This is a genomic window from Lysinibacillus sp. YS11, assembly GCF_002896375.1.
GTDB classification, from domain to species: domain Bacteria; phylum Bacillota; class Bacilli; order Bacillales_A; family Planococcaceae; genus Lysinibacillus; species Lysinibacillus capsici.
This window is the reverse complement of sequence record NZ_CP026007.1, coordinates 4,228,247-4,284,411: the sequence shown is the minus strand read 5'-3', so window position 1 is coordinate 4,284,411 and position 56,165 is coordinate 4,228,247. Positions and strand designations below refer to the sequence as shown.

64 protein-coding genes, 3 pseudogenes and 2 other annotated features (1 of these 69 cut by a window edge) are annotated in these 56,165 nt (G+C 36.9%); of the genes and pseudogenes, 46 read left to right on the top strand and 21 right to left on the bottom strand.

Features of this window, described 5'->3' with window-relative positions:
- Positions 1-59: 59 nt before the first annotated feature.
- Complete coding sequence (locus LBYS11_RS21475) at positions 60-944, top strand: helix-turn-helix transcriptional regulator (protein WP_054549674.1); 885 nt, start codon at positions 60-62, stop codon at positions 942-944.
- Positions 945-1,040: 96 nt separating this feature from the next.
- On the top strand, positions 1,041-1,199 hold the full coding sequence (locus tag LBYS11_RS21470; RefSeq protein WP_004231699.1) for a DUF1540 domain-containing protein: 159 nt from the start codon (positions 1,041-1,043) through the stop codon (positions 1,197-1,199).
- 48 nt (positions 1,200-1,247) lie between these two features.
- Here the strand turns inward: LBYS11_RS21470 and LBYS11_RS21465 are convergent, their stop codons facing one another.
- The gene (locus LBYS11_RS21465) at positions 1,248-1,490 is read right to left on the bottom strand and encodes a hypothetical protein (RefSeq protein ID WP_004231701.1); all 243 of its coding nucleotides are present in this window, start codon (positions 1,488-1,490) and stop codon (positions 1,248-1,250) included.
- Positions 1,491-1,564: 74 nt separating this feature from the next.
- Positions 1,565-2,902 carry an aminotransferase-like domain-containing protein gene (locus LBYS11_RS21460; RefSeq protein ID WP_103118948.1) on the bottom strand — a complete coding sequence of 446 codons (1,338 nt, stop codon included), beginning with the start codon at positions 2,900-2,902 and terminating at the stop codon, positions 1,565-1,567.
- Positions 2,903-3,020: 118 nt separating this feature from the next.
- On the opposite strand from LBYS11_RS21460, the gene LBYS11_RS21455 reads away from it, so the two are divergent.
- The 3 genes from LBYS11_RS21455 to LBYS11_RS21445 all read left to right on the top strand — a co-directional run bounded on the left by LBYS11_RS21455 (position 3,021) and on the right by LBYS11_RS21445 (position 5,289).
- Complete coding sequence (locus LBYS11_RS21455; protein WP_103118947.1) at positions 3,021-3,938, top strand: DMT family transporter; 918 nt, start codon at positions 3,021-3,023, stop codon at positions 3,936-3,938.
- 85 nt (positions 3,939-4,023) lie between these two features.
- The gene (locus LBYS11_RS21450) at positions 4,024-4,581 is read left to right on the top strand and encodes a histidine phosphatase family protein (protein ID WP_054549671.1); all 558 of its coding nucleotides are present in this window, start codon (positions 4,024-4,026) and stop codon (positions 4,579-4,581) included.
- Positions 4,582-4,641: 60 nt separating this feature from the next.
- Positions 4,642-5,289, top strand: a complete 648-nt coding sequence (locus LBYS11_RS21445; protein WP_103118946.1) for a uridine kinase family protein — start codon at positions 4,642-4,644, stop codon at positions 5,287-5,289.
- Between the two features lie 42 nt (positions 5,290-5,331).
- Here LBYS11_RS21445 and LBYS11_RS21440 read toward each other — a convergent pair whose 3' ends face one another.
- From LBYS11_RS21440 to LBYS11_RS24055, 4 genes are all read right to left on the bottom strand, one after another.
- The gene (locus LBYS11_RS21440) at positions 5,332-5,976 is read right to left on the bottom strand and encodes an SIMPL domain-containing protein (RefSeq protein WP_048394056.1); all 645 of its coding nucleotides are present in this window, start codon (positions 5,974-5,976) and stop codon (positions 5,332-5,334) included.
- 47 nt (positions 5,977-6,023) lie between these two features.
- Positions 6,024-6,650, bottom strand: a complete 627-nt coding sequence (locus LBYS11_RS21435) for a DUF2238 domain-containing protein (protein WP_103118945.1) — start codon at positions 6,648-6,650, stop codon at positions 6,024-6,026.
- A 105-nt stretch (positions 6,651-6,755) separates the two neighbouring features.
- Entirely contained in the window at positions 6,756-7,058 is a 303-nt protein-coding gene (locus LBYS11_RS21430; RefSeq protein WP_004231716.1) for a YunC family protein, read from the bottom strand.
- Positions 7,059-7,242: 184 nt separating this feature from the next.
- Positions 7,243-7,365, bottom strand: a complete 123-nt coding sequence (locus LBYS11_RS24055; protein WP_004231718.1) for a hypothetical protein — start codon at positions 7,363-7,365, stop codon at positions 7,243-7,245.
- 271 nt (positions 7,366-7,636) lie between these two features.
- Here LBYS11_RS24055 and LBYS11_RS21425 point away from each other — a divergent pair, with 271 nt between their 5' ends.
- Positions 7,637-8,371 carry a polysaccharide deacetylase family protein gene (locus tag LBYS11_RS21425; RefSeq protein WP_053075725.1) on the top strand — a complete coding sequence of 245 codons (735 nt, stop codon included), beginning with the start codon at positions 7,637-7,639 and terminating at the stop codon, positions 8,369-8,371.
- A 65-nt stretch (positions 8,372-8,436) separates the two neighbouring features.
- Here the strand turns inward: LBYS11_RS21425 and LBYS11_RS21420 are convergent, their stop codons facing one another.
- On the bottom strand, positions 8,437-8,697 hold the full coding sequence (locus LBYS11_RS21420; protein ID WP_004231722.1) for a hypothetical protein: 261 nt from the start codon (positions 8,695-8,697) through the stop codon (positions 8,437-8,439).
- A gap of 105 nt (positions 8,698-8,802) precedes the next feature.
- Between LBYS11_RS21420 and LBYS11_RS21415 the strand changes: the two genes are divergently transcribed.
- Together LBYS11_RS21415 and LBYS11_RS21410 are read left to right on the top strand one after the other, a co-directional pair.
- Complete coding sequence (locus tag LBYS11_RS21415; RefSeq protein WP_233732234.1) at positions 8,803-9,480, top strand: DUF2268 domain-containing putative Zn-dependent protease; 678 nt, start codon at positions 8,803-8,805, stop codon at positions 9,478-9,480.
- 134 nt (positions 9,481-9,614) lie between these two features.
- Positions 9,615-10,124 (top strand): DNA-deoxyinosine glycosylase, encoded by a 510-nt coding sequence (locus LBYS11_RS21410; RefSeq protein WP_103118944.1) that lies wholly within the window; start codon positions 9,615-9,617, stop codon positions 10,122-10,124.
- Between the two features lie 14 nt (positions 10,125-10,138).
- On the opposite strand, the gene LBYS11_RS21405 is transcribed toward LBYS11_RS21410, so the two are convergent.
- From LBYS11_RS21405 to LBYS11_RS21395, 3 genes are all read right to left on the bottom strand, one after another.
- Complete coding sequence (locus tag LBYS11_RS21405) at positions 10,139-10,939, bottom strand: cytochrome c oxidase assembly protein (protein WP_066037963.1); 801 nt, start codon at positions 10,937-10,939, stop codon at positions 10,139-10,141.
- Positions 10,940-10,952: 13 nt separating this feature from the next.
- A complete protein-coding gene (locus LBYS11_RS21400) occupies positions 10,953-11,435 on the bottom strand; it encodes a DUF2243 domain-containing protein (RefSeq protein ID WP_199768281.1) in 483 nt (160 codons plus the stop codon).
- Positions 11,436-11,506: 71 nt separating this feature from the next.
- Entirely contained in the window at positions 11,507-12,397 is an 891-nt protein-coding gene (locus LBYS11_RS21395; RefSeq protein WP_103118942.1) for an endo alpha-1,4 polygalactosaminidase, read from the bottom strand.
- A gap of 132 nt (positions 12,398-12,529) precedes the next feature.
- Here LBYS11_RS21395 and LBYS11_RS21390 point away from each other — a divergent pair, with 132 nt between their 5' ends.
- The 3 genes and pseudogenes from LBYS11_RS21390 to LBYS11_RS21380 all read left to right on the top strand — a co-directional run bounded on the left by LBYS11_RS21390 (position 12,530) and on the right by LBYS11_RS21380 (position 15,691).
- Positions 12,530-12,895, top strand: coding sequence for a hypothetical protein (locus tag LBYS11_RS21390; RefSeq protein WP_054549664.1), 366 nt, complete (start codon positions 12,530-12,532; stop codon positions 12,893-12,895).
- Between the two features lie 330 nt (positions 12,896-13,225).
- Positions 13,226-14,856, top strand: a pseudogene (gene abc-f, locus LBYS11_RS21385) (ribosomal protection-like ABC-F family protein).
- Between the two features lie 70 nt (positions 14,857-14,926).
- On the top strand, positions 14,927-15,691 hold the full coding sequence (locus LBYS11_RS21380; RefSeq protein ID WP_233732233.1) for a hypothetical protein: 765 nt from the start codon (positions 14,927-14,929) through the stop codon (positions 15,689-15,691).
- Between the two features lie 44 nt (positions 15,692-15,735).
- Here the strand turns inward: LBYS11_RS21380 and LBYS11_RS21375 are convergent, their stop codons facing one another.
- The gene (locus LBYS11_RS21375; protein WP_233732232.1) at positions 15,736-16,227 is read right to left on the bottom strand and encodes an SRPBCC family protein; all 492 of its coding nucleotides are present in this window, start codon (positions 16,225-16,227) and stop codon (positions 15,736-15,738) included.
- Between the two features lie 4 nt (positions 16,228-16,231).
- Positions 16,232-17,623 (bottom strand): MocR-like pyridoxine biosynthesis transcription factor PdxR, encoded by a 1,392-nt coding sequence (locus tag LBYS11_RS21370; RefSeq protein WP_103118940.1) that lies wholly within the window; start codon positions 17,621-17,623, stop codon positions 16,232-16,234.
- 113 nt (positions 17,624-17,736) lie between these two features.
- Here LBYS11_RS21370 and LBYS11_RS21365 point away from each other — a divergent pair, with 113 nt between their 5' ends.
- From LBYS11_RS21365 to LBYS11_RS21355, 3 genes are read left to right on the top strand one after another with little or no spacing between them, the layout of a single operon-like run.
- Positions 17,737-18,687: a proline dehydrogenase family protein gene (locus LBYS11_RS21365; RefSeq protein ID WP_103118939.1), complete on the top strand. Its 951-nt coding sequence runs from the start codon at positions 17,737-17,739 to the stop codon at positions 18,685-18,687.
- Positions 18,688-18,691: 4 nt separating this feature from the next.
- Positions 18,692-19,585: a DMT family transporter gene (locus tag LBYS11_RS21360; protein WP_233732225.1), complete on the top strand. Its 894-nt coding sequence runs from the start codon at positions 18,692-18,694 to the stop codon at positions 19,583-19,585.
- A gap of 54 nt (positions 19,586-19,639) precedes the next feature.
- Positions 19,640-20,005, top strand: a complete 366-nt coding sequence (locus tag LBYS11_RS21355) for a YybH family protein (RefSeq protein WP_066037968.1) — start codon at positions 19,640-19,642, stop codon at positions 20,003-20,005.
- On the opposite strand, the gene LBYS11_RS21350 is transcribed toward LBYS11_RS21355, so the two are convergent.
- Positions 20,002-20,796: a sulfite exporter TauE/SafE family protein gene (locus LBYS11_RS21350; protein WP_103118937.1), complete on the bottom strand. Its 795-nt coding sequence runs from the start codon at positions 20,794-20,796 to the stop codon at positions 20,002-20,004. The genes LBYS11_RS21355 and LBYS11_RS21350 overlap by 4 nt on opposite strands.
- 112 nt (positions 20,797-20,908) lie before the next feature.
- Here LBYS11_RS21350 and LBYS11_RS21345 point away from each other — a divergent pair, with 112 nt between their 5' ends.
- The 13 genes from LBYS11_RS21345 to LBYS11_RS21285 all read left to right on the top strand — a co-directional run bounded on the left by LBYS11_RS21345 (position 20,909) and on the right by LBYS11_RS21285 (position 31,997).
- Positions 20,909-21,478 (top strand): nucleotidyltransferase family protein, encoded by a 570-nt coding sequence (locus LBYS11_RS21345; protein WP_048394081.1) that lies wholly within the window; start codon positions 20,909-20,911, stop codon positions 21,476-21,478.
- Positions 21,479-21,498: 20 nt separating this feature from the next.
- Positions 21,499-21,963 carry a DinB family protein gene (locus LBYS11_RS21340; protein ID WP_103118936.1) on the top strand — a complete coding sequence of 155 codons (465 nt, stop codon included), beginning with the start codon at positions 21,499-21,501 and terminating at the stop codon, positions 21,961-21,963.
- Between the two features lie 10 nt (positions 21,964-21,973).
- Entirely contained in the window at positions 21,974-22,804 is an 831-nt protein-coding gene (locus LBYS11_RS21335; protein WP_103118935.1) for a helix-turn-helix domain-containing protein, read from the top strand.
- A 204-nt stretch (positions 22,805-23,008) separates the two neighbouring features.
- Positions 23,009-23,992, top strand: coding sequence for an ABC transporter substrate-binding protein (locus tag LBYS11_RS21330; protein ID WP_103118934.1), 984 nt, complete (start codon positions 23,009-23,011; stop codon positions 23,990-23,992).
- Between the two features lie 155 nt (positions 23,993-24,147).
- Positions 24,148-25,155 carry a FecCD family ABC transporter permease gene (locus tag LBYS11_RS21325; RefSeq protein WP_009370610.1) on the top strand — a complete coding sequence of 336 codons (1,008 nt, stop codon included), beginning with the start codon at positions 24,148-24,150 and terminating at the stop codon, positions 25,153-25,155.
- Between the two features lie 28 nt (positions 25,156-25,183).
- Positions 25,184-26,179, top strand: coding sequence for a FecCD family ABC transporter permease (locus LBYS11_RS21320; protein WP_016993066.1), 996 nt, complete (start codon positions 25,184-25,186; stop codon positions 26,177-26,179).
- Between the two features lie 29 nt (positions 26,180-26,208).
- Positions 26,209-26,988, top strand: a complete 780-nt coding sequence (locus LBYS11_RS21315; RefSeq protein WP_048394302.1) for an ABC transporter ATP-binding protein — start codon at positions 26,209-26,211, stop codon at positions 26,986-26,988.
- Complete coding sequence (locus LBYS11_RS21310) at positions 26,988-27,758, top strand: alpha/beta hydrolase (protein WP_048394090.1); 771 nt, start codon at positions 26,988-26,990, stop codon at positions 27,756-27,758. Before LBYS11_RS21315 ends, LBYS11_RS21310 begins: the two co-directional genes overlap by 1 nt.
- Before the next feature lie 119 nt (positions 27,759-27,877).
- Positions 27,878-29,449 carry a BCCT family transporter gene (locus LBYS11_RS21305; protein ID WP_048394092.1) on the top strand — a complete coding sequence of 524 codons (1,572 nt, stop codon included), beginning with the start codon at positions 27,878-27,880 and terminating at the stop codon, positions 29,447-29,449.
- Positions 29,450-29,531: 82 nt separating this feature from the next.
- The gene (locus tag LBYS11_RS21300; protein ID WP_103118932.1) at positions 29,532-30,020 is read left to right on the top strand and encodes a GNAT family N-acetyltransferase; all 489 of its coding nucleotides are present in this window, start codon (positions 29,532-29,534) and stop codon (positions 30,018-30,020) included.
- Positions 30,017-30,661: a hypothetical protein gene (locus LBYS11_RS21295; protein ID WP_066037976.1), complete on the top strand. Its 645-nt coding sequence runs from the start codon at positions 30,017-30,019 to the stop codon at positions 30,659-30,661. Before LBYS11_RS21300 ends, LBYS11_RS21295 begins: the two co-directional genes overlap by 4 nt.
- A gap of 72 nt (positions 30,662-30,733) precedes the next feature.
- Positions 30,734-31,213: a hypothetical protein gene (locus LBYS11_RS21290; protein WP_103118931.1), complete on the top strand. Its 480-nt coding sequence runs from the start codon at positions 30,734-30,736 to the stop codon at positions 31,211-31,213.
- Between the two features lie 271 nt (positions 31,214-31,484).
- The gene (locus LBYS11_RS21285; protein ID WP_048394098.1) at positions 31,485-31,997 is read left to right on the top strand and encodes a YfiT family bacillithiol transferase; all 513 of its coding nucleotides are present in this window, start codon (positions 31,485-31,487) and stop codon (positions 31,995-31,997) included.
- Positions 31,998-32,076: 79 nt separating this feature from the next.
- Here LBYS11_RS21285 and LBYS11_RS21280 read toward each other — a convergent pair whose 3' ends face one another.
- Both LBYS11_RS21280 and LBYS11_RS21275 read right to left on the bottom strand, forming a co-directional pair.
- On the bottom strand, positions 32,077-32,694 hold the full coding sequence (locus LBYS11_RS21280) for an exosporium glycoprotein BclB-related protein (protein ID WP_048394100.1): 618 nt from the start codon (positions 32,692-32,694) through the stop codon (positions 32,077-32,079).
- Between the two features lie 163 nt (positions 32,695-32,857).
- A complete protein-coding gene (locus LBYS11_RS21275; protein WP_103118930.1) occupies positions 32,858-34,045 on the bottom strand; it encodes a hypothetical protein in 1,188 nt (395 codons plus the stop codon).
- A 235-nt stretch (positions 34,046-34,280) separates the two neighbouring features.
- On the opposite strand from LBYS11_RS21275, the gene LBYS11_RS21270 reads away from it, so the two are divergent.
- The 4 genes from LBYS11_RS21270 (at position 34,281) to LBYS11_RS21255 (ending at position 36,609) form a co-directional block, all read left to right on the top strand.
- Positions 34,281-34,931 (top strand): BMQ_0737 family morphogenetic spore coat protein, encoded by a 651-nt coding sequence (locus LBYS11_RS21270; RefSeq protein WP_004231775.1) that lies wholly within the window; start codon positions 34,281-34,283, stop codon positions 34,929-34,931.
- Positions 34,932-35,015: 84 nt separating this feature from the next.
- Positions 35,016-35,588, top strand: coding sequence for a hypothetical protein (locus LBYS11_RS21265; protein ID WP_103118929.1), 573 nt, complete (start codon positions 35,016-35,018; stop codon positions 35,586-35,588).
- Positions 35,581-35,862, top strand: coding sequence for a hypothetical protein (locus LBYS11_RS21260; protein WP_048394106.1), 282 nt, complete (start codon positions 35,581-35,583; stop codon positions 35,860-35,862). Before LBYS11_RS21265 ends, LBYS11_RS21260 begins: the two co-directional genes overlap by 8 nt.
- Before the next feature lie 12 nt (positions 35,863-35,874).
- Positions 35,875-36,609 carry a hypothetical protein gene (locus LBYS11_RS21255; RefSeq protein WP_103118928.1) on the top strand — a complete coding sequence of 245 codons (735 nt, stop codon included), beginning with the start codon at positions 35,875-35,877 and terminating at the stop codon, positions 36,607-36,609.
- A gap of 211 nt (positions 36,610-36,820) precedes the next feature.
- On the opposite strand, the gene rpmG is transcribed toward LBYS11_RS21255, so the two are convergent.
- The gene (gene rpmG / locus LBYS11_RS21250; RefSeq protein ID WP_004231780.1) at positions 36,821-36,970 is read right to left on the bottom strand and encodes a 50S ribosomal protein L33; all 150 of its coding nucleotides are present in this window, start codon (positions 36,968-36,970) and stop codon (positions 36,821-36,823) included.
- A gap of 169 nt (positions 36,971-37,139) precedes the next feature.
- On the opposite strand from rpmG, the gene LBYS11_RS21245 reads away from it, so the two are divergent.
- Positions 37,140-38,333, top strand: coding sequence for a GTP-binding protein (locus LBYS11_RS21245; protein WP_054549650.1), 1,194 nt, complete (start codon positions 37,140-37,142; stop codon positions 38,331-38,333).
- 20 nt (positions 38,334-38,353) lie between these two features.
- Here LBYS11_RS21245 and LBYS11_RS21240 read toward each other — a convergent pair whose 3' ends face one another.
- Both LBYS11_RS21240 and LBYS11_RS21235 read right to left on the bottom strand, forming a co-directional pair.
- Positions 38,354-38,896: an isoprenylcysteine carboxyl methyltransferase family protein gene (locus LBYS11_RS21240; RefSeq protein ID WP_036079526.1), complete on the bottom strand. Its 543-nt coding sequence runs from the start codon at positions 38,894-38,896 to the stop codon at positions 38,354-38,356.
- A 1-nt stretch (position 38,897) separates the two neighbouring features.
- The gene (locus LBYS11_RS21235; protein ID WP_054549649.1) at positions 38,898-39,980 is read right to left on the bottom strand and encodes a type III polyketide synthase; all 1,083 of its coding nucleotides are present in this window, start codon (positions 39,978-39,980) and stop codon (positions 38,898-38,900) included.
- Positions 39,981-40,372: 392 nt separating this feature from the next.
- Here LBYS11_RS21235 and rsgA point away from each other — a divergent pair, with 392 nt between their 5' ends.
- The 4 genes and pseudogenes from rsgA (at position 40,373) to metG (ending at position 44,590) form a co-directional block, all read left to right on the top strand.
- The gene (gene rsgA / locus LBYS11_RS21230; protein ID WP_103118927.1) at positions 40,373-41,443 is read left to right on the top strand and encodes a ribosome small subunit-dependent GTPase A; all 1,071 of its coding nucleotides are present in this window, start codon (positions 40,373-40,375) and stop codon (positions 41,441-41,443) included.
- Positions 41,444-41,460: 17 nt separating this feature from the next.
- Complete coding sequence (fosM, locus tag LBYS11_RS21225; protein ID WP_054549647.1) at positions 41,461-41,886, top strand: FosM family fosfomycin resistance protein; 426 nt, start codon at positions 41,461-41,463, stop codon at positions 41,884-41,886.
- A gap of 15 nt (positions 41,887-41,901) precedes the next feature.
- A pseudogene (locus LBYS11_RS21220) lies at positions 41,902-42,548 on the top strand (HAD hydrolase-like protein).
- Between the two features lie 88 nt (positions 42,549-42,636).
- Positions 42,637-42,898: a binding site (T-box leader), on the top strand.
- A gap of 57 nt (positions 42,899-42,955) precedes the next feature.
- A complete protein-coding gene (gene metG, locus LBYS11_RS21215) occupies positions 42,956-44,590 on the top strand; it encodes a methionine--tRNA ligase (protein WP_054549645.1) in 1,635 nt (544 codons plus the stop codon).
- A gap of 50 nt (positions 44,591-44,640) precedes the next feature.
- Here the strand turns inward: metG and LBYS11_RS21210 are convergent, their stop codons facing one another.
- Together LBYS11_RS21210 and LBYS11_RS21205 are read right to left on the bottom strand one after the other, a co-directional pair.
- The gene (locus tag LBYS11_RS21210) at positions 44,641-46,212 is read right to left on the bottom strand and encodes a 2-isopropylmalate synthase (RefSeq protein ID WP_036079516.1); all 1,572 of its coding nucleotides are present in this window, start codon (positions 46,210-46,212) and stop codon (positions 44,641-44,643) included.
- A 91-nt stretch (positions 46,213-46,303) separates the two neighbouring features.
- Positions 46,304-46,542: a binding site (T-box leader), on the bottom strand.
- Between the two features lie 262 nt (positions 46,543-46,804).
- The gene (locus LBYS11_RS21205; protein ID WP_103118926.1) at positions 46,805-48,499 is read right to left on the bottom strand and encodes a methyl-accepting chemotaxis protein; all 1,695 of its coding nucleotides are present in this window, start codon (positions 48,497-48,499) and stop codon (positions 46,805-46,807) included.
- 311 nt (positions 48,500-48,810) lie between these two features.
- On the opposite strand from LBYS11_RS21205, the gene LBYS11_RS21200 reads away from it, so the two are divergent.
- The 4 genes from LBYS11_RS21200 (at position 48,811) to LBYS11_RS21185 (ending at position 52,369) form a co-directional block, all read left to right on the top strand.
- Complete coding sequence (locus tag LBYS11_RS21200; protein ID WP_103118925.1) at positions 48,811-49,305, top strand: DUF1648 domain-containing protein; 495 nt, start codon at positions 48,811-48,813, stop codon at positions 49,303-49,305.
- Positions 49,306-49,530: 225 nt separating this feature from the next.
- Entirely contained in the window at positions 49,531-50,121 is a 591-nt protein-coding gene (locus tag LBYS11_RS21195) for an RNA polymerase sigma factor (protein ID WP_103118924.1), read from the top strand.
- Positions 50,093-51,211: a DUF4179 domain-containing protein gene (locus LBYS11_RS21190; protein WP_103118923.1), complete on the top strand. Its 1,119-nt coding sequence runs from the start codon at positions 50,093-50,095 to the stop codon at positions 51,209-51,211. Before LBYS11_RS21195 ends, LBYS11_RS21190 begins: the two co-directional genes overlap by 29 nt.
- 177 nt (positions 51,212-51,388) lie before the next feature.
- Positions 51,389-52,369, top strand: a complete 981-nt coding sequence (locus LBYS11_RS21185) for a GNAT family N-acetyltransferase (RefSeq protein ID WP_103118922.1) — start codon at positions 51,389-51,391, stop codon at positions 52,367-52,369.
- Positions 52,370-52,418: 49 nt separating this feature from the next.
- Here LBYS11_RS21185 and LBYS11_RS21180 read toward each other — a convergent pair whose 3' ends face one another.
- Positions 52,419-52,856 carry an Rrf2 family transcriptional regulator gene (locus LBYS11_RS21180; protein ID WP_048394127.1) on the bottom strand — a complete coding sequence of 146 codons (438 nt, stop codon included), beginning with the start codon at positions 52,854-52,856 and terminating at the stop codon, positions 52,419-52,421.
- A 190-nt stretch (positions 52,857-53,046) separates the two neighbouring features.
- Between LBYS11_RS21180 and hmpA the strand changes: the two genes are divergently transcribed.
- The 6 genes and pseudogenes from hmpA to LBYS11_RS21150 all read left to right on the top strand — a co-directional run.
- On the top strand, positions 53,047-54,213 hold the full coding sequence (gene hmpA / locus LBYS11_RS21175) for an NO-inducible flavohemoprotein (protein WP_054549641.1): 1,167 nt from the start codon (positions 53,047-53,049) through the stop codon (positions 54,211-54,213).
- Between the two features lie 220 nt (positions 54,214-54,433).
- Positions 54,434-54,694, top strand: a complete 261-nt coding sequence (locus LBYS11_RS21170) for a metal-sensitive transcriptional regulator (protein ID WP_048394130.1) — start codon at positions 54,434-54,436, stop codon at positions 54,692-54,694.
- A gap of 41 nt (positions 54,695-54,735) precedes the next feature.
- Positions 54,736-55,077: a rhodanese-like domain-containing protein gene (locus LBYS11_RS21165; protein ID WP_103118921.1), complete on the top strand. Its 342-nt coding sequence runs from the start codon at positions 54,736-54,738 to the stop codon at positions 55,075-55,077.
- 12 nt (positions 55,078-55,089) lie between these two features.
- The gene (locus LBYS11_RS21160; RefSeq protein ID WP_048394133.1) at positions 55,090-55,386 is read left to right on the top strand and encodes a rhodanese-like domain-containing protein; all 297 of its coding nucleotides are present in this window, start codon (positions 55,090-55,092) and stop codon (positions 55,384-55,386) included.
- A gap of 48 nt (positions 55,387-55,434) precedes the next feature.
- Positions 55,435-56,000, top strand: a pseudogene (locus LBYS11_RS21155) (sulfurtransferase TusA family protein).
- A 17-nt stretch (positions 56,001-56,017) separates the two neighbouring features.
- Positions 56,018-56,165 carry the start of a DsrE/DsrF/DrsH-like family protein gene (locus LBYS11_RS21150; RefSeq protein WP_048394137.1) on the top strand. The gene runs 248 nt beyond the window's last position, so only the first 148 of its 396 coding nucleotides appear in the window; its start codon is at positions 56,018-56,020; its stop codon lies off the right edge, out of view.

Here is a 56,165-nt window from a genome sequence, read left to right as displayed (position 1 = left end):
GCAACCTCCATCAAAAAATCTGTTTCCTTCTCCATTATGATAAAGATGAGGTGAGTAACATGGAGTATAGTCAAGCGACACAAAGAACTATTGCCTATATCGAGGAGCAATTGATGGAGGAAATTTCTTTTGAATGTCTTCCTAATACTGCTGGCTATTCGAAGTACCATCTAAGCCGAATTTTTAAGCAAGAAACGGGAATTACGATTGGTGAATATATTCGTATACGTCGGCTAGCTATGGCAGCGAGTTATTTGATGTACTCTAATGTATCGATATTAACGATTGCTGTTACACTTCAGTTTCAATCACAAGAGGCTTTTACAAGAGCCTTTAAAGAAGTTTATGCTTTACCACCAGGGAAGTATCGAAAAGTAATGCAATCATTAAATATGATGGAGGAGGAACATTACATGGAAACAGTTGAACAGGTTAAAGGTTGGGTGTTGAGTGGTGCTAATCCTGAATTGTATAAATTTCATACAGATGACAAGGTATTTCATTCAGGGAAGCGTTCAGGAGTATTGTATTCCACAACTGCCTCAGCAAATCATGGTCAATTTGCTACAATGATGCAGGGTTTTCAGGCAGCTGACTATAAAGGGAAACGCTTGAAAATGTCATGCTACTTAAAGACGGCAGATGCAACAAAGTGTGGTGCATGGATGAGTATTGACAATGGTACAGGAGATACGATTCAATTTGATAATATGGATCAACGCCCTGTGACAGGTTCTACTGAATGGAATCATTATTCTATTGTCTTAGACGTACCTGAAGAAGGTAATTCCATTTATTTTGGTGTGTTACTAATTGGTTCGGGTAAAGTCTGGGCAGATGGCTTCCGTTTTGAAGAAGTTGACAACAAGGTACCCTCAACAAATATGCTTACGCAGGAACATTTATCAAATCATCCTACTAATCTAGACTTCAGTATGGAGTGAATCAGACAGCACTGACAAAAGTGCGAGATGACTTTTTTGAATAACGTATTGATTACCTCTAATTTGTTAAAGATAACAAGGAGGAGGTGTGAGACGATGGCACAAGAAATTCTTTGTGAAGTCAATAACTGCACATTTTGGGATTCTGGTAACAAATGCACAGCTGAAAAAATTTATGTTGTCAGCCAAAAGGGACAACATGCTTCCAACAGTGAGGAAACAGACTGTAAAACATTCGAACCTGAAACGCATTAATGCCAAAAGGGTAGCCATGTATATGGTTACCCTTTTTCCCTGTCTTTATTAATAAATATCTACCTTTTCTTTGTTAAATAAAAGAGCATGGGCATTTTTTACTTTTTCTTCTACATAATCCAGTGAGTATTTACCAACAGAATCTGTTAAATCCCCAATTGCCCGCGACAAGTTATCAATAATCGGAATTAATTTGTGCATCTCTGTGCGATGCTTTTCTTTGTGCATCTCATCCATAATTTCATATGCAAGACGTTGAATCTTCCTTAGTCGCAATTTCTCAGATTGCATTGAATCCTCCTTATTGAACCAATTTATGATGTCTAATTATATGAGCTACAATAAGGTTTCATGAATAATGTGCTTTAGAAATAATTGCTCATGTTATGAAGGGCTAGCGCAATTTCCCTTATGCCAACATCAATCTTGGATTCGTCTATATTCGATACATTTAGTTTGATAATACGTTCCCGATAAAATGCATCTAAATAATTGCGTTTAATAGGATCTAACAAAATATTTTGTTGTGCCAAATGATCAATAATCTTAGAAGTATTCACCTGTCTCGGTAGAATGATATGGCTATGCATACAGATTTCCTTAGAGGATTGATAGTCTGCCAGATGAGTTGCTATAGATTGTTGAAGTTGATTTGCTCGGCTTGCATAAGCTTCACTGACTTTCTTCTGATAACGTTCAAACATACCACTTTTCAAGTAGAGCTCTAATGCAGCTTGGGAGATCATGGAGCTATCAATATCAGTGGTATTTTTATACTGTTGAAAGGTATTAATCAAAACATTTGGTAATACGGCAAGTCCGATACGTAAGCCAGGAAACATAATTTTAGAAAAGCTTTTTAAATAAATAACCCGATCCTGTGTATCCTCCGTAAATAGGGGATCTATTTTTGTATTTTGCTCAAAATCCGCTAAATAATCATCTTCAACTATATACACATTATATTTATAGGCAAGTTTTCGTATTGAATCCTTTTCTTTTTTACTATAGGAAGTTCCTAGAGGGTTGTGCAGACGTGGCATCGTATAAAAAAACTTTATGTCGTGTTTACTAAAAATGTTTTCTAGTTCATCTAAATCAATGCCATCCGTTGTTCTTTTGATGCCCATTGCCGGAAGTTCATAGGTTTTTAAATAATCCATATACAAATGATAGCTAGGTTGTTCCACTAAGATCGTTGAGCGACCATTTGGAAAGGGCATTATACTTAGCAAGGATAGAGATTGTTGGACACCTGAAGTAATGAAAATATTTTCTTCCTTTGTAAACAGTTGATAGCTTGTTAATAGTTTTTTTGCTTCCGCTATTAATGACGGTAGGCCTTTTGGTGTCCCATATCTAAATAAATCTGCTTGGTATGTGTCGATGGCCTTATTAATACAATGCTGAAAATCTTGATAAGGGAATGCATGCCAATTGGGCGAAGATGTAGCAAAATCTATGTAATTTTTCATTTTTGGTTGTATGGGCAGTTGATGATCAACAACATAGTAGCCACTTTTAAGCATTGAATAGATAAGATGCTGATCCTCCAGTTTTTTTAAAGATGCTAAAATCGTACTCTTACTACAGGAAAATTGCTGTGATAACTGGCGAATCGAGGGGAGTTTTGCCCCTGCTTGAAGTGAGCCTGTTTGGATCTGAGTCAGGAGCTGAGAATAAATCCATTCGTATTTAAGCATACATAACCTCCAGCACATCTGTATCGGTACAGATGTGTTTTTTTTATATCGTCAATAAGTTCTCTATTTAATACGATAACTATACCGGCCGGAATGTTTAAAGAAGGAGTACGATCCTATGTCAGAAAATAGAAATGCCTATATAGCAGCAATAATTTATGCATTTGTCATTGGGCTCTCATTTATGTTTGTGAAAGTTACGTTGACTGTAGCAAGTCCTATTGATATACTTGCACATCGTTTTACTTTTGCATTCATCGGTATTGTTATAATCATGGTAATGACAAAAAATAAGCTAATAATGAACATGCAGGACCTACTAAAAATATTACCGTTAGCCATCTTGTATCCAATTGCTTTTTTTACGTTTCAAGTGCTTGGACTTGCTAAAATTTCCTCATCAGAGGCGGGAATTATTCAAGCGACAATTCCTATTTTTACATTAGCATTGGCAGGTTTATTGTTAAAGGAAAAAGCTACTCGGGGTCAACTTGTATCTGTAAGTTTGTCCGTACTTGGTGTCATCTATCTGTTAATGATGAATGGAGCAAATACTACTATAGGAAATGTCATAGGAAGTGGATTTATTTTACTATCAGCGATTGCGACATCACTTTATAATATTTTTGCTAGAGGGCTTACCAAGAAATATTCTTTACTAGCATTAACATATGTCATGACATTGTGTGGATTTGTTATTTTTAATGGAATGGCTCTTGGAAGTCATATGATGAATGGAACACTCAATGAATTTTTTAAGCCATTAACACATGCTCATTTTGTCTTCGCTATTTTATATTTAGGTATACTATCTTCACTTGGTACATCCTATTTATCTAATTATGCTTTATCTAAATTGGAAGCATCTAAAATGAGTGTCTTTAGCAATTTTGCAACACTTATTACTATTTTGGCAGGGGTCTTATTTTTACAGGAAGATTTCCATCTATATCATCTTATTGGTGGCATCATGATTATTATTGGTGTGATAGGGACGAATTATTTTGGGCGGAAAAATGTAGAACAAGTGAGATAATGAATAGGAACATTTAAATCTGAGCTATTTAGTAAACGGGGTATAATAATCGTTTATAAATGACTTTCTAAATTAGGAGGTTTTTATGGGGAAAATTTATGTTATTAGACATTGTCTAGCACAAGGACAATCACTAGATGCACCCTTAACGCAGAAGGGAATAGAGCAAGCAAATAGTTTAGCTGAATTTTTCAAGAATCTAAAAATTGATCGAATTGTATCTAGCCCTTTCTTAAGAGCAATCCAATCCATTGAACCATTAAGTAGCAGAGAAAGTATGAAGATTGAAATTGATGAACGTCTTTCGGAGTGGCTTTTAAGTACTAGAGATTTTCCAGATTGGTACGAAAAATTACAGGCGACATTTGTTGATATGGATTTAAAATATGATGGTGGAGAATCCAGTAATGAAGCGATGCATCGAATTGTAGACCTTGTAAAAGATGCATTTGCTCAGGATGTTGATAATACATTAATTGTGAGTCATGGCAATATCATCTCTTTGCTATTGAAGTATTATGATAAGGATGTTGATTTTCACTGTTGGAAAAATTTAAGCAACCCAGATGTTTTTCTACTAAGCCCTAAGCATAATGGAGTAATGATAGAGCGAATATGGGATTCCCCGTATAATGAAGGCTAATATTAAGTGGTATGGTAGGAATTGTTTCTTGCCATACCTTTTATAGTGAAGGAGAGTATGATGGAGACGATATTAAAAGAAATTTTAAGATGGGTTAAACAAGCTGATAAAAAAATCATAATCGGCATTTCTGGTCATGGAGCTGCTGGAAAAACGACATTTGCCAAAAAACTTATACATGCTTTAGATCAAGATGAAGTGAATTATTTAAATACTGATCCGTATATTGTGGATTCGGATATTCGCAAACAATCAATACTTGAATATACATATCAAAATGAGCATCATCGTTTTAAAATGACGGCTTGTCATCCCGCTGCTCATCATCTACCATCATTGGAGCGAGATGTTCAGATGATAAGAGCAGGACTCGATTTAATGACAATCGATACACATTATATGAAAAGTGCATTAATTTCTTCAAAAAAACAGATCACGATAGTAGAAGGAATGTGTGTAGCATTTATAGATCCGCAGTTATTCGATTTAAAGATTTATTTTTATACGGATGGGGCTACAGAACTTAAAAGAAGATCAGATCGTGATGTGCTTGAAAGAGGGACAGATATAAATTATTTAAAACAATCACATGATGAGCGACGTATTCAATATGAATTATTTATGCATCCACATTGCCAACATTTTGATATGGTTATTAAAACTCAGGATGATGAAATCCTTATTGAAAAAAATACACTTGTAAAATAAATGAGGGCCTTCTGCACTTTGAGTAGCGGAAGGCTCCTAACTTTAGTATTGAAATTTCACACGAACAGTAGCATCAATAGCAATTTGTCCCTGTTCTATAGGCGTGATTCCCGAGGATACAGCCATAGAGCGATAAAGGATAGGTGTGTTAGCCTGCTCTTCCACAATCTCTACAGGGAGTGGCTGCAAAGGCAGGTGCATAGTTTCTGCTATTGTTTTCGCCTTCAATTGAGCATTCTGTAGCGCTAAACTTAATGCTTGCTGATAGTAAGCATCGGTATGGTCCATTTTGAACTGAATATTGGTTATTCGATTTGCCCCATTTTCTACAGCCGTATCAATGATTAAGCCCAAATCATTGGTATCCGAAACGTTGACGGAAATGGCGTTGACTACTTCATAGCCATTAAAAATTTGTTTGCCATCTTCGAAATTATATAGTGGTGTGATTGTATAACTAGCAGTTTGAATTTGTTCTCTTGGAATACCAAGTGCGATAAGTGATTGCATAACTTCATTCATGATTGCCGCATTTTCCTGTTGAGGACCTTGTACATGGTTGCCCTGTGTTTGGACTTCAATTTGTAATTGTACAGAGCTTGGTGTAGCCATTACCTGTCCATAGCCGATTACAATCATAGTACGTGATGGATGATGTGTTTGTTGATTGACCTGTGCATAGTACATCTAATACCACCTTTCATAGGTTATATAATCATGCTATGCAAAAATATTTATGATTTGTTTATTCTTTTTAAAAATTTGTCATGGAGCTTTGTGAATAGAAGTAAAGCTAAAATAGCTCCCAGCAAGGCTAAAAACATGTCCCATTGTGCATCCCATTTATCTCCCTGCATGCCTAAAAAATCCTTTGCTCCTTTACTTCCCTTCGAGATTCTTGTGCTTAACCATTCAATGATTTCATAAAAAGCAGCAATTGCGAGCAGAATACTGATCGTAATACCTGTAAGCCAAGCTCCTTTTGTAAGTGGTGTTTTCCTGATTAGTATTTCCCTTATTACGATGGCTAATAAACCTTTTAAAAAATGACCAAACCTATCATAGTGATTACGTTGTAAATGAAATTCATCTTTTATCCAATTAAAAAAAGGGACTTCCGAATAGGTATAATGCCCACCTATAAATGTCAGGATCGACAAGAGAGCGATAATAAAATAAGAAAATGTGGTAAAGCGAAATTTATGATAAATGCAAACAACGACTGTTATTGCCACAATTCCAGGACTAACTTCAGCTAGCCAATCTAAATAGGAGGACGGCTTTATAACAGACCAGATGAAAACAATTAAAACAATAATAAGTAATGTGGCGTGTATTTTAACATGTTGCCTACTATTCATACTAACAACTCCCTTTGTCCAACAGTATGGGAAATGGGGAAATTGCTTATTCAAATAGTTAGCAAACAAAAAAGAAAAGCGTCTAGTTGACGCTTTTTTAGCCAATTAGATCATTTTTAAAAGTGCCTCTACACCAGTCATTCCTTCTGTAATACCAAGCTGTTCTGCTTCATATGTTACAGATTCTAATGGAGCTGTTAATAGCTCGTCAATTGTTTTCACGCCTACTGCACGACCAGCAATAATTTTTCGATCAACTAAGCGACTATTTAATAGGCCGACATCTAAAGCACCACACATAATGTAGCCTGTATCATTAGAAATCGTTAGTAATGTTGTTTTAGGTAATTGAACAACTACTGCAGTGAAGAAATGCCCTTTAATCATAATAGGTTCAATTGTCACCATTGAAATCACTCCTTTTCTCTATATACATATGGTGAAGGCTAGCAAGGTGTTCGACATTTTCATGAAAAAAAAACTAAATATGTTGCTAGATGTATAAGGATGAAAGGAATTAGAGGGGAAGCATCGGAGGTACTTTATAACAAAAAGGAATCTACTCAAATGAATAGATTCCTTTTATCCTTTATTATCTTGTATAAGAAAGCAAAGCAGTTTCTTTAAATTTATGTAATGCATTTGTTGCCTCACGTTTAGAACTATACTCAAACATGCGATAAGTGTTTTCTTCAAATACTGTAATAATCCACATATATGTCATCCCCTTTATTGTGTTGCATAACATTTATATATTTATAATAACTGTTATATATCAGATTTGATTTAATTTTACATCAATAAATAAAAAAATAAAGTACTATTCAAAGATTTTCACATATTGTTCAAAATTATAAAGAACGTTTAAAATTTTTTTGAAATAATTAAAAGGAGAAAACAGACAATCCTTCACAAGTATATTTCCGGGTAATTCGTAAATAGTAAGTTGACGGAGTTCTGTGATTTCGGACTTGGGAGGTGATGCTATGACACGTAATTACGTATTCATTTTTATGGTTTTCTTTTTAATCATCTCGGGATTTTTAGTGCAGGAAGGCTACGCAGATAGAGGTCGTCCTTATTATGAGGAGACAGGTGAAGTTGTTTGGGATATCAAAACAGAGGATAAAATTGTTGCACTCACCTTTGATGATGGTCCACATCCTAAATACACAGCTGCTGTGCTAGATTTATTAGCAAAATATGATGCAAAAGCCACCTTTTTTATTATTGGAAAAAATGCAGAAAAATATCCAGAGCTTGTTTTACGTTCTTATACAGAAGGCCATGAATTAGCAAATCATACGTATACACATCCATTTAAAGTTTCCATCAAAAAATTGCAAGAGGAGCTTCAAAAGACAAATGACACGATTTATAGTATTACTGGTTTTTCCCCAGTTTTATTCCGTCCCGTTGGTGGAAATTACACGGATGCTATGATTAATGCTGCTGTTAAGGACGGCTATAAGGTAGTAATGTGGTCCTGGCATCAGGATACGCAAGATTGGAAAGAGCCTGGTGTAAGAAAAATTGTGCAAAAGGTAATGAAGGGAACAAGGCCTGGAGATGTCATTTTATTTCATGATGGTGGCGGGAACCGTACACAAACAATTCAAGCACTAGAAGAAATACTACCTGCATTAAAAAAGCAAGGCTACACATTTGTTACAATATCCGAGCTGATTGAAAGCAAACAGCAACAAGAGCAAGTTCAATAATGAAAAATGAGCCATCTCAACAATGTTTGAAATGGCTTCTTTTTCACTTAAATAAAAGGTTTGAATTAGAAGAAAATAATTGGAGCTAGCGCAATACCTAAAATTGTTCCTAGAGCAATTCCATAGCCAAAACCTTCTCCTCCATACCCTCCAAATCCCCAAAACCCTAAACCATAACCACTATATCTTCTATCAGGTAGAATCCATACCTGTCTTCTATCTACCCTTGTGATTTCTCCAACATGTACTTTACCAGATGAATCCGAGATTCGAACACGTTTACCATGATATTTACAGCAAAGACTATAAGCATCAGCTGGATTCACACATATCCCTCCTTTCATTGTCATTACAAGCTAATATATGCGATTTGATGCATTTATCACTAGCCGATTGTCTATTCAAGACATATGCTGTGAAGAGGTGATAATATGGCAGTTGTGTCAACGGATAAGTGGTTAGATGAATTTGTAAGTGCTAGAAAATCAACTAGAAAGGATGAGCGAACAAGCTTACAATGCTCGATTCTTTGCGGTCGATTAGTCAAACTATTTCGAGATGGGCTTCCAGAAGAAATTCACTATACATTACAGCAACAGGGTCTTTTTTTACCTCATGAGGAAGTCGATGTTGAAAAATTAAAGAAGCAAAAAGTATGGGCCAGTGTACAGCAGGAGTTCCTATACTTACAGAGGAAATGGAAAGGCCCATCAATACCAATTTATATTTTCCCCATTACTCAGCAGCAAACGATAACCAATAAAAATGGTGTCGCTTATCCTCATTCGCTTTTTTTATTTGTGGGTGATTTAGAAAAGCAGGAGCTTCAAGCATTATTTGCTCATGAATATAACCATGTTTGTCGTATACACATATTAAAAAAAAATTTAGATGATATGACTTTATTGGATTCTCTCATTTTAGAAGGCTTAGCAGAAGATGCGGTGAAAGATTTATACGGAGAAAGGTGGATTGCTCCCTGGTTACAATCCTACTCAGAAAAAGAACTTTTAGCTTTATGGGAGCATCATTTTTTACCGAATTTACAACTCCAAGGAATCAAACAACATCATCCATTTCTATACGGGGGGCCCTTCCACCTTGGATAGGCTACTGTATAGGCTACAAAATTGTGAAGTCGTATAAAATGAACCATTCATGCCAACATCCCTTGTTCATTTCAAGCCAAGATTTACTTACTGGTTCAAATTTTCCGTTACAATAGAGAAAAGGAGTGATTGTTGTGTCCAATGATTTAAAAAATATATTATTACCAATTGTAGACTCATCAACAAGGGTGCTCATTGTTGGATCCATGCCAGGAAAACAATCGTTAGAGAAACAGCAGTACTATGGCAATCCACGCAATCACTTTTGGCCTATTATGGGTGAGTTATTACAGATAGCGATTCCAAATGATTATACAGAGAGAATAGCCTTATTAAAAAACAATGCAATCGGTCTTTGGGACACGATTGCAACTTGTGAACGTGAAGGAAGTTTAGATGCAGCGATACGCAATGAAAAGCCCAATGATTTTCAAACCCTTTTTGAACAATACCCTAATATTCAATTAGTGCTTTTTAATGGAGCGAAAGCATTTGAGGTTTTTAAAAAGCATATTGGCTTAGGGCTTCTAGAAGGACGAGCCTATAAAAAAATGCCATCAACAAGTCCAATACCAGGGAAAAATATTAAAACGTTCACTGAAAAGCTAGAGGACTGGCAGATTATCCAATCCTATTTAACCTAATCAACAGGGCGAGATTAGCGTGATGAAGTAGCTGCTTTGGGGTGAATACTATTCCTTGTGCTTTTAAACCATTGATAAAAGAGAATATACACAAGAAGGATTTCAATAGCATCTCCACCGTAGTACATGATCTTAGCACCTAGTTCTGCCTCAGTGGATGGTACATGATGAGGCGGATTTGCAAAAATAAATTTTGCCAATATGGCATGGGCAGCCAATGCTACTACTAATGTAAGGGATCGAAAAACATAAGAGTATGAATGTGGAGTAGGATCAATATAAATAAAGGCAATAGTAAACAAATAACCCGCTAGAAAAATATGGAGATGAATGAATACATACAATAGTATATGTTCATGCATCAAATTGAAAAGTGAGGTTGTATAGAGTAACCATAGGCCTCCTACATTTAGAATAGATGCAATAATTGGATGACGAATAAAACGAACATACGGATTTTTTAGTAGTCGAGAGAGAATACGTGCCCTGTTTACTGGTAAGGTTCTTAACAGCAGAGTCATTGGTGCTGCTAAAGCCATAAGTAATGGTGCCAGCATGCCAAGCAATAAATGTCCTATCATATGTGCGTCAAAATGAATATGACTAAGAGCAGCCAATGGGCCGATTAATGTAATCAGAGCACAGACATTTCCAACAATCCAACAGATAGTACGGAAATGAGGCCATTGTTTTTTATGTTGATTCGAAATAATAACAGCGAGGATATAGCCTATAAGAGCTAGAACAAATGGCAAGGCCAGTAGAAGCTGAACCATAATAGGAAAGTTTTGAGCATGAACATCGTGAGAATGCAAGATGCGCCACCTCCTATTGATCTTTTTGATTTGTTTGGAGCAGTAAGACAATACCGATAATTATTAATAGCGCCGCCAATATGTTCCAAACGATATCATAGGGAAGTATTTCAACATTGTAACGAATTTGGTGAAGTTTCATGAATTTATGTTGTATAATTCCATCGTAAAGCTGAAATGAGCCTGCTCCAAGAAAAATACCGCCTAGCCATCTTTTTAGCCAAAACCCATGTTTTCTATGTAGATCAGCCAATAAAAAAGCAGATCCAATCGTAGCAAAAAAGCTGAATGCATGAAATAAACCATCTGAAACTAGTCCAATAGCTGCTGTAGACTTATCATAGAAATGATGCCAGTGTAATAATTGGTGAAAAATCACCTCATCTATAAATGCCACAACCCCAAGCCCAAATAAAATCCCAGTCCACATGTTACGCTGCTTATATTGAAAGCGATTTTCATGCTTATGTTTTTGTTCTTCATACATATTGGTCATATCCAATCCTATCACCTCAAGCTGATTTTCTTTTAGTCTACCCCTGAGATGAGCTCTTAAACAAATATCCCTCAAAACAGTCGTTTGTCAGAGGGAAGTAAGGATGATTGCCAGCTATTATAGTAAGAACCAGCAGGACTGTAAAAGAATTTGAAATGATGCTTCTCAGCTAATGCACGGCTTTTTGATTCTTCTTCAAAACCAATTGCCATCACCTGTGTACCAAATTTATTGCGTATGTGGACAAGCTGTTGCATCATATCGAGTGACCATTTATCTTTTCCTACCACAGGATACGAAAAATCCTCCCACATAATAAAATCAATATACGGTGCTGTATAATCGGCGAGTGTTTGAAATCCCCAATTTTGAGCAACAGATATATTTGGATGTCGTTTTTTGATTTGTTGGATAAAAGATAACATGGCTTCATTTTGCCACTTTTGTTCATCTTCAGGTAAATAGGAATTGATATTACCAACCGTATCTAAAAACACACCGTCTAAGCCTTTCTGAACAATTTGTTGCTCTATTTCTGCTAGCAAAATGTCTTGATAGTGCGTAGAAGTCAAATCCATTAAAAAAGAATCCCATTTGGCAAAATATATTCTTTCACCCTGTTTGTCTCGATAAAAATCTTCTTCCTTCAATTGTTGATAGAGTGCTGTATTCCATTTGTCTGCTTCCATCACATTAATATAGCCGTACACTAAAGTACCGCTTTTTTGAGCATTGACGATATACTTTTGCTGCATTTCAAGAGGTTCTACAATCACTAAATCTAACTTCGTCATGCTCTTGCCAATGGCATCGTTGCCTTTATCTAAGTAGTATGTGTAATCTTTCACATCAGCAAGCTTTGATTGGATATTTATGGAATAAGAGACTGAATTTTTAGCAAGCAGCATCCACATACTACCTGCGATAAGCAGGGCTAATAAGAGTATCAATAATTTTTTCATAAGTACTCCTTTTTGAAGGATTTTCCTTCCATTATACAATAATAGGAACTAGGTTACCTTTGGTAAATGGGCAATGGCTCAACGGTGAATCGCCCTTTTACATATATTGAATAATGTAAAAGGAGGGTTTGTGTGTATAATAATCCATTTAGAGAAGATAATTTTAGAAGACCTGGTGGTTGGGGAGGTTATAATGATTTTGAAACAACGTCATTTGGGCCAACTCATTTCGGCCCCCCTCCCGCAGGACAAATGCCAATGAGCACACCACCAGGTTTTTCACCACCAATTCCTGCTTGGCGAGAAGGTTCTAGTGGTATACGCTCCTGTTTATTTAGAAATACGTATATTTGGATGAATAGTGGTAGAAGTTTTTGGTTTTTCCCAACAGCTGTAGGAAGGGAAATCATTGCTGGCTTTAGATGGAGTCGAAGATATGGCTGGTATTTCCGTACCATTTCTAGAAACCAAATTCGTTCCTATGAATGTTTTAGATAGACTTAGCTCAAGGTATGGAGTTTTATTTTTAAAAAAATGATGTTACAATGACGATAACGATGAATGAAGGGAAGATGGGTGGCTAATGAATAACTAATCTTAATTTTTGTATAGGAAATTTTATATTTCACGAACAACAAAAATAGGATTAGTCTGCCCATTTTTCATAATAATTGCTTTATATTCGCAAACCACTGCCGATATTTAGCTACTCCAAAGCTTGTTTTCACAATAATTTTGGAGCTTATTTGTGTATGATATTGTAGCGACTAATCCTTCCAAATGAATTGGAGGGATTTTTTTGTCCCTCCAACTGAGAGGATGGATAGTATGAAGGAACTTTTAAAATTACAGGATGTACGTTATGAAATAAAGGATATGTTGTTATTTGAGCATGTGACAGGCACAGTAAAAAAAGGCGAAGTCATCGGCATTATAGGGAGGAATGGTGCTGGGAAATCGACATTATTACAATTGATTCAAGGTACATTATCACCAACTATGGGAGTAATTCAGGGAGCACAGGCTTTAAAAATTACATTTGTTGAACAGGAGCTAGCTCATTTTGACAAACTAGAAGTATCCGCAAGAGAAGCTGATCTGCTGGCTAAGTGGCAGGTATCTAATGTGTCATTTGCAGCGTTAAGTGGGGGTGAAAAGCTGAAAATGCGTCTTGCAGAAGGTTTTTCCCAGAATGCTCAAATTTTATTACTTGATGAACCAACGAATCATTTAGATGAACGAAGTACCGCATTCCTCATCAGACAAGTACAAAACTATAAGGGGACAATCATCGTGGTATCACATGATCGCTATTTTTTAGATAAGGTTGCCACAAAAATCTGGTCTATTGAGGAAAAAAGCCTGATTGAACATGATGGCAATTATACAAGCTACATGGCTGATAGGGAACACCGACGATTAACACAACAACGTGCCTACGAGAAGCAGCAAAAAAACATTGAACGAATTGAGGCTCAAATGTCGGAACTGACGTGTTGGTCACAAAAGGGCCACGCCCAGTCAACAAAACTGGAAGGTTTTAAGGAGTACCATCGTGTGAAAGCAAAGCGTTTAGATTCTCAGGTGAAATCTAAGAAAAAGCGATTAGAGGCTGAACTTGCGAAGTCAAGAGTGGAAGCAGTGGAGCCAGAAGCAGAGATTCGTTTTTCTTTAGGCACGAATCAACGAGTTGGCAAGCGCTTACTGGAAATCAAACATTTATCTTTAAAATTTGGTGAACGCATACTATTTAACGATGTGAATATTACGGCTCAATTTGGAGATAAGATAGCTATCACAGGAAAGAATGGAAGTGGGAAAACAAGCTTTTTAAAAGTTCTTTTAGGCAAGCTAGAAGCTGAGGGTGAAGTATGGGTATCACCAGCTGCAAACATTGGTTATCTGACACAGGAAGTATTTGATTTACCACTTGATCAGACACCAGAGCAATATTTTTATCAAGAGACATTTGAAGAGCGTGCTAAAGTGCGCAACTTGATGAAGAATTTAGGGTTTACACTGACACATTGGACATCTCCCATAGGCAAAATGAGTATGGGAGAACGCGTAAAGTGTAAGCTGATGGCTTATATTTTAGAGGATAAAAATGTTCTTATTTTAGATGAGCCGACAAACCATCTTGATCTACCTTCTCGTGAGCAGTTAGAGCATACTCTTACTCAATATAATGGAACATTGCTTGTCGTTTCACATGATCGATACTTTCTAGAAAAAGTCACGAACAGTGTTTGGGAGCTTCACGGTCAGCACATCAAGAAAAGTGGACAGAAGTCACACCGAATAAAGTGGATGATACAGCGGCTCACCGTTTAAAGCTTGAAACGGAAAGGCAAGAGATTTTAGGCAAACTGAGCTTTCTAACAGTAAAAGATAAGGACTACACAATGCTTGATCAGAAGTTTAATGAGCTGACGAAGCGCATCAATGAACTTCAATAGCTGAAGCGTTTAAGTTAACCTTTTTCAGGGGAAAATATGGAGAGAAGGCATTTCTTAAATGGGGGTTAACATGTTGAAAAAGGTAGTATTTCTCTTTTTATTGTTAAGCATTTGTAGCTTAAGTGCTTGTGCTGAACGAAATAAGAATGCACAAGAACATGAGATTGAAACAAGTACATCTGTAGCACTGTCTAATAATGATCAAATTGATGCGGTTCAAGCAACTGAAGCTCTTCAACAAATAAAGGAGCAGATACATTTCAATGTTCCAATAAAAATGCCAACAACGTTACCTATTGCAGAGGGTGCATTTTTATCAGCTACAGCAAGAACACAGGGCGACCAGGTTGAAGTTATTTTTTATGAGAGCAAAGAGAATATGCCAATTAACGATATTCGATTAAAGAAATCAGCGACTGTTATTGGAAGATTGCTGGTCAAGAAATATAAAAGTGTGGAAGGTGCAAGCACACAGATAGCATTTGATAATTTTAATCAAAATGGCGGGCAAGAGGTTGATCTTGGTTACAATATAAAAGGTTATCAAGATGCAGGCGCTGGTTCATTATGGACTGGTTGGAACGAAGGGCGATGGGCAATTGCCACTCATACACGAACTGATAATCCTGATGCAGGTGTCAAACTTGCTAAGCAGGCAGTAGCGTATTTAGAAAACCACATGCTACCTATTCCAAGGCAATATGGCATGGCTCAGCTAGATGTATATCAATCAGGTAATTTAATTGTGTGGCAGGATGAAAAGCTTGTTTACACACTGGATTCAATCAAAGATCCTTTAAAAGCACTAGCAATTGCTACAGCCTTTTATCAATAATAGAAATCCTAGAGTAATGATGCTCTAGGATTTTTTGTATTATTTTACTTTATACTATTCAGCATTTTTTGGTATTCGCTGAATCTTTGCTGCCATTCATCCATTGGGAAATATTGATGGTCAACGCCATTTAGTAGATCTTTTAACATATCAAGACAAATATGCCATCCTGCTAAATCCTTCGGTGTATGCTCTGTCAGATTTTGAAGTGTCTTCACTAATACCAATAAAGAACCCTTTTCAGTAGAAAATAATTCAAATCTCACCGTATCTGTTCCCCAACCAAATTCTAATACTTCTTTCTCAACATAATCTGTGATGGTTATTTCCTCAAAATTACCTGTTCCATCATTCATATTAAAATGTATTTTCCCGTTCTTACGTAGCTCAATGATTTCTAAATTACTCATCCATTTTTGTAGGTTTTCATTGTTAGTCATAGCGGCCCAAACGGCATCTATTGAATATAGTAATGGCCGTTTGAATGTAGCAATATGGTAATTTGATTGTTTTTCAATAGTAGCTAGCACAGACATCCTCCTAATGATAAATTGCTTGAAAAAGTCTAGTGATGCCTAGTTCAATTTCATGCTTTTGTAAATGACCATAGCCAATAATCAATCTGTTATTATATTTTCCCTTTTGAATTGTATGATCCTCTACTGGGTAAACCTTTACACCAAATTGTTCTATTTTCACTAATAAGTTTCGTGTAAAATCAATCTTCTCAAATTCTGCAACTAAGTGCATACCTGTAGAATAGCCAAATATTTTTATGTTATGTGAAAAAGTGGATTGTAAACATTGAATCAGAAAATCACGTTGGCTTTTATAGAACTTCTTCATTTTTGTGATATGTCTTTCCATATAGCCCTCCTGTATAAAGCGAGAAAGGATAAGCTGGTCTAAGGAAGGTGTATGTAAGTCCGTAAACCATTTTAATTGACGACATTTTTCAGTAAGCTGTGTTGGAAGGATAATGTATCCTATTCTTAATGCGGGAGAGAGAATTTTACTAAAAGAACCGATGTAGAGAACTAGCTCTGGATCTAGGCCCTGTAAAGAGCTAACAGGTGGCCCTTCGTAGCGAAACTCACTATCATAATCATCTTCTATTAAAAAGCAATGTTTCTTTCTAGCATACTCAATTAATTGAATTCTACGCTGAATAGGTAAGGTACTTCCTAAAGGAAATTGATGAGAGGGAGTTAGAAAGACAAGTTTAGGATCTATATTATCTGGTAATAGGCTTGTTTTCATCCCGAATTCATCTACTGGTACCGGATAAATGGTAGCACCAGAAGCTTTAAAGATAGTTTGAATATCATTAGTTATAGGATCTTCCATAATAGCAATATCATTAGATGACAGCAATAATCTCGACACAAGCATCATTGCCTGTGTCGCACCAGATGTAATAATAATTTGCTCTGGATGACATTCAACGCCCCTTGTCCTTAATAAGTAGTGGGCAAGAGTATGCCTTAATTCTATGCGCCCCTCTGGAACCCCGTATCCTAATATGGAGGACTCACTATCGTGCCATAGCTGGTGACTTATCCTCGCCCAAGTTTTACGAGGAAACAAGTCGAGTGCTGGAATACCCGAGCGTAAGTTTACAACCTCTTTCCCTACTATTGGATCTCCTGCTTTATTTGTAATAAGAGGTTTGGTCTGTTGTGGTAACAATGTGCCTTCTGCAACAAATGTACCAGCTCCTCTTCGTGCAATTAAAAATCCTTCGGCAAGTAACTGATCATAAGCTTCTAATATGACATTTCTTGATACTTTTAATTCTACTGAAAGCTCTCGTGTTGATACTAATTTTTCACCTGCCTGAAGTTGTCCACTTAAAATTTTTTCCCGTATTTGCTGATAGATTTGACGATTTAAAGGAATATCTAATGCTCGATCTATAGGTATCCATAACATTTTACATACCTCCGATTTGAAAGTGGTACCTTTAAAATCACTTTAAAGTGGTTCTACAGTTACCAATTTTATCATGATAAAGTACTTACCAATACCGAAGAGGGGGAATAAATATGAAGAAAACAGAAGAATTAGTGATTCAGGCCTTAAAAGCCGCGGCACGAGACGAGCGCTTGAAATATGCGGTGCAGCAATCAATAGAGCTCTACCCATTATTATGGAAAGCAGCAAAAAGGTATGTAACAGGAGAAAAAAGAGAGGATGCCATCGCTGCTGCACGTAATTATCTTAATGACAATTATAATATCTCCATTGAATATATTGGGGAAAATACAACCAATTTAAGGGATTGTCAAAGAGCAAAGGATGAGCTTTTACAAGTAATTGAGGAAATGGGGATTTTATCTTTAAAGCAAACAGTATCTTTCGATTTATCTCATATAGGTCTTTCTATTAATGCTGAGATAGCTTATAAGCATCTTGAAGAGCTTACACAAAAAGCTCAGCAGTATGGAATAACTTTGATGATAAGTATGGAAGAATCCTCTAAGACTAATGATATTATTACTCTTTACAAAAAAATAGCAACGGAGTATACAAATGTTGGAATTACATTGCAAGTGCATCTTTATCGTACAAAGTTAGATTTACAAGAACTTATGCAATATCCAGGGAAAATAAGACTTGTTAAAGGGGCTTTTCAAGAGTCTGTCGATATAGCCATGATCAGATCAGAAGAACTGAATAAGCATTATCTTGATTATGTTGATCAGTTAGTAAATGCAAATCATCCGTTATCAATCGCTACACATGATGAAATGCTTATTCAAGAGATAGAGCGACGTCAATATCTTGAGAACCCAAATGTTGAAGTTGAGATGCTTTATGGTGTACGCCCTACATTACTCAATGAATTAAGAAGGAAAGATTATCGTTGTAGAGTATATTTAACGTATGGAAATGAGTGGTACTTATATCTTTGCCACCGAATTGCTGAACACCCTGAAAACCTATATTTAGCAGTAACCGATATTATTAATGAATCCATGGAACGAGTAGTATAGAAAAATGAATAGGTGGATCTGGAGTAGTGGGAAAGTTATTGTGGCGATGAGTATCGTTGGTAGTTCAGTTGTTGCGGGCAAATTGGTTGTTCAAAGTTTTCCAATTTTCTTAGCTAATGAACTAAGATTTCTTGTGGCTGCAATTATTTTGATTCCTTTGTGGATAAAGATAGAGGGATTTTCAACATTAAACAGAAAAGAGTTAGTAGCGATTTTTTTACAAGCGTTATTAGGGGTGTTTTTATTTAATCTATTAATGCTCCATGGTCTTTCAAAAACGACTGCTATGGAAGCTGGTATTATTACTGGTACTCTGCCAGTCTGCACGGCATTCCTATCCTATTTTATTTTGAAGGAGAAATTAACGAGGAATATGGGTATTAGCATACTTCTTGCCGTAGTGGGAGCTATCCTTATGAACATTGCTAACCATTCTACTACTAACCATTATTCAACTTCATTATTAGGCAATCTATTCATTTTAGGTGCAGTATTCTGTGAATCTTTATTTATCATCATTGGTAAGTTAATTTCTTATCGTATGAGTGCTCTTACAGTCTCAACTATGGTTAGCTTATTTGGCGTCATATTATTTTTCCCATTTGCTGTAGCTGAAAGCAGATATTTTGAATTTAAAGAAATATCAGCTGCAGAGTGGGGATTAGTATTGTATTTCGGCATTGTTGTAACCGTCATAGCGTTTCTTTTGATGCAACAGGGTCTTGCAGTAATTTCAGCATCTTGGGCAGGTGTACTTACTAGCTTATTGCCAATTAGTAGTATGATTTTATCTTCTATTCTATTGGATGAAAAAATAACTAATCTTCAGGTCTGTGGTTTTTTCTTAATTATAGCTGCCATCTATTTACTGTCAAAGCAGAAAGGGATAGAGAACTAGTGATTTATAAAAAGTTAATTATCGGATAATTTTGTGAAAAAAGGAGGGGTGAAGATGACACATCAACAAGCATTGGAACATTATATCCAAGCAACAAATACCCATGATTTTAATCAAGTAAAGGCTATTTTGCATCCACAAGCAATTTATTGGTTCTCTGATAAAACATGCACAACAACAGAGGAGATTGAGGCTTATTTCAAGCATGCATGGAATGTCATTAAAGAAGAGGTTTATTCAGCTACTGATGTAAAATGGTTAACCGTTGATGAAACGACGGCTACCTGTCTTTATACATATCACTATGAAGGCTATCATAACGAAAAATTTGTATCAGGTAGCGGTAGAGCAACTAATATTTTTACATTAGTTAACGATCAATGGAAGGTAATTCATGAGCATTTGAGTAGTGGTCATTAAATTATTTTCAATGTAACTTGAACAAGCAACAATATAATAATCAATGTTAGTAGTGTTTTGGCTATTTTTAATGGAATGTATGGGAGCACTATAAGACCTAATTGGGAGCCTATAATGGAGCCAATTGCCATAGCAATTGCATAGTGCCATTGAATAAAGCCAGTGTGATAAAATACAATAAATGCTCCTGTACAGCTCCCGAAGAGGAGTACTCGAGTGAGCTGTACAGCCTTTATGTAAGTATGATGAGTACGTAGATAGTGTAAGATGCTAAATGTCGAAGAGCCAGGGCCGAAACCACCATCATACATAGCGATGAAAAATGGTTGCCAAAAATGAGGTGCTTGATGTTCTAGCGAATCAGGAACTTCCGTCAACGCCTTATTTTTCAAAGTTACGACTAAAGCCAAAAGAAGTAGTACACAGGCCATATAGTTCATAGTTTGCTCAGACAGCGAAACCGCTAAAAGTGAGCCGCAAATCCCCCCAACAATAGCAAGAGCTATATATTTGATGATAGATGTGAGATGTAGCTCCTTCTGATAGAGTAGAAAAAAAATACTGGATAAAGATGAAATGCCTGTCGAAAATTTGTTTGTGGCAATACTTGTTTGAATAGGGATACCGACAAGCATCATGGCAGGAAGTGTAATTAGTCCACCACCCCCTGCAAGTGTACCGATAAAAGCAGCTACCATCCCGATACATACGAGTGTTAAAGAAATGTTTGTATAGAAAAGTCCAACTAAGCTAAGTAGTACAAATAACAACAGCATGATCATTTTATTCATAAGCTTCTCCCTTTCTTTTATTAGCTTTAGGGTAAATGGTGTTAATGTATAAATCTAATATATAATTTTTAGTGATTTATAAATTTAATTTATATTAATGGAGGCTGACAGAATGAGGTTGCTTCAATCGGAGGAAGAGCTGAAGAACTTAATTGCATCTGATGACTGGATGATGAGCATTTTATCCACAGTAGAAAACTTGCAACTACCAGATTGGTGGATATGCGCAGGAATTATTCGCTCAAAGGTATGGGATTACCTTCACAATAAGGAGGAAAGAACACCAATTGCTGATATTGATGTGATATATTTTGATAAAGAAAATTTAGCAGAAGAAGTAGAGAAGCAGTATGAGCAAGAACTGAGAAAGTTATCTCCAAACGAGCCTTGGTCCGTGAAAAATCAAGCACGAATGCATGTCCTAAATGGTAGTAAACCATATCAGTCTGCTGTTGATGGAATCTCTCATTTCCCAGAAATCCCAACGGCAATTGGAGTAAAATTATCAGATGGGGTACTAGAGATTGCAGCACCGTACGGTATTCATCTTTTAGGAGCAGGCATAGTAGAGCCAACATCGTTTTACCTAGAAAATAAGTATGCCTATGCGATTTATCGTCAAAGAATTCAGCAAAAACAATGGCATTTATGTTGGCCAGAATTGAAAATTCATCTTCAATAAAAAAGAAAGAGGGGGAACAATTGCAACAAGATAAAACCTATGTCATTAAACACTATATAAAATCTTTAGATTGGATAGATAATTTACGAGGGTTATCTGAGGCACAATGGCGTATGCCCATTGAACCTGGGAAATGGTCGGTTGCAGAGGTAATTGGGCACCTTCCTCCATGGGACAAGTTTGTGCAAAATTACCGAATTCCTTTTCTCTTTACAGATGAGCGTCTGCCGAAAGGGCCAGATGTAGCACATTTGAATACGATGGCAGCTAAGAAAAGCCGTGAACAAACAATGGAGGAAACATTGAATGATTTTATTTCCACAAGGCGTCAATTATTGCAGGACATTCAGCAATGGACAGATGAGCAATGGCAACAGTCATTTAAAATTGGACAGTCAGAAATGACTATAATCGACTATTTTGTAGGATTAATCAATCATGATTTACATCATTTTTCACAGATTCAGAATGTTATACATGTATAGGAGTTAGCATATGGATATCAAGTATTTAATTGATTACTTTGCACATGCTTCTGTAAAATTTACAGATGTTTTTACTAAAAAAATGGAGCCAGGTGAAGTAGATGCTGGTAGAACAACAGCTCCAGAAAAGTGTGGTTTAGTAGTGCCACTTGCAGGGAGTGCGATCTTTAGCTTTAATGGAACCCCCTATATGATGGAGCCAGGAATGATTACCCATGCTGGCCCCCAGATGCCGATAGAAGTGAGAGCGACTGGCCATAAAGGTTGGGAGTATGCAGTTGTTCATTACAGCCTACCTACAGAAGAAATAAATCTATATCCACTAGCCGAGCAACATTTTCTAATCAATACAGGCTTTAACACACAAATTATTAGCCATGTTCAGCAATTAGTAGAAAGCTATTCCTTTCCTGGTAATATGGCTGTATTCAAGTCTAAGACATTATTTATGAATTTGTTGGAAGATATTCTTGTAGCGGCAAAAATGCAGGTTTTAGATAGCGCCAGCGAATTAATGGAACAGGCATTACAGTATATACATGAAAATTTTTCACAGCAAATCTCAGTATCAAATATCTCGATGGAATTGGGCATTGAGCGTCGTCGTTTTGCTTATTTATTTGAGCAGCATACAGGTATGAATCCAAGTACATATATAACAGAATACCGTATACGACGTGCGAAAGACTTACTAGAATATGGTGGAATACCTGTAGCTGAAATTGCAGAATGTGTTGGATATGTAGATTGTTTTTATTTTAGCAGAGTATTTAAAAAGTGTACGGGTTTATCTCCCTCAGCCTATCGCAAGTTAAAAATAGAGGAAGCCAGATATGTATAATTGACTGTTTCTTATAAAAAAGAAGCAGTTTTTTTATTGCTTAAATCGGCAAAAATCCATGTCATTTTCGAAATCGTCCATTCACAATCTTTTTTCACTTTGTTAGGATAGTATCCGTAAATGATAATGAGTATCAATTATATATTGACTTATATATGAAAACGATTATCATTATCAATATGAGCTCGTTAGGGGAGAATATCTATGAATAAATATTTTAAAATGTGTGCACCAGCACTATTAGCATTATCACTGGCCGCATGTGGAACAGACAAAGCAGAGGAATCAACATCAACAGCTAATACAGCAGAAACAAGTGCAACAGAATCACAGACAGAGCAAGCTAAATCAACGCAGACCATCACGTACTTAGGCGAGCAATATGAGCTACCAGCCGAAGTAAAGAACATTGTCGCTGCCAGTCTTGAATCAATGGAAGATGCGGCAATGCTTGGTATTAAGCCAGTAGGTGTTCTAGAAGTAGGTGGAAAAGTTCCTGCCTATCTAGCAACAGATTTTGAAGGAGCTACACTTGTAGGAAATAAAATGGAGCCAAATGCAGAAGCCATTCTTAATCTGGATCCTGATGTAATTGTGGGTACTTCGAAATTCCCTGAAGAAACGGCTGAAAAGCTCAACAAAATTCAAACAATGATTCCATACTCACATATTTCAACAAATTGGAAAGAAAATTTAACATTGCTTGCACAATTAGCTGGGAAGGAAGATGATGCAAAGAAAATCATCTCTGACTATGAATCCAAAGTTGCTGATGCCCAAGTAAAATCCAAGGAGCAATTAGCAGATAAGCAAGTATTAATCATCCGTGTTCGTGGTGGAGTGATGTACATCTATCCAGCAGGCGTTTATTTAAACCCTGTTCTATATGAAGATTTAGGAGCACCTGTACCAGAAGTTGTTACAACAGCTAAGGCGCAAGCGGAACTATCACTTGAAACATTAGCACAAGTAAATCCAGATGTGATTTTCCTGCAATTCGAGGATTCCGAGAATAAGGATACGCCAAAAGCTTTAGAGGAGCTACAAAAGAATCCAATTTTCACTAGCTTAAAGGCAACACAAAATAATCAAGTTTTTGTCAACACAATTGAGCCATTAGCACAAGGTGGTACTGCTTGGTCTAAGGTGAAATTCTTAGATGCTGCGGCTGAAAAATTATTTAAATAGTATAAACAGGCTGGTAGTAGATTTGGTGATATCACCGGGCTATTACCAGCCTTTTGTAAGATGTGGCATTTTTCATTGCAGGCAGTTGTTAAGGGTATACACTTAAGTGGTTGATATTGTGTACCGCAAAATGGATAAAGAAAAAGGTGTGAAAGTTGAAAAAAACAAACATAGTGTCGTTTTCAATATTAGCGATATCTCCTTTCCTTATTGCCCTTGTGGCACTTATTTCTGTTATGTATGGAACAAAAGATATTAGTGCTATTACAGTATGGCAGTCGATGACAGCATTTGATCCATCGGATGTCGATCATCAAATTATAAGAACAGGCCGTATTCCAAGAGTTGCCGCGGTATTACTAGTTGGAGCATTTTTAGCAGTTGCCGGTGCAGTCATGCAGGGGATTACACGAAACTATTTAGCCTCGCCTTCATTAATGGGTGTCAATGATGGCTCTGCATTTGTCATTACATTAGCCATTGTTTTTTTTCCAGGGCTACCAAACTATCAAATGATTTTATTATCGATGCTTGGTTCTGCATTGGGAGCTGGTATTGTCTTTGGTTTTGGCTCGTTAATCCGCAATGGCTTATCTCCAGTAAGGCTAGCCATAATTGGAACGGTCATTGGCACATTTTTAAGTAGTATTGCTACTGCTATTGCGATGTATTTCCAAGTATCACAAACAGTAAGTGCTTGGTATAACACAAAGGTACATATGGTAAATATGGATATGCTGATCCTTTCTATTCCATTTGGTTTAACTGGGTTGATCTTGGCTTTATTATCGGCAAAAGCGATTACCATTACTTCATTAGGTGAAGATATTGCCATGGGCCTAGGACAGAAAACAAAAGCAGTACGTATTATTAGCATGCTAGCTGTCGTATGTTTGACAGGGACAGCGGTTGCCCTTGTAGGGAAAATCGCCTTTGTAGGGTTAGTCATACCACATATTACACGCTTCCTTGTTGGTGTTGATTATCGCTATATTATTCCTTGTGCAGCTGTCATTGGAGCCTTTTTCTTAGCGCTTTGTGATGTCCTGAGCCGCGTTGTCAATTATCCATTTGAAACGCCAATTGGTGTCTTAACCGCATTGGTCGGTGTACCATTCTTCTTATATTTAGTTCGTAAGCACGGAGGTGAAAAACGTGCATAAAAAAACCTCAAGTGTATTCTTTTTAACCATGCTGATGCTTGTTTTAATGATTTTAGTTGCGAGCTATTTACATATTACAAATGGTGTTTTTGATATGTCTGTAATGGATGTCATCAAAACATTGCTACGGATCGAGTCAAATTCAAAGTTTGATCTTGTTATATTTGAGTTCCGTTTACCTCGGATTGTCATTGCTGGACTTGTCGGTATTGGCTTAGGTATGGCAGGAGTTGTATTACAGGGGATTACACGCAATGGACTAGCAGATCCAGGAATATTAGGGATTAATGCTGGAGCTGGTGCAGCAGTCGTACTATTCATGTACTTCTTTCAAGTAAAGCTAGTGAGTGCAGATATGAACAGCTGGATGTCAATTTTAATGATGCCACTATTCGGTTTTATCGGTGGAACAATTGCAGCTATCCTGATTTTTTCATTTGCTTTAAAAAATGGTCATCTGGATATGCAGCGATTAATCTTAACTGGAATAGCTATCAATAGTGGATTTGGAGCTTTGTCCTTGTTCCTATCCTTAAAAATGAGTGCACAAGATTTTGAATCAGCGGCTATTTGGATGGCAGGTTCAATTTATAATGCGAATTGGATCTTTGCGCTTACGATGCTACCTTGGCTTTTGATTTTAGGAATATATGTGCATAGAAAATCATATTTACTCGATTATTTTCAGCTTGAAGAGGATAGCATCACAAGTTTAGGAATAGCTGTTGAAAAGGAGAAAATGAAGCTGTTACTAGCCAGTGTAGGTCTTGTCAGTGCTTGTGTGTCTGTATCAGGGAGTATTGGCTTCATAGGTTTAATGGCCCCACACATTGCCAAGCAGCTTGTTGGTATTCAGCACCGTTACGTTATGCCAGTGAGTGCTTTAATTGGTGCAGGTCTGTTAATCCTCGCTGATTTTATTGGTAAAACCGTTTTTGCACCATCGGAACTGGCTGTAGGTATTGTTGTTTCAATTATTGGGATTCCATATTTCTTGTATTTACTGGTGAAATCTAAGGCATAGGAGGAAATGGCGTGCAAACTGCATTTAGAATGGAAAATTTGGCTTCAGGTTATGAGCAGGTACGTGTCTTTGAAGGGTTAAATTTAACGATAGAAGAGGGCAAAGTGACTACAATCATCGGTCCAAATGGTTGTGGTAAATCTACACTCCTTAAAACGATAGGACGTATTTTAAAAAAACAACAAGGTACGGTATATTTGCAGGAGCAAAATATGCAAAATTTATCGACCAAAGATATTGCCAAGAAACTAGCAATATTATCTCAAACACCGATAGCTCCTGGTCAATTGAAAGTGGAGGAGTTAATTGCGTATGGTCGCTATCCACATCGCAACAATGTCAATCGTTTAACGAATAAGGATGAGGAAATGATTGAATGGGCTTTAACAGTTACTAATACGATGGAATATCGAAATAGGGAGCTTGCCCAGCTTTCAGGAGGTCAGCGTCAGCGTGTTTGGCTAGCTATGGCCTTAGCACAAGAAACAAATATCTTGCTATTGGATGAACCTACTACTTATTTAGATATGGCGCATCAGCTAGAGGTATTGGACATTGTTAAAAGTTTAAATGAGCACCACAGCTGTACAGTAGTGATGGTTCTACATGATATTAACCACGCGGCCAGATATTCAGATCATCTTATTGCAATGCGTAAGGGTATTATTATGCAAACTGGCACGCCACAGGAAATTTTAAGTGCTGAGGTAATGCGTAAAGTATTTAATATTGATGCACGCATTATGGAAGATCCTGTAACCAATACACCTGTATGTTATGGCTATGAAATTTTGAAGGAGGATATCTAATGAATACAACTAAAGTAGACTACATTACACAACATATGACTTCAAAATTGACAAATTATTTGTACACGATTAATATCTATGTGCCAGAGGAGGAAGCGCCACAAGATGGCTTTCCAGTTTTGTATGTACTTGATGGCTCATCCTATTTTAACCTTGTAAAGGAAGCGGTGCGTCTACAAAGTCGTAATGCACCAAAAACAGGTATCCTTCCAGCTATTGTTATTGGAATTGGTCATGGCGACGATATGCGTGAAAGAAGATTTTATGATTTTACAGCACCTGCGGAGTCTTATATTTATCCAGCAAGATTTAAAGGAAAAGGTCATGAGAAGCTTGGAGGAGCAGTGGATTTTAGTCTCTTTATAGAAGAAGAGCTAAAGCCGACGATTGAGGCACAATATCCAGTAAATCAAGCACAGCAAGCTTTATTTGGTCATTCCCTAGGAGGTTACTTTGCACTGTGGCAACTATTTCACCACCAATCCAGCTTCCAGCGCTATCTAGCTATTAGCCCATCCATTTGGTGGAATGAGCATGAATTAGTGCAGTGTGCTTCAGTATTTCTGAACGAGCATCAAGACATGAACGAAACTTTGTTTTTGAGCGCTGGTGAACTTGAAACCTTTATGGTGGATGATGCGCGCCAAATGGCGACAGTATTAGAAAAAATAATGAATGTTGAATTTTATGAGGCTTTAAACGAAAATCATGCTTCGATCGTACCAACTGTTATGAGTAGAGCCATACGTTTTATGCATAAATCACATTAATAGTAGACCGCATTGTCTTTTGATAATGCGGTTTCTTTTTTATTTATTAATAAAATTAACGAATGATACGCATAATAAAGGAAATTTGGTCATCTGTCTGGGATAAATGGAGGCGCTGTATGCAAAATAAAATTTTAAGAAACCCAGTATTTCTTATTTCAAGTGGAGCAATTTTTCTTTTGGTCATTATCGGAGCAACGATACCAGAAAAATTTAAGAACGTAGCAAACAGCGTATTTCATATGACAACGGATTATTTTGGCTGGTTTTATTTAATGTCAGTCTTTATTATCGTTATTTTTTTATTTGGCTTGGCAATTAGCAAATATGGTACCATTCGCCTTGGATCGGAAGATGGTCGCCCTGAGTTTAGTTTTCTAACTTGGATTTCCATGCTCTTTTCAGCTGGACTTGGTGTCGGTTTGGTCTTCTGGGGAGTAGCTGAGCCAATGAGTCATTATTTTTCACCACCCTTCAGTGACACAAAACCGCTATCAACGGATGCAGCCCGACTGGCGATGGGATATTCATTCTTTCATTGGGGATTAAGCCAGTGGTCTGTTTATGCCATATTGGGCCTTGTTATGGCCTTTGTACAATTCAATAAAAAAAGAAATATGCTCATCTCCACTGCTTTAGAGCCTGTCACTGGAACAAATCGAGTCGTTAAAGGAACGATCGATATTCTCGCAGTAATTGCTACCGTCATGGGGGTAGCAACGTCTATAGGGCTAGGCGTATTACAAACAAATGGAGGTTTGACATTTGTCTTTGGTTTGCCAGATACATTTATCTTGCAAGTGGCCATTATTCTTATCATGTTTATTGGCTATATGTTATCAGCCACAACAGGTCTACAAAAAGGGATGAAGATTCTGAGTAATGTCAATATGACTTTAGCAATCGTCTTACTCTTATTTGTTTTTATTACAGGCCCAACAATCTTTATACTTGAAACCTTTACATTAGCTATTGGTGATTATATTTCAAATTTTATTCAATATAGTTTAAGGATGCAGCCATATGTTGGGGGAACTTGGGTGAAGGATTGGACAATCTTTTACTGGGCATGGGCGATTGCTTGGTCACCATTTGTAGGCTCCTTTATAGCTCGTGTATCCAAAGGCAGGACTATACGAGAATTTATTATAGGTGTATTAATTATTCCACCCCTCATTGCCTGCTTTTGGATCGCGACCTTTGGAGGAACTGCGATGTGGTTTGATTTACATCAAGATGCACAAATCGCTCAATCTGTTCATAATGATGTAACGGTTGCTCTTTTCCAGCTTTTTGAACACTTACCACTTTCAATGATTGCATCCACAATTGGAATACTTTTAATCATAATATTTTTAATTACCTCTGCTGATTCCGCCACCTTTATTATGGCAAGTATGACGACAAAAGGATCTTTAAATCCCACCATTTTATCAAAGTTTGTATGGGGTGTTTTGATGGCAGCTATTTCAGGTGTTTTATTGTATACAGGAGGTCTTGAAGCATTACAAACGGCCTCGTTAATTGCTGCATTACCCTTTACAGTGGTGTTACTTTTATTAATGATTTCTTATATTAAGATGATGAAGGAAGAGATTATTCCTCTTAAGAAAAAGGATATCCAACGTTTGAAAATAGCGAGAAAGCATATTGAAAAGGAAGCAAAAGTGAAAGATAAACATACTAAGTAGTAGGCCGTATTCGAAATAATACGGTTTCTTTTTGTTTTAACATGCACTATTATGAATAAAAAACGATAAGAGGTGCTTTAGGATGGAAATTGTTTTAGCACAGAGCAAGGATGCCCCAGTTATACATCAGGTGATGCTACAGGCGTTTCAAGAATATGAAAAAGCCACTCCACCATCCAGTGCACTAAGTGAAACGGTGGATTTTATTGAGCAGGCAATGCTGCAAAGTGAACAAGCGTTTATTGGCTATATCAATAAACAGCCAGTTGCCATGGTAAGGTTTACCCTCAGTACAAAGGGAATTTATTTTTTTAGACTTTCAGTTATCCCAGAAAGACAGGGACAAGGTTTAGCTAAAACACTAATTTCTTGGCTTGAACAATATGCACTATCGAAGGGAATAACAATTAGTCAGTGCAAAGTACGTATGAGTGTTCCACGTAATATTGAGTTATATCGTTCATTAGGTTATGTTGTAACGAAAGAGGAAATGGTGAAGAATCGTAATGGTAACTCTCTAGTAATAGCAACAATGGAAAAGAGACTTTCCAATGAGGAGGAGTTTAATTGAGAAAAAAGGTCGGCTGCTTGCATGCTCATTATTCCAATATACAATACATTGAGCAGGCTTTTCAAAGCGCTGAAGACATAGAGATACTCCATTTTGTAGACCCTGGCGTAATACAGCACGTGTCTAAAGGTAGTGATGGTTTAGCACGTAAAGTTAAGGAGCAAATTGAATGGATAATTAGTTGTGATGTGGATGCCATTTTAATAACGTGTACAAATTATATTGCTTTATTAGAGGATGAAACTTTGCTCGATTCCTCGATCCCTATCATAAAGATAGATGAGCCCTATTTTGAAAGTATATGTAAGCAACAGCCTCAATTTATTCTTTTTACAAATCCTGCAACTGTCGAAGGAACGATGGCAAGACTTCACCAATATGCTAAGCATCAAGGAGTATCAGTAGATGTAGAGGGAAAAATTATTGAGCATACATTTAATCTCATTATGCAGGGGAAAAAGGAAGCATATGATGATGCTATTTTAAGGGCTTTACATACTTTGTCAGCTGAAGAAAAATCCATATCAGTTGCCCAGCTATCGATGGTGGATGCAGCGCAACGATTTCAAGATCACACGGCAATTACAATTCTCCATCCATTAAAGTCATTAGTTGATATTGTAAAGAGTAAGATAAAATGATAGTTTCATAATTTACAGAATTATCTGTAACAATCTGGTTAAAACAAACGTTTCATAAGAAAGGGGGATGTTATGAAACGAGTTGTATTTGTATGTATATTGCTATTATTTTTAGTGGGTTGTACAGACAAAGCAAATGTTACAATGCCAGAGGATCTACCTGATTTTGTGCAAGAAAGTGATATTGCATCAGTTGATTGGAATCAAAAGGCAGTGGAATTTGGTGATAGAGGCATTATTGGTAATGCTGATAAGTCGGGTGTCATTGGTGCAGATATGCCAAGTTTAAGCACACAAAAATGGATGTGGCATCTATGGGGAATAGATGAAGTACGAGATACAGAATTAACGGTTATTGGATACCATAGAGACTCTAAAGTCATACAACCGATTTTAGTGAATGGTTGGAGCATAGGACTCGGAGGACCTGTTAATGGAGCAGATGCCCATACACCTTCTCATGTGAAAGTTCCTAAGCCTGATGAATGGGCTATTCTACTGTATACAAATGAAAAATACTTTGATACGTTGATATACGATATCCAGGAATAATAGTAAACCCTTATTTTATAATTATTTATACTTATAAAATAAGGGTTTTTGATGTTTGTATATGTATTGGGAAAGGAGGTGTATGGTGTGCGCATGTAAGCTTGCATTGTGTATTGCTTTCATATTTCTGAAATGCACAAGATGCTGAAGACGCCATTCAGAAAGAATATGTAAATACGAAAAGCTATTGAACATAGATAATTACAGTGCAAGGTTGTAGCAAGAAAAATATTAAATTGGTAAGATAAAAAGTAAAATGGAGGTCAGCAATATGAAAGATTTACGTTATCCTATTGGACAATTCCAATTTCCCAAAGAAATGAATTCACAGCAAGTACTAGAGTGGATTAATGAAATTCGTTTGTTACCAAAACAACTTGCAGAGGCATTAAGTGGTGCAAGCGAGCAAGACTTAGTAAAATCTTATCGTGAAAATGGCTGGACAGTGACACAGCTAGTCCATCATATTGCTGATAGTCATATGAATAGCTATATTCGTTTTAAGCTAGCGTTAACAGAGGATGTACCAACCATTAAGCCATACAATGAGGCAGAATGGGCACAGCTACCAGATTCTGAAATGCCAGTAGCAATTTCTTTTAATTTAATTGAAAGCTTACATGAACGTTGGGTTTATTTACTGTCAAGCTTATCGGATGAACAATTACAAAGAGCCTTTAATCATCCTGATTCAGGCCTGACGACTCTTGAGCATGCAATTGGCCTTTATGCATGGCATGGTAAGCATCATTTGGCACATATTCAGAATGCTTTGGTTAAATAAATATGGATGTTTTATGAAAAAACAAGTGATTTCTGCTAATGAGGAAATCACTTGTTTTCATTTTTTATTTAAGTTTATTTTATACGATAGTAATACCAGCACTTGCGTTACCAGCAAGTGTAGCAGCAACTCCTGTAGTAGTCATAGAGAATACCATTAGTAAACGATCACCAGTACTTACAGGTACTGAAACGTTTGCATTACCACTTGCAATCGTACCTACTGCTAATGCTATTAGTGGTAAAGGTGGTAATAAATCAACAAATGCTGCAGTAGGGCTGAATACATTGCTTCCTTGAACTGCGCGGTAAATCTGTGCTCTGACAGTTGCTGTTCCAGTTAGAGTTAAAGCAGCAGTTGCTGAGATTGTAGCAGAAATAGATGTAATAGTACCTGGACGTGGAACCGTAAATGCTTCTGTAGCAGCAGAAGTTGTTAAATCAATATTAACGCCAGCAAGAGTAATCCCTGGAACTGCTGTACCAAAACCTACAAGACTTACAGTTGCAATTAAACCAGTAGCAGCAGCTACTAATGCAACAGGAGTTATTCCTGATGAGAATGGGATAATAGAACCAGTAGCTACTGGTGGAGTAATACATGCAGCGTCAATTGCAACAAAAGGTCCTAGTGCAGTACACTCCCCGTTACCATGACCGTTACCTGAACAGCCACACATTGAGTTATTCAAACACATTTTTACACCCCCTTTCTTCATTATTCTATTCATTTCAGATTAGGGGTTAAGGGCAATTATCTATTTCACCTATAAATTCAATGATTTCTTTATGACTGCTTTTATTTGACACATAAAGACATCCACTATGTATGTTTTGACATAGTGGATGTTTAAGATAATGTTAACTCCATCTTTTAAAGAAATCGAAAAATGAGTTTTTTCCCTTTTTATGTTCTTCCTCAATCGGCTTGTTTACAGATTCAAGTTGCATGATCTCTTCTTCAAAGGACGGATGAACCTCATAGGTTGCATCAGCATGATACACTTCAACATATTCTTCTGTTTCTAATGAAGGAGAATGATCTATAGCTGCAGGTTCTGCTTCTGTTTCTGCAATGATTTGGTTGAGAGGCTCACTAGCTATTGCTTCAATGTCTTGACTAACAGGTTCGCTAAGTTGCTCCAAGATAACTTGTTCTATCGATTCATTCGTTACAATGGGATTCTCAAGATTGTTATGTTCATTCTCAATTTTCACAGCCTCCATAGGATTATTTAATGTTTCAGTTTTAGTGCTATCTGATTCATTAACTATAGAAGATTGTAAAGTATCATTCTCGATGTTTTCTTCTCTTGAAGCAGGCTGTACGGCAGATGGATCATATACACTTACTGGAACTTCCTTTGCATCCATGGCATTTTTAAAATGGAAGGTGGATTCAACTGTCGTGTTTCTGTATAAACCATTGTATATTTGGCTGGGGTGCGTATTGATTGATTGGAAATATTGCTGATTAAAATGCCGTTCTTCAGGTTTAGTTTCCGGTAGACCATTCTGAGGAGAGGGACCCCCGATATTTACATTTGGTTGGTGGTTTTTGGCTTTACCTGCCACACTTTGTAGTAGTCTATAAGAAGGTTGTGCTGATGTAATTGTAGTTTGATCTGCTGTCTGTGTCATTCTAGGTTGTCTAGGTAAAAGATTAGAATAGGTTTGAGCAGGCATGTCAATGGAGGGCATTATGGTTTTTGTATCATTTCCTTTAACTGGCAACAGTTTATTTAAAATTGATAAAATCTCTTGGTTCATTCCTTCAATGGTTTGATTCAAAGACTCAAGCTGTGTTGAAAGAACCCTAATTTGATCGTCGTATCCTTTTATATATGAATTTTGTTTAGTATCCAATGTCTCTGTAATTCCTTCTAAATGGGCCATCTGTGTTTTTAGTCCATCAAACTCCTGCTTCATATAAAGGAAATCTTCAATTGACTTCCCCATTTTTAGCGAGGTTAACGATTCTCTATAAGATTCAATTTTTTCCTTTAAATTTTCAATTTCTTGAGTGGTATACAATTTTGACTCTTCCATTGTAGTTCACCCCTTTCAGTCCATTATTAGTTTATTAAAAATATTGACTTTCTGTTACAAATATAACGGTTCTTTCAACATTTTGATTCGTATCGTTAATGAGGGAAGTGTATGAAAACAAATCTTGAGTGATTTTAATAAATATCCAATGTAACTATTTGTTAGCCCATGCACTTATAGCTGAAAAACATATGCTACAAACGAAAGATAAAAATTTTATGGAGGTGTCAAAAGGATGCAAGAGCATATGCCATCCCAGGCGCAGGAACTAATCTGTATAAATGTTGATAAGGTATACGACTGGATTGTAAAAGAAATGTCGTTTGATATTTCACCTACTGGACCAATTACATTCCCAGGTGTTACAGCAACTACTGACTTAACAGGTGCTATTGTTACTTGTCGAGTAATTCCAGCAACTACAAATCCAATTGTGATTCTGAACCGTGAGAATCGCCAATTCTCTATTGATGGATCAACTGTTTGTCTGCAACATCTAAATGTTCAAAAGAACTTCATTCTAACAATTGTCGTTACTTTACCTAATGGTACTGTTTTCACAAGCAATAATATTCCAGTTTCTCGCTGTGAGCAAGTGACATTATGTGCACCTAAGGGAACAGACGTTGAAATTTTATACACAGATTTAGATTGCTTCGTTTGTACAACTGGAACACTTAGTGTTGGAACAGGTGCTGCAGCAGGTACAATCACGTTCTCTGCGTTGACAATTACTGTTGCTGTTTGTCAAAGTATTCAATCTACATTCCCAGTTACTGTGGAATTTTTAGCAACTTTCTGCGAACCAAGAGCAGACTTACCATTCTCATGTCCAACTGCGGTTCGTCCACAACAATGCCCAGTTATTTTCCCAACTGTTGGTTAATTGTGATAACAAAAAGAAGAAAGTCATACTATGAAGAGAGGGTAATCCTCTCTTTTTTTAATGGAAATAACAAGGAGGTTTAAAGTGGCAGATCGTATTGAAGACAAGATACAGGCACTAAAAGAACAAACAAATGCCTATGTTCATGATATTAAAAGGTTGGTTGAGGAATTAGCAATTCCGAATAGGATTAACCTCATTAGTTATTTTACAACTGCACTTAATATTTCTTATGATCCTGAGCAAGAGAGTTTATGTTTAGGCTCCTATCATATTCGTAATATTGGTAGTGCAGCCGTCACGAACCCATCTTTGTGTATAACAATACCCAAGGAGTCACCGTTTTACTTTTCAGGGAGATATGTTCATGAAAATTTCACTGCGAATTTTAAAACACAGGGGCAGAGTCAGTGGGAGCGTTTTAATGACAAATCAAGCAAAGAGGAGTATTGGCTGAGACCAGTTGGTAAATCAACAATCGAACCGAATGAAACCATTTCATTTACCAATTTTCAAATAAAATGGTCCCATAATTTATCATATTCAGGCACGATTATGGGTTTTACATATTGCGATCAGCTCACAGAAGGTGTTGTTGTTTTAAATCCAATTAATCTAAATGGAATGGGCCAAACACAGGAGGAAGACAATGGGTGACAACGAAAAACAAGAGTTTGGTAGTGTAATTCAACAATTAGTAAAGGAACAGCTAAGTCGTCGTAATGAACAAGATAATAGCTTTGCCTTTCTTGAAAAAAGTACATTACAGCTATTAATAGCCTATCTTGTTTCAGACGAAAAGAGTCATGTTGAACAAATAGAGAATTCAAAGTTAGAAGAAAAATGGATGAAGCAGCTGGATGATTTACTAGAGGAAAGTAGAGAGCAGCTTGAAGAGGTGGTCGATTTACTAAAAAGATATTCAGGATAGGGGGGTGTGATGATGGACAATGATATTGTGAAAAACAATGATCCAATACAGCTCCAACAAATGATTATTTTTTTAAGGGCCGAGTTAGCCAAGTACAAAAATGAAGTAAAAAGACTTAGAGATAGTGATTATTATGCTTTGGTTCTTCGACTTGAAAGAGAAAATGTTCAATTAACAAGGCATAAAAAAGAACTTTCGATGGAACTCCTAAAGTTGAAAAGAGACTTTGATAAAGAATTGCAAGCTTACGATGAAGAAATTCAGAAGAGAGAAGCGCAAAGAAAAAAGCAAATTGCATCCATTGAGGCATTATTAAAGGAATTGGCAGAATTGCGGGCTGAAAAAAAGTCATTGATGGACAAATTTCAAGCATCAAAGGAGACTTCGATCGATTCAAATGAAAGGTCTATTGTGGAAGGCATAGATAAAAAGTTAAGTGACTATACAACCATAGCAAGTAAACAAATGGAGAATATTTTAGAGACACTAGAAAAATACCATAGAGAGAAAGTAGAATCAGACAGCCTTCATCGACACTTACTAAGTGAGTTAGAGACGAAAAATCTAGATATTGAGAGATTATCCAATGAAATAGTTGCATTAAAGAAACAATCTAAGGATGGTAGCACATCAATGAAACAAGGAGTTAATATTGACGAACAAATAGATTTTAGATTACGCATGCTCGATGAATTAGATGAGAAATTGAATGAACTAGCGTTAGAAATCAATAGTGAGCAGCTTTAGCTATAAAATTTCATCATGACTGTTTCAAAGATATGCCTTTGAAACAGTCATTTTTTGATTTGCATAAAAAGCTTATAAGAAGGTTCAACCGCTCACAAAGAAGAGGAAGGCGCTCCAAAGCAGGTTAACCCCGCTCACAAAGTAGAAGACACCGCTCTAAAACAGGTCAGACCCGCTCATGAGGATCTCATCATGACCCCCCATTCCAATATTATTTTGTTTCTCTATGCAGGGTTACACGCTTCAGGCGAGGGGAGTACTTTTTAAGCTCCAATCTTTCGGGATTATTGCGTTTATTTTTAGTAGTAATATAGTTTTTATCACCTGTTTCAGTACAGGCTAGTGTTACTTGTACACGCATTGAAGGACCTCCTTTTAAATAGTAATTATTACGATTTAAACAATATATTTCTCACTGGAGATTGTCAAGTTTAATTTCACTAGTAATAAAAAGCTTTGCATTTTCCAAAGTAATATGATTTAATTACAAATTGTAAATAGTAATGATTACGATTTAAGGAGTTGTAAGAATGACAAAGAAAATTCCTGTTACAGTATTGAGTGGATATTTAGGTTCTGGTAAGACAACAATGATGAATCATGTATTGCAAAACAAAAAAGATTTACGTGTCGCTGTTATTGTGAATGATATGAGTGAAATTAATATTGATGCGGAGCTTATCGCAAATGGTAGCGGTATATCACGTACAGAAGAGAAATTTGTGGAGCTATCGAATGGTTGTATTTGCTGTACATTACGAGAGGATCTATTGCAGGAGGTGGAACGTCTTTCGAAGCTAGGCAATATTGATTACATTTTGATTGAATCGACAGGGATTAGTGAGCCGATTCCAGTTGCACAAACATTTAGTTATTTAGACGAGGAGCTTGGCATTGATTTAACGAAGTTTTGTCGATTAGATACAATGGTTACTGTCGTAGATGCCCATCGTTTTTGGCATGATTTTCAGTCTGGGGAAAGCTTATTGGAGCGGAAGGAAGCTGTTGGTGAATTAGATGAGCGTGATGTTGCAGACCTTCTCATTGATCAAATTGAATTTTGTGATGTCCTTATTTTAAATAAGTGCGATTTAGTATCCTCAGAGGAGCTTGAGCGATTAGAACGTATTTTACGTGCATTACAGCCTGAGGCAAAACTTATACGTACAACAAATGGTGTTATTGATCCAGTTGAAATTTTAAATACGGGGCGCTTTGACTTTGAACGTGTCTCTGAATCGGCTGGTTGGTTAAAGGAGTTGGAGCTTGGTCATGAAAACCATACACCAGAGACTGAGGAGTACGGGATCTCTTCTTTTACCTATAAACGCAAAAGACCGTTTCATCCGATGCGCTTTGTTGAGTGGTGTGATCACATGCCAGATTCAATAGTACGAGCGAAGGGTATTATTTGGAGTGCAAGACATCAGGAAGTTGCGCTATTATTATCGCAAGCGGGGTCATCTGCAAAAATTGAACCAGTCTCTTATTGGGTAGCGGCACTTTCTCAAGCCCAGCAGCAGGATGTATTCCAGCAAAGCCCTGAAGTATTGGAAGATTGGGATGAAGAGTTCGGAGATCGAATGACACAACTTGTGATTATTGGCATTGATCTAGATCGAGAAGACATCACTAAACAGTTGGACAACTGTTTGTTAACAAATGAAGAGTTTCGGAACCCTTGGGAACGTCTACAAGATCCCTTTAACTGGGAATGGCAATAAAGAAGAAAAGAAGATTTCGGCTAAGACTCCGAAATCTTCTTTTGAAATACACGATTATAATTAGTAGCATCTCGTAATGCTTTTTCTTCTATAGGTATTCGGACAGAAAGCATTGTAATATTGAGTAATGTAAAACAAAATGCTGTAAAGTAAGCCTGAAACATGAGTGGTAGCAAAAGGATTTCTAAACAAACTACCGCATAATTGGGGTGGCGCATATATTCATATGGCCCTTTACGAACAACTTGTGCGTCAGGTAAAATGAGGATTTTTGTATTCCAAAAAGTGCCTAAAGAGCGAATACACCAGATCCGCAAAGCCTGCACTGCTAAAAATAATATAAAAAATAACGGAAATAAGGGCGAGATACCATTGTTGTTTGTGACGATTTCCACTATTAAAAACAGAAAAAAGCTAATATGCATGGCTACCATATAGGGGTAGTGTGAAGCACCTACTTCATAGGCTCCTTGTGAAAGCATCCATTTCTCATTGCGCTTGGCAATCACAACTTCTGTCAATCTTTGTAGAACGACAAGGATAAAAATAAAATAGAAGATCATGTTACTCCCTCCAGTTTAATAATACAGCTTCTGCACAAAAACCAGGGCCAAGAGCTACGAGCAAGCCTGTATCCTCCACTTGTCCTTCATTTAACATAAACTGCTCTAATACGTATAGCACTGTCGGTGATGACATATTACCATGTCGTCTCAATATTTCCCGAGAAATGTCGGTTTTTTGGGGAGATAGATAAAGTGTATCTTCGTAAGCTTTTAATACCTTTTTTCCTCCAGGATGCGCAATAAAATGAGTCAATTGTTCGCTGTACAGTCCTTGTTCCATTAAAAATTGCTCAATGAAAGGTCCGAGCCAATTGGTAATAATAGAAGGAATACTTTTTTGGAAAACGACATGAAGCCCGTTGTTTTTCACATCCCAACCCATTACATTTTCCGAATCTGGCATCCATTTAGAACCTGTAGCTAGAATATTAGGGGTTGGCCTTTTTGTTGCGATAGCTACTTCATCCCCACAAACAAGTATGCATGCTGCACCATCGGCAAAAAGAGAAGCACCAATTAAATTACTTTTAGAAAAATCATTTGGCTGAAAAGTGAGGCTACATAACTCGACACAAACGACAAGTACCTTTGCATGTGGATGGGCTTTACAAAAATCATAGGCTCTGCTTATACCAGCGGCTCCTCCTGCACAACCAAGACCCCATAGAGGAATGCGTTTAAGTCGATCTGAAAAGGGAAGCTTGTTCATAACACGTGCGTCAATGCTAGGTGTTGAAATTCCTGTACTGCTAACAAAAATGATGGCATCGATGTCCTCAGTAGGAATAGGTGAGGATAAAAAAGCTGTATTAGCTAAACATGCTTGAATGACACTTACACTGTATTGTGTAGCTAACTCAATATATAAATTATTACGTTCTTCAAAGGAGTGATTCGTACGATGCCATTCAGCTGGCACACAAAAATGGCGTGTGTTGATGCCACCATTTTCAAAAACCTTTAAGTAGCGCTCTAGTTTTGGAATTTTTGCATAAAAAAGCTCTTTCGTTAGTTCCTCTGCGTTATCTTGCTGTAATGTGTAAGGTGGTTGATATGTGCTAATTGAAATGATTTTAGGCAATCCAACATCTCCTCGCATTTAATGGTTTTGTTCATTGTATGCGTGGATGATTGGAATAAATGCTTATAATATTGTAATTGACAATTTCTGAAAATTTAGCTATATTGATAACAACTAAATGGAAAGTAGGTGATGTGACATGATGAATAGATCTGTAATTAGCGAACTGCAATCCGGTTTGTTCAATTTCACACGCCTAAAATATACAAAGTGACGCCGTGCCATAACTCGGGGTATTTGTGTATCTTTTAAACGTGCCTGTGAAACCTTGTAACTGCCGAATTGCAGCTACAAGGTTTTTTATTGTAGTTCCAAAAGGTGAATTGCGATAGGGCCTCTTGCGGATGACAACTATTTTCGCTGAGGCATCATACGTTTAGGAGGAAAATAAATTGAATTTAACAACATTAGGTTTTACAACATATTTTGAAGAGCAAATGATAGAAATGAAAAAACAGGCTAAATTAAAAAATTGTGTGCCTGCAAGGGTTACTTTAGAGCATAAGCATTCTTATCGGGTGTTAGCTGAAGAGGGAGAATGGCTTGCGACAATTGCTGGTCATTATGCGTATACATCTTTAGCGAGGGAGGACTATCCAGCAGTTGGTGATTGGGTGCTAGTGGAGAAAATGCCCGGAGAGGCACGAGCAATTATTCATCAGCTATTCCAACGAAAATCTGTATTTTCACGTAAAGTTGCAGGAACGGAAATTCAAGAACAGATTGTCGCATCAAATGTCGATATTGTGTTACTTGTTATGAGCTTGAACGCAGATTTTAATATTCGACGTTTGGAGAGATATTTAGTGGCTGCTTGGGATTCAGGGGCAAAGCCCATTATTGTCCTGACAAAAGCTGATTTATGCGAAGATGTTTCGAGCTTAGTACAAGAAGTGGAGTCTGTAGCCTTTGGTGTGGATATCTTTGTAACGAGTGCTCTATCGGGCGAAGGTCTAATGGAAATTCAGACGCTATTCACAGAGGGGGTCACGGGGGCACTATTGGGGTCTTCTGGAGCAGGGAAATCCACATTAACAAATGCTTTATGTGGTGAGATACTGATGAAAGTAGCGGGTATACGTGAGGATGATGCCAAGGGACGACATACAACAACCCATCGAGAGCTAGTAGTATTGCCTGCTGGTGGCTGTCTAATTGATACGCCAGGGATGCGTGAGCTTCAATTGTGGGATCAAGGGGATAGTTTAGCTTCTAGCTTTCAAGATATTGAGGAACTAGCAACAGCTTGTCGTTATCGTGATTGTACACATCAAAAAGAGCCTTATTGTGCTGTCCAGCAAGCTATAGTAGATGGGGACTTGGACCAATATCGCCTACAAAGCTATTTTAAGCTGCAAAGAGAATTGGCTTATATGGAGCGCAAAACAAATACGCAAGCAAAACTTGAGGAGCAGCGCAAGTGGAAGCAAATAGCCAAGGGAATGAAAAAGGGGAAGAAATAATCAATAGGAGCACAACCATGACAATTCAAAACATCAATCATTTATTGTTTTCAGTTTCTAATTTAGAGGAATCCATCACTTTTTATGAAAAAGTATTCGATGCCAAGTTGCTAGTAAAGGGGAACAGCACAGCCTATTTTGATGTAAATGGACTGTGGCTAGCTCTGAATGTAGAAAAGGATATACCCCGTAATGACATCCATCATTCCTATACACACATTGCCTTCACAATCGCTGAGGATGACTTTGATAAGGTGTATGACAGATTGGTGCAGCTAAAGGTCAATATTTTAGCAGGTCGGCAAAGAGATGAAAAGGATAAAAAATCAATTTACTTTACAGATCCTGATGGTCATAAATTTGAATTTCATACAGGAACTTTGCAGGATCGTTTGGATTATTATAAGCAAGAAAAGCAGCATATGGCGTTTTTTGATAACTAATTAAGGAGAGATTTTATGAATAAAGCGTTTATTTTTGATATGGATGGAACATTATTTCAAACCAATCTTATTTTAGAGCCTGCTCTCGATGCAACATTTGATGTGCTGCGGACAAACGGCTTGTGGCAGGGGGAAACACCTATAGAAAATATAGAGAAATAATGGGGGTTCCTTTACCTGTTGTGTGGGAAACATTATGTCCTATGCATGCTTTAGAGATACGAGAAGAGAGCAATGTATTATTCCATGTAAAGCTGATTGAGCAAATACGTGGACATAAAGGTGCTTTGTATCCAAACGCTGAACAAACCCTTGCAACATTGTCAGAGAATTATCCGTTATACATAGCGAGTAATGGACAGGTTGACTATTTACAAGCAATCGTCGAAACCTATCAGTTGGAGCGTTTTATAAAGGGAATCTATAGCATTCAAGCAATTGCAAGTGGGCATAAATCGGATCTGGTCAAAAGAGTTGTAGATGAAAATAAAATTGATTATGGAGCAGTGGTAGGAGATCGTTCTTCGGATATCCAAGCTGCACAGGACAATCAATTACTATCAATAGGTGTTCGCTTTGACTTTGCACAAGATAAGGAGTTAGAAAAAGCAGATATAGTAATTGATGATTTAACTGCATTGGTAAAGGTTACATTAGATTAACTTAAGAAAGTGTATCAAAATAAGGGATGATTTAGAGACAAACATTGCATTTCCTCACAAGAAGGCGTAAAATAATGCCAATCCTATAGAAAAAGCATTGAGAAGGAAAAGTAAATTGGATTAGCATTTTGTAGAGAGCCTCTGTTGGTGGAAATGAGGTAAGTGAACCCTTTTGAAAATGACCTTTGAGCTTCGTACCGAAAGCTTTTTAGCCAGTAGATTACGACGAGATGGGCACTCGTTACAACAGCGGCAGTATCTCTCTTTTTGAATGAAGACGTACTGATAGAGGCAAATAGTGTGAGCTATTTGTAAATATAGGTGGTAACACGGGTATACTCGTCCTAATCAGATTTGATTAGGGCGATTTTTTTTTACCATTTTTTCTGTGAGGGGAGCAATTTAGAATGACGATTGTTATTGGAGGCGCTTGGCCGTATGCAAATGGCTCTTTGCATTTAGGGCATGTTGCCGCATTATTACCAGGTGATATTTTGGCTAGATATTACCGACAAAAAGGCGAGCAGGTTTTATATGTATCAGGCAGTGATTGTAATGGTACACCCATTTCTATACGGGCCGCACAAGAGAATACAACGACAGAGGCTATAGCTAATCACTATCATGATGAGTTTACAAGATGCTTTCATGATTTAGGATTTACCTATGATTTGTACACAAGAACGGATGCGGAGCACCACCATGAATCCGTTAAGGCCCTTTTCTTACAGCTACTGGCTAATAATTTCTTATACAAAAAGAAAATTGAACAGGCTTACTGTGAGACGGATAATCAATTTCTACCAGATCGATTTGTCGAAGGTCTTTGTCCAAATTGTGGAGCGAAAGCAAGGGGAGATCAATGTGATAACTGCTCAGAAATTTTAGACCCATTGGACTTAATTGATAAGCGCTGCAAAATTTGTGGGAACGAACCTGTTATTCGGGAAACTGAGCACTTTTATTTTACCTTTAGTCAATTTCAAGGAAGGTTGGAGTCTTATTTAGCACAAGCAAAAGTCGAGAAACGTTGGCGTGACAATGCTTTAGGGTTAACGGAGCGATACTTGGCAGAGGGAGTTCCCGACCGAGCAGTAACAAGAGATTTACCGAATGGCATAGATGTTCCAGTGCCAGGTTTTGAAGGGAAAAAAATATATGTATGGATTGAAGCTGTAGCAGGGTACTTAACAGCAAGCTTAGAATGGGCAAAAGAACATCAAATAGCTATTGAAGATTTATGGAATGAAGAGACCATTTCATACTATGTACATGGGAAGGATAATATTCCATTCCATACAGTTATTTGGCCAGCCATTTTAATGGGAATTGGATCCAAGGCATTACCTACCCATATCGTATCTAATGAGTATTTAACATTAGAAAAACGCAAATTATCTACTAGTCAGAATTGGGCTGTATGGGTTCCTTATATTTTAAGCCGTTATGATGCGGACTCTATTCGTTACTTCTTAACGATGAATGCGCCAGAAAATCGTGATACTGATTTTTCATGGCGGGAATTTATTTATAGCCATAATGGCGAACTACTCGGAGCCTATGGCAATTTTGTAAACCGTACATTGAAGTTTATTGAGAAATCATTTGCTTGTCAGGTGCCACAAGCGGAGGTGGATAGCGACATTCGAAAACAAACCGTACAATTGTTTAATGAAGCGGGTGTTCTTATAGAAGGTGGTCATTTCAAGCAGGCGTTAGAATCCATTTTTGAGTATATTCGCGGTGCTAATCGTTATTTTGATGAACAACAGCCATGGCTACAGGTAAAAGAAAACGTAGAGGCAGGTAATCGTACATTAGCAACTTGCGTCTATATCATTGCGAATTTAGGACAGCTGCTGCATCCTTTCTTACCGTTTTCAGCAAAGAAAGTAAGAAATATGTTAGGTATAAATGAAATGATGTGGCATGAACAGGTAGATCTCCCTAAAGTCATTCGAGAGGTGACACCATTATTTGAACGTCTTGATATCGAACGAATCGATGAGGAATATCAAAAACTAGTTAGGGATAGTCGCTAGGATTGAAAAAGCAGTATGGCGCAAGAGCCATACTGCTTTGCTATTTTCATTTAATTCATAACAGGTGTTAATTTTGTCACTACAATGCTATTAATCGCATTAATATAGGCTAATGCACTTGCCTTAAGAATATCTGTATCTGCTGCTTTTGCAATATACTTTTCGCCTTCATGCTCAATCGTAATTTTTACTTTACCTAAAGCCTCTTTGCCTCGTGAAACACTATTGATATTATATTCCACTAGTTTTACATCCATATTTGTAATTTCTGCAATGGCTGAATAGAGGGCATCAATTGGACCAGAGCCTACTGCACTAGCTTTAAATACTTCGCCGCCTTTTCGAACCTTAACACTTGCTGAAGGGAAGCTTGTATTGCTGACGACTTGGAGATCATCAAAATCAAAGAATTGCTCACTATAATGTGTAGCATTTTTATTATTGGCATCATGTTTTTCATAATAGCTTTCAACAATAACATATAAATCGTGATCATATACTTCTTTCTTCGCATCGGCTAGCTTTAAGAATCCTTCGAAAATACCTTCAAATTCCTCTGTTGAAAGATTAGTAAAACCTAATTTTTCAAGAGCATTTTTCACTGCATGGCGACCAGATCGAGCTGTTAGTACTAGCTCCATATCATCAAGACCTACATCCTCAGGATGGACGATTTCATAAGCATCACGCGATTTTAACAAACCATCTTGGTGAATACCAGAAGAATGGGCAAATGCATTATCTCCTGTAATGGCTTTATTGACCTGTACATCTAAGCCCATAAAGCTAGAAACAAGACGTGAAGTATTCATAATTTCTTTTGTATTAATACGTGTTTCTGCATTGTAGACGGAGCTACGAGTTTTAAGTGCCATGACAACTTCTTCTAATGCAGCATTACCTGCGCGTTCACCGATACCATTGATTGTACACTCTACCTTATCTGCACCATTTTTAATTGCAGCTAGCGTATTAGCCGTTGCCATTCCAAGATCATTGTGACAATGAACGCTTAAAAGAACACTATCATCTAAGTTTTTCATACGGTCATTTAATTTAAAAATCATTTCTCCAAATTCCTCTGGCTCTGCAAAGCCAACCGTATCAGGAACGTTAATCATCGTTGCGCCAGCTCTCATAACAGCTTCAATTGTTTTCCAAAGATATTCAAAGTCAGAACGAGAGGCATCCTCTGTGGAATATTGAACTTGCGGCAATAATGTTTTAGCGTATTTCACAGCATCCACGCCAATTTGTAAAATTTGATCTTTTGACTTGCTGAATTTTTTCTCCACATGAATATCAGAGGTTCCTAGTACCATGTGAATCATCGGGTTTTGAGCATACTTCACAGCATTATAGACAGCATCAATGTCAGCCTTTACAGCACGTGCTAATGCTGTAATCATAATGTCGTTTGTATTGCCAACCTTTTCAGCTACAGCTTTGACGGCATCAAAATCACCTTGAGAGGAAGCGGGGAATCCAGCCTCAATAATATCGACACCTAATTTTTTCAGCTGCTGAGCGATCTCTACTTTTTCATAAAGATTTAGCTTTGCTCCAGGCACCTGTTCGCCATCACGTAAAGTTGTATCAAACACCCAAATTTTTCTTCCCATTTTCAAACACTCCTTTTTAGTGATTAGTATCTAAAATCTACACTTAGGCCAATAAGTCATTAAAAAAATAAAAAACCCGTCTCTATTTAAAAATAGAGACGAGTTTATGCTCGCGGTACCACTCTAATTGACCTTCTCTTTATAGAAAAAGTCCCCTTATCGACAGCTATCACTGTCTATCCTGTTAACGGAGGAAACCGACATCCCTTACTAAAAAGTTCAGGGAGTAGCTCATGGACGAGTTCAAAATGTGTGCCTACCGATTTACACCAACCATCGGCTCTCTACAAGTACACAAACACTTTTACTATTTCCAATCTTGGCCTGCAATGTGTTGTTGAAAGCAATATTACTTGGATATTAACTGCCTGTCAATAATATTCTAAAAATTTATTTAATTCTGTCTTAAGTAATGTCTATTTTATTAAAAATTTGATATTTGGTGAAGTGTAAAATAAAGTAGTGAAGAATGTATTTACTAGGAGAAAATGGTGAGTAGGGTTAGCATACGATAGGTAGAAAAATCATGATATTTTTCTTTGTATGAAGAAACTGCTCGTTTTCTATAAACCTAAAGAAAACGAGCAGTTTTTTATTCTACCTTAAAACGAGAGACTTGCGTGTGAAGTTCTTCTGCCATATTTGAAAGTGTTGCTGCTGAAGCAGCTACTTCTTCGATAGTAGCTAATTGTTCCTCGGAAGCAGAAGCAACATTTTGTAAATTAGATGAGGACATCTGTGCAATAGTTGCAATTTCATCAAAGGAAGCATAGATTTGCTCTGCACTAGAGGACATCTCCTCTGACACTGTCGTTGCTTCTTGGATTTGCATGGATACTTGCTCAATCAGCTCAACAATCTTAGAGAAACCTTCTTCTGCTACCTTCACTACTTGCATACCAATTTGAACCTCTTGAGTTCCAGTATCCATCACCGTTACAGCACGGTTTGTATCCTGCTGTATTTCAGAAATCAAGGTAGCGATTTGCTCAGCGGATTTTTTTGATTGCTCTGCTAGCTTTTTCACTTCATCTGCTACGACTGCAAATCCGCGTCCATGATCGCCTGCACGAGCCGCTTCAATGGCAGCATTAAGTGCTAATAAGTTTGTTTGTTCTGCAATATCAGTAATAATGCCAATGATATTACCAATTTCAATGGAATGCCCGTCTAGATTTTTAACAACACTTGCTGACTCTAAAACAGCCGTGTTGATTGTTGTCATCTGAGAGATAACACGATGTAAAGAATCATTCCCTTTCTTAGCCTCTGAATTTGTTTCGATTGCCAGTTCAGAAACAGCCGCAGTAGTAGAAGCTAATTGTTGTATACCCTTTGTCATGTTTTTCATTGCTTCTGAGCTTTCAGTTGCGTTTTTCCCTTGAGCCTCTGAGCCACTAGCAACCTCTTGAATAGAAGAAGTGATTTGTTCTGTAGCCTGTATAGTTTGCTCTGCACTAGCTGTTAACTCAGCAGCAGAGCCACTTACTTGTACAGTGTTTTGGCGCACATTCGTAATTAAATCCTTTAAATTTGTAGCCATTTGATTAAACGCAAGCGCTAGATCACCTACTTCATCACGATTCTTTATACGAATTTGTTCAGCTGTTAAGTCACCCTCAGCTATTTTTTTCGCAGCTTTAGCCATACCGTTAATTGGACGAGACATTAGACTACCAACAACCATAGCAATTATCAGACTTATGACAACAGCAAAGACTCCAAGAAGCATCATTTGGAGCTTGATGTCTTGAATTTGATTGGATGTAGCAGCCATTTTACCTTCTACATATTCATTTTGATAATTAGAAAGGTTTTCAACACGTTCATCGAATTGTTTAATAATTAAGCGTCCTTGAGTACTATCCAATTTTTCGTACTTCTCTGTTTCTCCAGCAGCTTTTAACTCAAACATACGATCTGCAAATTCTTGCACATTTTGCTCACTTTTATTAATAGCTTCAAGCATCTTAATTGATTTTTCTGAATCTAAAGTAGCCATTAATTCTTCAGATTTTTGTTTGAATTCCTCGCGTGAGGCTTGATTACTTTGAAAGTTTTGTTTGTCACCAAGTAGTAAGTAGCCTCGCATGCTGACAATTTCCTGTTTTGCAATCACCCGTAATTCCTGAATACTTATAGATTTAGTAGTTTGTTCCTCCAATAATGTACGATAGGTCTTATTTACAGAATCAAGCTGTTTTATATTTAAGCCGATTGTTGTAACGAGTACCAAAATAACTATAAAAAAACCGAGTAATAATTTCTTGTAGATAGTAAATCGCATAGTTGAAATATCCTTTCTCAGTAATTAGTAGAAATGTTACAAAATAATGAAATATGTATATATATCATTTATATCAGATTATATGAATTTTACAAAGTATTATGAGTATTTCTACAGTAATTAGCAGTTTGAAAATGGGTATAAATTATATATGAAGTAATAAAAAAAGTAGATTTTATCGCTATAATGCTACTAATAATAGGGATAATTAATGGTGCATGTTGAATATTAAGTCAATTTTCATAAATTTTGAAACTTTAATAGTAGTCATAACGTAGATGTAGTAAAGGAAAAGAACAGGGGTGGAGAAAATGTATAGGCCAATTTTAAAGTTACCTAAAACAAGATCAGAAAAGATATGGGACTATATTGGTGGTAGTATATTTATTTTATCCATCTTTTATATTATATTGGCATGGGGTAAGTTGCCTGATGAAATACCTGGTCATTTTAATGGATTAGGTGAGGTGGATCGATGGGGATCAAAAATAGAATTATTCATTCTTCCGTTCATCGGTTTATTTTTATGGATTGTTATGTGGCTGCTAGAAAAAGCACCTCATATGCATAATTATCCGTCACGTTTGGATGAAAGTAATGTAAAAGTATTTTATTTGAATAGCAGAAAAATACTAAATCAAGTAAAAAATATCTGTCTCATTTTATTTGCTTTTATATCGATTCAGATGGTTCGTATTGGTCTTGGTGAGGTAAATTCATTAGGATGGTGGTTCCTACCCATTGTATTGATAGGAGTATTTATCCCAATTATTAAAGGGTTTATAACAAGCTACAAAATAAAATAGTGAGACTCAAACGCTTAGGTTACCCTTAAGCGTTTTATTTTTGTGAAAAATTTTTATAGTGTGTCACAAATGGCTGTTGATTTCAGTTATATAGGCGAAGAAGGGAAGATATAAAAGATTTCTCCAAGTAACTCGATGACATTCAATAATATTTTTAAGATTTTTTATCTAGTGTCACAAACTTCTAATAATTTCAGTTATATAGATTGGAGAGGGGGGACAACATTGACTACACGAGAACCATCAAAAGAGCGAGCTGATATAGATATTCAATCAATCGTGGAGCAAGTTCAATCAGGGGACACGCATGACTATGCAGAAATCATTCGTTGTTTTCAAAAGCAAATTTATATTTATTGTTACTATATGCTAGGAACCAAAGAGGAGGCGGAGGATGCTTCGCAAGATATTTTTATTAAAGGACTAGAGAATATTCATAAATTTTCTTATACGGTTTCCTTATCGGCGTGGCTTTATAAAATCGCTCACCACCATTGTATTGATGTCATAAAAGCAAAAAATAGGGGCTATAAATTTTGGCTAAGTGTGAAGCGAGAACAGGTGGAGCAGACGCAAGCACCGATACCTGAATATGATGAGATGGTGCATAGGCTACTGGAAAACTTACATGTAGATGAAAAAAGGATTTTACTGCTTCGTTCTATTGAAGAATATAGCTTTGAAGAGATTTCTGAAATTATGGATATGAAACCAGCTACAATAAGAAAAAAATATGAACGATTACGCAAAAAATTAATAAAGGAAAATAAGTTAGGAGGTGGATTTTATGAGCATTCATTCAAAGCAGAAGGATAAAGAAATGGCACGAATAGAGCTGCTAATTCGAGAAACACCTGTAGAAATTGATTTGGTTGATCGTGTAATCAGTAAATATGAACGTAACGAGCAGCCACAAGTAGTAAAGCACCAGAAGAAATGGCACTATAAAGTTGCTTTTGCAACAGCCATGCTAGTTAGCTTACTATTTATTACATCATTTATTTCACCAACAATGGCTGCAACGCTTAAACAAGTGCCTGTACTATCCTCAATTTTCCGTCTCGCTGGTGATTTGGGGTTGCAGATGGCTGATGAAAAAGGACTTTCTACAAAACCACAGACAAGTGTGACACAGGAGGGGTTTACATTAAGTGTATCGGAAGTAGCGTATGACGGTACACGTGTTTCAATTGCTATTGAACGCCCCTATAAAGAAGATCAGAAAGAAGCTTTAATGGATTGTATCAGTAATTATAATTTGTTTATAAATGATGAGCCTATTAATTCTTTTGCTCCGAGTGAGTCCAATTCTATTAGTCGTTTTATGTACCCTGGTAAAGATAATGCTTCTGTTATTATTGAATTTTCGGATCTGAGAAATCAGGGGGGGAAGCCTTTCCCAGAGCAATTTGATTTAACCATTCAAGCTTTTGTCAAAGGTATAGAAAACCCCATTGAAATTGATATTCCTGTGAAAAATAAAGTGAAAGACTATGTAGCTTTAGCACCAAATATAAGTCGACAATATGACAATATTCATTTGACTCTTGAAAAGGTCAAGCTAACACCAGTTACAACAAGTATCACAACACGGATGGTTTTAACTGATAATTCAACGTTCACTGATAATTTAACACTACTAACAATGGGGATAGTTATTATTGATGAGCATGGTCGTGAAATTGAATTAATTGGAGGAAACGGTTGGAACGCTACCAATGGAAACATTCATCTTGATGATCTTCGGTACACTCCTTTTGAATCTGTTCCAAAAACAATAACCTTAAAACCCTATATCCATCTTTTCAAGGAAAACGAAAAAGGTATGTTTCAATTGGATAAAAACGGTTATCCGAAAATTCAATATATACCTGAACTAGAGATCACTATACCAGTTCAACCATAAAAATAATTGAGAAAGTGTAGTAAAAGCTCACTTTCTCAATTTTTATTTTTCTATATTTATATAAAGTAGATGGATATTCAGTTATACTAGCAAAACAAGGCTTTTGAATAATCTATAGTATATGGAGTATATATAAAGAATAAGTTTTCAATCCTAAGAAATAAAGGGGAATAGAAGATGGCAGTAACGTTAGTAAGGCATGATGTGAAGTATGCTGAGGCTATGCATGCGTTGTCTTCTATGCCACAGGTTCGAGATGCCCTAGGCTTACCTGCTGGCAAGGTAGAAGACACAATTCATTTTATTAAGCGTGAACGTATAGATGAAGAAGAAGGTAAGACCGTCCCTCGTGTGATTTTAGATGAGGAGGGGCAAGTCATTGGTGTGACATCATTAATGTTTATCGATCGTCATAAAAAGAGCTGTCATATCGGCTCTTGGCTTGGCTATCAATTTTGGGGGAAGGGCTATAATCTTGAAGCAAAAACGGCTATTTTAGATATTGCGTTTTTTGAGCTGGGATTATCACGTGTTTTTGCAGGAGCCCGAAAGGTTAATATCCGTTCACAAAAAGCACAAGAAAAGCTACCTTTTGTTCGATTAGGGGTGGAAAAAGATTATCCTGAGGAGCATTCGTGGTTAGAAGTGAAGGAAAAGCAACCATGTGTGTTAAATGTTTTTGAACGAGAAGATTATGTCCGTTATCGAACATCCCTAGAAAAGGTAGAAGGAAACCGAGAAGCCTTTTTACCTCAGCTTTTATTAGCTGATGAGAGTGAAGTGGCAGTTCGGAAATATTTAGATAAGGGTACATTATATAAAATTAATTGTGGAGAACTGTTGGTGGGAGTGGCATTAGTCATTCCTCAAACTAATACTACAATTGAATTGAAGAATATTGCTATTGTACCAAAGTATCAAGGGAAGGGAATAGGCAAAGAGATATTGCGACAGCTCACTGAAGAATGTCAAAAGGATGGTTATCAAACGGTATTAGTTGGAACGGCGAACTCAAGTATTGATAATATCGCTTTTTATCAAAAAGCAGGCTTTCGCATGGAGGCTATTGAAAAGGACTACTTCAGTCATTACCCAGAACCAATTTATGAAAATGGTATTCGTGCATTGGATATGATTTTCTTTTCAAAGCAATTATAAGCAAACTTCTAAAAAAAATACCCGTTCAACAAATGTTGAGCGGGTATTTTTATTTACCGAGCAGTAGAGCCATTAATTTTTCCTTAGAATGAAGGAAATCGTCCAAGGTGTATTGATCTAATACTTTCAAATAGGCTTGCAAAGCTTCATACAGTACACCCTTTAATTGACATTCTGGAGCTATTTTACATAGGTTATTTTCTTTATCGAAACATTCTACAAGATGAAAATCCTCTTCTGTATGACGAACAATTTCACCGATGGTAATGGTTTTTGGATCGATAGCAAGGCGAATTCCACCGCCACGTCCACGGATTGTTTCAATGTAACCTAATAACCCTAGTTGGTGTGTCACCTTCATTAAATGGTTTTTCGATATATTATAAGCATCTGAGATCTCTTGAATAGTCGATAATTGACCATCTTCCTTTGCGCCTAAATAAATAAGTGTGCGCAAAGAGTAGTCTGTGTATAAAGTTAAGCGCATCTAAACACCCTACTTTCTATAATTCAAAATAATTATAGCATTTTTACATTGAAGTATAATATCTACAACCTATTTTTAAAGATGTATTTAAAATACATTAATTATGTCTATTTTGTTAAAGATGTATTTTATATATTGCTTTAAGAGAATGAAAGCGTTATATTGTAATCACGAAAGGATGGTAAGCGATATGTTAAAACAAGAAACAATTCAAATTATTAAAGCGACAGTACCTGTATTAGAAGTTCATGGTGTTGAAATCACAAAGACGTTTTACAAAAATATGTTTCAAGCTCATCCAGAATTACTAAATATTTTTAATCACACGAACCAAGAACAAGGCCGTCAGCAAACAGCATTAGCAAATACTGTTTACGCTGCAGCAGTTCATATTGAAAACTTAGAAGCAATTTTACCAGCCGTAATGCTTATTGCACATAAACACCGTAGTTTAGGAATTTTACCTGAACATTACCCAATTGTGGGTGAAAACTTATTAAAAGCGATTAAAGAAGTACTTGGTGATGCAGCAACTGATGACATTATTGGTGCATGGGCCGAGGCTTATGGCGTTATCGCAGATATTTTCATTCAAGTAGAAGAAGAGTTATACCAAAAAACTGAGAACAATGGTGGTTGGCGTCTATTTAAACCATTGAAAGTGGCAAAAAAAGTTGTAGAAAGTGACTTAGTAACTTCTATTTATTTTGTAAATGAAGATGGATCACCACTACCAACTTATGAACCAGGTCAATACATCTCTATTCGAGTGAAAGTGCCAGGAGAAGAGTATTTAATGAACCGTCAATATACACTTTCACAAGCGAGTGCAGAAGATGGCTATCGTATTTCGGTGAAACGTGAAAGTGATCATACGCCAAATGGTAAAGTGTCAAATTATATTCATGATCAATTACAAGTTGGAGATTTGGTAGATGTAAGTGCTCCAGCCGGATTATTTGTGTTAGAAGAAACGGCTGCACCAATTACATTTGTAAGTGGCGGTATCGGTGTAACACCTTTAAACAGTATGCTGCAATCTCTAAATGATAATGCAGTGAATGAAGTGAACTTTATCCAATGTGCTCGTAATGAGAAGGTTGTAGCGTTCAGTGATGACATTCAAAAGAAAGTAAACGTCTTACCGAATGCATCCTATACAGCTTTATACTCTGATGAAGACAAGCTTATTACAAAAGAATTGCTGGCTGAAAAAGTAGCTGATAATGCAGATGTATATGTATGTGGCCCTGTAGGCTTTATGGAAGCGGTTATTAAAAATTTACAGGAAATTGGCGTGAAAGATGAAAAAATTCACTATGAATTCTTTGGGCCAGCCATGCAATTAGCTAAATAAAAATAAACTCCCTGCTATGAGTAATAACTCGTAGCAGGGTTTTTTGTTGAAATAATAAGGAAGCAGATAGATGAGGTTAAAGCGATAGGGAGAACATTGTAACTCGCAATTGCAGCATTTTAAAAAAGATAGAAGCTTTATGTTGACAACATACCTATAGGGGTATAATATAAATCTCGTAAGGAAGTTCAATCTATCGTTTGAAAGGGGGCATAACAGAATGGCGTATGGCTCAAACACTGCAAATCGTGTGAAACGTATGGAAGGTCAAATGCGGGGTATTTTACGCATGATGGAAGAAGGTCAAAGTTGTAAAGATGTGATTACACAGCTATCTGCCGTGCGTTCTGCTGTTGACCGGACGATTGGTGTCATTGTAAGTGAAAATTTATTAGATTGTGTATCGACTGCTGAAGGCAATGCTGAAAAAATGAATGCTGCTATCCAAGAGGCGATGGACTTGGTCGTGAAAAGTCGATAACTTGATATACCCATAATCGTATAAAAAGGAGGACTGGTCATATGGAAATATGGATTATTATCGCGCTTGTGGCAGCCTTTTTCGTTTGGCGAATGAAGCCAGCGAAGGGCGTTCAATCAATTTCTACAGCCCAATTAAAAGATATGCTGAATGATAAGGATAAGATATTTATCGATGTACGCACGCCTGCTGAGTATAAAGGTCGGCATATCTCGCAATTTAAAAATGTTCCGCTTGGGTCGAGCTTTAAAAACCTTCCGAAGGATAAAGAGATCATAGTTATTTGTCAGAGTGGTATGCGAAGTAGTCAGGCTTGTAACCAACTTAAAAAGCAAGGTTTTGAGCGTGTTTCTAATGTTCGTGGTGGAATGAGTGCATACTAGGAGGAGAAAAAAGTGAAAGAAATTACAGCAAAAGAAGTTCAACAAACGATGGAGCAAGGAGGGAAGCTGAATCTTATTGATGTGCGAGAGGTAGATGAAGTAGAGGCTGGCCACATCCCGGGCATTATTCATATCCCGCTAGGTTTATTAGAGTTTCGACTACCTGAATTAAATAAGAGGGAGTCGTATATTATGGTTTGTCGATCAGGTGGACGAAGTGCTCGGGCTACTCAACTATTAGAAAGTAATGGCTTTAATGTAACTAACATGATTGGTGGTATGTTAGCTTGGGAGGGAAAAGTACAGTAATAGGTTAAATCTATATTTTTTTGATTAAAATAATACCCTTATAGGTATATGGAGGTTGTGAAAAGTATGAAGGCGGATTTTCAGCTAGATGCCAAGGGTCTTTCTTGCCCGATGCCGATTGTGAAAACAAAAAAGCGATGGCTGATTTAGTAGATGGTCAAATTTTAGAAGTAGCTGCGACTGACAAAGGATCTAAAGCTGATATTGCGGCATGGGCTGAAACTGTAGGTCATCAGTATATTGGTACTTTAGAAGATGATGGTGTACTGAAACACTATATTCGTAAATGTACAAACGACCAAATAGAAGAAATGACGTTTGATCAAACAATTGATTTAGAGCAAATCACAAGTCGTAAAGGATTAATTCTAGATGTACGTGAGGAAGCGGAATTCGCTTTTGGGCATATTGCGGGAGCAAAATCGATACCAATGGGCGAACTGGAGACACGACTTTCTGAGCTTGATAAAGAGCAGGAGATATATGTTATTTGTCGTACTGGAAAACGCAGTGACATGGCTGCGCAAAAGCTGGCTTCACATGGTTTTACGAAAGTATTTAACGTCTTACCAGGTATGACATCCTGGTCAGGCGATTTAACAAAAAACATTTAAATTGGAGGAATTTTATTATGTCGAACAAAGTAGCAATCATTGCAAGTAACGGTGGTTTATTTGATGCGTATAAGGTATTTAATATCGCAACAGCTGCGGCAGCTTCTGAGAAAGAGGTAGCTATCTTCTTTACATTTGAAGGTTTGAATTTAATTCATAAGCAAG

What these genes read in the sequence shown, in the direction of transcription:
- LBYS11_RS21475 (WP_054549674.1), top strand. Translation starts at nt 60, where the DNA reads ATGGAGTATAGTCAAGCGACACAAAGAACTATTGCCTATATCGAGGAG.
- LBYS11_RS21470 (WP_004231699.1), top strand. Translation starts at nt 1,041, where the DNA reads ATGGCACAAGAAATTCTTTGTGAAGTCAATAACTGCACATTTTGGGAT.
- LBYS11_RS21465 (WP_004231701.1), bottom strand. Translation starts at nt 1,490, where the DNA reads ATGCAATCTGAGAAATTGCGACTAAGGAAGATTCAACGTCTTGCATAT.
- LBYS11_RS21460 (WP_103118948.1), bottom strand. Translation starts at nt 2,902, where the DNA reads ATGCTTAAATACGAATGGATTTATTCTCAGCTCCTGACTCAGATCCAA.
- LBYS11_RS21455 (WP_103118947.1), top strand. Translation starts at nt 3,021, where the DNA reads ATGTCAGAAAATAGAAATGCCTATATAGCAGCAATAATTTATGCATTT.
- LBYS11_RS21450 (WP_054549671.1), top strand. Translation starts at nt 4,024, where the DNA reads ATGGGGAAAATTTATGTTATTAGACATTGTCTAGCACAAGGACAATCA.
- LBYS11_RS21445 (WP_103118946.1), top strand. Translation starts at nt 4,642, where the DNA reads ATGGAGACGATATTAAAAGAAATTTTAAGATGGGTTAAACAAGCTGAT.
- LBYS11_RS21440 (WP_048394056.1), bottom strand. Translation starts at nt 5,976, where the DNA reads ATGTACTATGCACAGGTCAATCAACAAACACATCATCCATCACGTACT.
- LBYS11_RS21435 (WP_103118945.1), bottom strand. Translation starts at nt 6,650, where the DNA reads ATGAATAGTAGGCAACATGTTAAAATACACGCCACATTACTTATTATT.
- LBYS11_RS21430 (WP_004231716.1), bottom strand. Translation starts at nt 7,058, where the DNA reads ATGGTGACAATTGAACCTATTATGATTAAAGGGCATTTCTTCACTGCA.
- LBYS11_RS24055 (WP_004231718.1), bottom strand. Translation starts at nt 7,365, where the DNA reads ATGTGGATTATTACAGTATTTGAAGAAAACACTTATCGCATGTTTGAG.
- LBYS11_RS21425 (WP_053075725.1), top strand. Translation starts at nt 7,637, where the DNA reads ATGACACGTAATTACGTATTCATTTTTATGGTTTTCTTTTTAATCATC.
- LBYS11_RS21415 (WP_233732234.1), top strand. Translation starts at nt 8,803, where the DNA reads ATGGCAGTTGTGTCAACGGATAAGTGGTTAGATGAATTTGTAAGTGCT.
- LBYS11_RS21400 (WP_199768281.1), bottom strand. Translation starts at nt 11,435, where the DNA reads ATGACCAATATGTATGAAGAACAAAAACATAAGCATGAAAATCGCTTT.
- LBYS11_RS21395 (WP_103118942.1), bottom strand. Translation starts at nt 12,397, where the DNA reads ATGAAAAAATTATTGATACTCTTATTAGCCCTGCTTATCGCAGGTAGT.
- LBYS11_RS21380 (WP_233732233.1), top strand. Translation starts at nt 14,927, where the DNA reads ATGTTGAAAAAGGTAGTATTTCTCTTTTTATTGTTAAGCATTTGTAGC.
- LBYS11_RS21375 (WP_233732232.1), bottom strand. Translation starts at nt 16,227, where the DNA reads ATGTCTGTGCTAGCTACTATTGAAAAACAATCAAATTACCATATTGCT.
- LBYS11_RS21370 (WP_103118940.1), bottom strand. Translation starts at nt 17,623, where the DNA reads ATGTTATGGATACCTATAGATCGAGCATTAGATATTCCTTTAAATCGT.
- LBYS11_RS21365 (WP_103118939.1), top strand. Translation starts at nt 17,737, where the DNA reads ATGAAGAAAACAGAAGAATTAGTGATTCAGGCCTTAAAAGCCGCGGCA.
- LBYS11_RS21360 (WP_233732225.1), top strand. Translation starts at nt 18,692, where the DNA reads ATGAATAGGTGGATCTGGAGTAGTGGGAAAGTTATTGTGGCGATGAGT.
- LBYS11_RS21355 (WP_066037968.1), top strand. Translation starts at nt 19,640, where the DNA reads ATGACACATCAACAAGCATTGGAACATTATATCCAAGCAACAAATACC.
- LBYS11_RS21350 (WP_103118937.1), bottom strand. Translation starts at nt 20,796, where the DNA reads ATGAATAAAATGATCATGCTGTTGTTATTTGTACTACTTAGCTTAGTT.
- LBYS11_RS21345 (WP_048394081.1), top strand. Translation starts at nt 20,909, where the DNA reads ATGAGGTTGCTTCAATCGGAGGAAGAGCTGAAGAACTTAATTGCATCT.
- LBYS11_RS21335 (WP_103118935.1), top strand. Translation starts at nt 21,974, where the DNA reads ATGGATATCAAGTATTTAATTGATTACTTTGCACATGCTTCTGTAAAA.
- LBYS11_RS21330 (WP_103118934.1), top strand. Translation starts at nt 23,009, where the DNA reads ATGAATAAATATTTTAAAATGTGTGCACCAGCACTATTAGCATTATCA.
- LBYS11_RS21320 (WP_016993066.1), top strand. Translation starts at nt 25,184, where the DNA reads ATGCTGATGCTTGTTTTAATGATTTTAGTTGCGAGCTATTTACATATT.
- LBYS11_RS21315 (WP_048394302.1), top strand. Translation starts at nt 26,209, where the DNA reads ATGGAAAATTTGGCTTCAGGTTATGAGCAGGTACGTGTCTTTGAAGGG.
- LBYS11_RS21310 (WP_048394090.1), top strand. Translation starts at nt 26,988, where the DNA reads ATGAATACAACTAAAGTAGACTACATTACACAACATATGACTTCAAAA.
- LBYS11_RS21305 (WP_048394092.1), top strand. Translation starts at nt 27,878, where the DNA reads ATGCAAAATAAAATTTTAAGAAACCCAGTATTTCTTATTTCAAGTGGA.
- LBYS11_RS21300 (WP_103118932.1), top strand. Translation starts at nt 29,532, where the DNA reads ATGGAAATTGTTTTAGCACAGAGCAAGGATGCCCCAGTTATACATCAG.
- LBYS11_RS21290 (WP_103118931.1), top strand. Translation starts at nt 30,734, where the DNA reads ATGAAACGAGTTGTATTTGTATGTATATTGCTATTATTTTTAGTGGGT.
- LBYS11_RS21285 (WP_048394098.1), top strand. Translation starts at nt 31,485, where the DNA reads ATGAAAGATTTACGTTATCCTATTGGACAATTCCAATTTCCCAAAGAA.
- LBYS11_RS21280 (WP_048394100.1), bottom strand. Translation starts at nt 32,694, where the DNA reads ATGTGTTTGAATAACTCAATGTGTGGCTGTTCAGGTAACGGTCATGGT.
- LBYS11_RS21275 (WP_103118930.1), bottom strand. Translation starts at nt 34,045, where the DNA reads ATGGAAGAGTCAAAATTGTATACCACTCAAGAAATTGAAAATTTAAAG.
- LBYS11_RS21270 (WP_004231775.1), top strand. Translation starts at nt 34,281, where the DNA reads ATGCAAGAGCATATGCCATCCCAGGCGCAGGAACTAATCTGTATAAAT.
- LBYS11_RS21260 (WP_048394106.1), top strand. Translation starts at nt 35,581, where the DNA reads ATGGGTGACAACGAAAAACAAGAGTTTGGTAGTGTAATTCAACAATTA.
- LBYS11_RS21255 (WP_103118928.1), top strand. Translation starts at nt 35,875, where the DNA reads ATGGACAATGATATTGTGAAAAACAATGATCCAATACAGCTCCAACAA.
- rpmG (WP_004231780.1), bottom strand. Translation starts at nt 36,970, where the DNA reads ATGCGTGTACAAGTAACACTAGCCTGTACTGAAACAGGTGATAAAAAC.
- LBYS11_RS21245 (WP_054549650.1), top strand. Translation starts at nt 37,140, where the DNA reads ATGACAAAGAAAATTCCTGTTACAGTATTGAGTGGATATTTAGGTTCT.
- LBYS11_RS21240 (WP_036079526.1), bottom strand. Translation starts at nt 38,896, where the DNA reads ATGATCTTCTATTTTATTTTTATCCTTGTCGTTCTACAAAGATTGACA.
- fosM (WP_054549647.1), top strand. Translation starts at nt 41,461, where the DNA reads ATGACAATTCAAAACATCAATCATTTATTGTTTTCAGTTTCTAATTTA.
- metG (WP_054549645.1), top strand. Translation starts at nt 42,956, where the DNA reads ATGACGATTGTTATTGGAGGCGCTTGGCCGTATGCAAATGGCTCTTTG.
- LBYS11_RS21210 (WP_036079516.1), bottom strand. Translation starts at nt 46,212, where the DNA reads ATGGGAAGAAAAATTTGGGTGTTTGATACAACTTTACGTGATGGCGAA.
- LBYS11_RS21205 (WP_103118926.1), bottom strand. Translation starts at nt 48,499, where the DNA reads ATGCGATTTACTATCTACAAGAAATTATTACTCGGTTTTTTTATAGTT.
- LBYS11_RS21200 (WP_103118925.1), top strand. Translation starts at nt 48,811, where the DNA reads ATGTATAGGCCAATTTTAAAGTTACCTAAAACAAGATCAGAAAAGATA.
- LBYS11_RS21190 (WP_103118923.1), top strand. Translation starts at nt 50,093, where the DNA reads ATGAGCATTCATTCAAAGCAGAAGGATAAAGAAATGGCACGAATAGAG.
- LBYS11_RS21185 (WP_103118922.1), top strand. Translation starts at nt 51,389, where the DNA reads ATGGCAGTAACGTTAGTAAGGCATGATGTGAAGTATGCTGAGGCTATG.
- LBYS11_RS21180 (WP_048394127.1), bottom strand. Translation starts at nt 52,856, where the DNA reads ATGCGCTTAACTTTATACACAGACTACTCTTTGCGCACACTTATTTAT.
- hmpA (WP_054549641.1), top strand. Translation starts at nt 53,047, where the DNA reads ATGTTAAAACAAGAAACAATTCAAATTATTAAAGCGACAGTACCTGTA.
- LBYS11_RS21170 (WP_048394130.1), top strand. Translation starts at nt 54,434, where the DNA reads ATGGCGTATGGCTCAAACACTGCAAATCGTGTGAAACGTATGGAAGGT.
- LBYS11_RS21165 (WP_103118921.1), top strand. Translation starts at nt 54,736, where the DNA reads ATGGAAATATGGATTATTATCGCGCTTGTGGCAGCCTTTTTCGTTTGG.